Genomic DNA, 56982 nt, shown 5'->3' on the forward strand with positions numbered 1-56982 from the left:
GGTCAGGCTAATGAAACTGCGGCTCAACGACAGCTCGGCGGCAATGCGCTCGATCAGCGGTGCGAGGGATGTAATGCCGGGGCGCAGATTGATCGCCGCCAACATCAGGGCCACTAGCAGTAGAGCCCGAGGGACTGGTTTCACAGGTATTCCATGGTCATTACGGCAGGCAGGCCGGGGCGGAAACCCTACCCCTGACGGTCGAGTCAGGCAAGCCTGCCGGCATGAAAAACTGACCTTTCGGTCAGTTCGCGGACCTGACCTTGCCGCGCATTTTCTCGGCCATGCTGGCCATCTCGTCGTACAGCGCCTGCGGGTTCTTCTGCTTCAGCGCCCAGGCCATGCGACCCATTTCATGCGGCAGAATCATGAAACTGCCCCTGGCCATTTCGTCGTGGATGTAGCTGGCGATATCCGCCGCACTGATCGGCGAGCTTTCCAGCAACTTGCCTACCTGAGCCTTCATCGCCGGAGTCGGACCGCGGAAGGAGTCCAGCAGGTTGGTCTGGAAGAAGGACGGGCAGACCACATGCACGCCGATCTCCAGCTGACGCAACTCCACCAGCAGGCTTTCCGACAAGGCCACCACGCCGGCCTTGGCCACGTTGTAGTTGCTCATGCCCGGCCCCTGCATCAGCGCGGCCATGGAGGCGATGTTGACGATCTTGCCCTTGCTCTTCTCCAGCAGCGGCAGGAAGGCCTTGCAGCCCTTGACCACGCCCATCAGGTTGATCGAGATCTGCCAGTCCCAGTCCTCCAGCGACAGTTCGCTGAAGAAGCCACCGGAGGCGACGCCAGCGTTGTTGACGATGACATCGATACCGCCGAACTGCTCTTCACAGGCCTGCGCCAGGGCGGTCAGCTGGCTGTAGTCACGCACGTCGCAGCGACGGGTGAAACCGTCACCGCCCGCTTCGCGAACCAGCTTCAGGGTTTCCGCCAGACCGGCTTCGTTGACGTCGGCCAGGGCCAACCGCCAGCCTTCGCGCGCCCAACGCAGGGCAATTTCGCGTCCCAGGCCGGAGCCCGCGCCAGTGATCATCATGCGGTTTTGCATAGCAGCCCTGCCTTCAGTGTTTGGTTGCGGTGGCTGCCAGTGTAACGAAGGAAATAAAGCCTCCACTCCTTCATCAGGCTCATGAATAGGCAGGGAAAATCATGCCCGCCCCTTACTGTGCCGCCGCCAGGCATAAACGCTCAGGTTGACCAGCAAGACGATGCTCCCCAGCCAGAGCTGAATCTGCGGTGTGAGCCCCGCCGGGTAGATCAGCGGAATCAGATAATGCTCGATGAAACCGCCTTCATATCCCGCCTGCCCGGCCATCCTGCGCAGATGATTTTCCCAGGGTGTCAGCGGGCACCCCAGGTGCAGGCACTCCACCACGATCCCCAGACCACGGCTGGCAGGTGCAGGCAGAGCAAGCGCGGCCAGCGCAACAGCAGCAAGCCACCGAGCAGCACGAACAGGATGAAGCGCAAATGCAGCAGTACCAGCGCATCGGCGGCGATTCGCCAGAACATCATTTCCCCCTGAGCAGATCCATAGAAAAAAACACCAGCCAGATACAAGCTGATTGAGTGCCGCTATCAAAACCATGCAGAAGCCGCATTTCCCGTGAGGGGCGCGCGGGGATACTTTTATCCATAGCGAAATGATTCTCAACGAGGTGCATCATGCTCAAGACACTGACCTTCACCATCATGCACTTCTGCATCGCTTTCGGTGTCACCTACGTCCTGACCGGCAGCATTGCAGCCAGCAGCCTGGTGGCAGCCATCGAACCCTTGTGCAATTCGGTGGGTTTCTATTTCCACGAGAAGATCTGGCAGCATTTCGAGCGCAATCGTCGCCCGGCGCCGGAACGTCCGAAACACGCCTGGCTGCACCACCACGCCTGAGCAAACCCGCCCTCCGCGCACAACTGCAGGCGACAGCCCCCCAAGTATCCTGCGATAAGGCATGATCGTCTGGCACTTTGCCTCGCTTGCTGCTGTCATAAGGCAGCGATTCAATCCAGACGTTCTCTTATCAAAAGGGACTTAGCACATGCTCAGCCTTGCCCGACTCACCGCCTTGCTCGGTGGCCTGGCCTTCTGTGCCTCCTTGATGGCGGCTGATGTGGATGCCGAAAGCTATGGCTATCCGCTGGCCAACCCATTCGAGGCGACCATTACCGCCACGCCACCCCAGCTGCGCCCGGAGCTGCCGGCTGACGAAGACATCAGGCAGCGCGACTACTCGGTGCGTGTGCGTCCTGATCGCGAATTCGAGTTGCTGGACAACTTCTGGCCGGTGACCAAGCTGCGCTACCGACTGGCCGAGCAGAAAGGTCGAGCGCCGCTGATCTTCATCATCGCCGGCACCGGTGCGCACTACGCCAGCAGCACCACCGAGTACCTGAAGGAGCTGTTCTATGGTGCGGGTTTCCATGTCGTGCAGTTGTCATCGCCGACCAGCTATGACTTTATGGCCGCCGCCTCGCGTTTCGCCACCCCGGGCTACAGTCCGGAAGATGCCGACGACCTATATCGCGCCATGCAGGCGGTACGGGCCCAGCACCCGAAACTGCAAGTCAGCGAATACCTCCTGACCGGTTACAGCCTCGGCGCGCTGCATGCCGCCTTCGTCAGCCAGATCGACGAAACCCGTCGCGCCTTCGACTTCAAGCGCGTGTTGCTGCTCAATCCGCCGGTCAATCTCTACACGTCGATCAGCAATCTCGACAAGCTGGTTCAAACCAGGGTGCAGGGCATCGACAACAGCACCAACTTCTACGATCTGGTACTGGCCAAGCTGACCCGCTACTTCAACGACAAGGGTGCTCTGGATATCAACGACGCCATTCTCTATGACTTCCAGCGGTCCACCGAGCGGCTGTCGGACGAGCAGATGGCGATGCTGATCGGCACCTCGTTCCGCTTCTCCTCCGCCGACATTGTCTTTACCTCGGACCTGCTCAACCGCCGCGGCCTGATCACCCCGCGCGACTACCGAATCACCGAGAGCACCAGCCTCACGCCCTTCTTCCAGATGGCTCTGCGCTGCGACTTCGACTGTTACATCGCCGAACAACTGATGCCCTGGTGGCGCGCCCGGTATGACGGTGGCAGCCTCAACCAGCTGATCGAAAAGAGCAGCCTGTATGCACTGGAGGACTACCTCAAGGGCAGCGACAAGGTCGCCGTGATGCACAACGCCGACGACCTGATTCTCGGCCAGGGTGACATCGGCTTCCTGCGCCGTACCTTTGGCGACCGCCTGACCCTTTACCCGCGCGGTGGGCACTGCGGCAACCTCGACTATCGCGTCAATGCAGACGCCATGCTGGAGTTCTTCCGTGGTTAAGCACAGCACCCTGATCATCGCCCTGCTGCTGGCCAGCGGGCAGGCACTGGCCGAGCATCAGACCGATGCCGACGGTTTCACCAACCCGTTGCAACACCTGCAGTTCAACCCGGGCCTGGACCAGCAGGAGTTCGAGCGTGCCTCCAACGATGCCCTGCAGGTCTATGACCCGCTGGAGGCCTGGAACCGCCGCGTCTACCACTTCAATTACCGCTTCGATCAGTGGGTGTTCCTGCCCGTGGTCGACGGTTACCGCTACGTCACGCCGAGTCTGGTGCAAAGCGGTGTGCACAACTTCTTCAACAACCTCGGCGAAATTCCCACGCTGGCCAACAGCGTCCTGCAGCTCAAGGGCAAGCGGGCGGCGAACAGCACTGCGCGATTGCTGTTCAACACCATTTTCGGGATCGGCGGCATCTGGGACCCGGCGACGAAAATGGGCCTGCCGCGCCTGACCGAAGACTTCGGCCAGACGCTGGGCCACTACGGCGTGCCTGCCGGCCCGTACCTGATGCTGCCGCTGCTCGGCCCGTCGAACCTGCGCGACACGGGTGGCCTGGTAGCGGATTACAGCCTGGAGAATGCAGTCAACTATCTCGACGTGGCCGACGCCAGCCGCAGCAACCCCGGCATCCCGGTTCTGCAAGCCATCGATACTCGCGCCAATACCGGCTTCCGCTATGGCCAGCTCAATTCACCGTTCGAGTACGAGAAGCTGCGCTACTTCTATCATGAGTCGCGCAAACTGAAGATCGCTGATTGACCCGGCTAACGCATCGAATATATCGATGCGTTAGCGGTGAATTTTCCACCCAATTATCTATTCGATGCGAATAGCATGGCGTCATCCCCCTCTATCAAGGAGCCGCCATGACTTCGCAACGCCGCGTCATCAGCATCCAGCCTGGCCAACCAGCCTCCGACGGCGCCGGTGTGCGCCTGAACCGCGTGATTGGCGGGCCGGGCCTGGAACGTTTCGATCCGTTCCTGATGCTCGACGAATTCTCCACCGACAATCCCGACGACTACATCGCCGGCTTCCCGCCGCATCCGCATCGCGGCTTCGAGACCGTCACCTACATGCTCGAAGGGCGCATGCGCCATGAGGATCATCTGGGCAACGTCGGTCTGCTCGGCAGCGGCGGCGTGCAATGGATGACGGCCGCACGCGGCATCATCCACAGCGAAATGCCCGAGCAGGAATCAGGCGCCATGCGCGGCTTCCAGCTATGGCTCAACCTGCCGGCCAGGGACAAGCTGGGCGAGGCGGGTTATCGCGATATTCCCGCCACGGACATTCCGCGCATCAGCACGGCGTCCGGCGTCGAAGTGGTGGTCATTGCCGGCGAGTTCGACGACGGAGAGATCCGCCAGGCCGGCGCGGTACAGCGCCCGCACACCCAGCCGCAGCTGTTCGATCTGCATCTGCCGGCGGGCAGCCGGGTCTCACCCCGCCTGGTTGATGGTCAGCGGGTCATGCTCTACGTCTATGAAGGTCTGCTGGAGCTGCCAGGAGGCAGCGCTCAGGCGGTCAGCGCCGGGCGTCTGATACGCCTGTCCGATGAAGGCGAACTGCACCTGGCCAGCGCCCATGGTGCACGGGCCCTGCTGATCGCCGGCACGCCGCTGAACGAGCCCATCGTGCAATACGGGCCGTTCGTGATGAACAGCCGCGAGGAAATCGAGCAGGCCTTGCGCGATTTTCGCGACGGCGTGCTGGCCTGATCTGCATCAGGCGGACTGGACGACCTCGGTCAAGCCGAGAAAGCGGCAGAGGTCGGCCTTGCGCGCCATTGCATCCTGATAGCCCAGCTCGATCAACTCACTGCAGTAACCGGGCTCGAACAGCAGGTAGCTGAGCACGCCCGCCCCGCCCGCCTTGGTCGCCCCCGGGCCACGCAGGAACAGACGCAGCACCCTGGGCAGCTCACGCTGATGGCGGGCTGCGATCTGGTCCAGCGGCTGACTCGGCGCGATCACCAGCACTTCCACCGGATTCAGTCCCAGACCACGCGGACGTCGGTCCGGCGGCACCAGTGCGCTCATCTGATTGAGGCGCTCGAGCAGCTCGATGTCCGTCTCCAGGTTGTCGATGAAGGTGCTGTTGAGCATGTGTCCGCCGATCTGCGCCAGGCTCGGCGGCCGCGTGCTCGCCACCCGTGGCAGCTCGGCACTGGTTTCGAGGTTGGCATTGCCGCTGACGCCAATAACCAGCACGCGGCTGGCGCCCAGATGCAGTGCCGGGCTGATTGGCGCCGCCTGGCGCACCGCGCCGTCACCGAAGTATTCGCGGTTGATCTTGACCGGCGGAAAGATCAGCGGAATCGCCGCGCTGGCGAGCAGATGGTGCAGTTGCAGGCGAGTCGGCACACCCACGCGGCGATGGCGGAACCAGGGATCAATGCTGGCGCGTCCCTGATAGAAGGTCACGGCCTGGCCGCTTTCGTAGCCGAAGGCCGTCACCGCGACTGCACGCAGCTGACGCTGCCGCACCGCCGCAGCGATGCCGGAGAAATCCAGTTCGCGCTCCAGCAGCTCACGCAGCGGTGAGCTGTCAAGCAGCGCCACCGGCACATCGCGCCCCAGACCGAGCAGGCTGTGACCGACAAAACGTGCCGCCTGACGTACTACACCGGGCCAGTCACTGCGGTACACCATGTGGGTGTGAAAGCCCTGCCAGACGGTGGTCAGACGGCGCACCGCCTCGCCGAACTGCAGCGCGCCACAGGCCAGGCCAACGGCATTGATCGCCCCGGCCGAGGTGCCCACGATCACCGGAAAGGGATTGTGCGAAGAATCCGGCAGCAGGTCGGCAATGGCCGCCAGCACCCCCACCTGATAGGCCGCCCGCGCCCCACCACCGGAGAGAATCAGCCCGGTGACGGGCTCATGGAGGTGGGCAGCTGCTGTCATCGCACCAATCCTGATTTTTTGTTGAGTATAGGAGCGCTACTTGCGCTTACCGTACAGCTTCGGCTCGCCCTCCGGGCGCGTCTTGAAACGCCGGTGAGCCCACAGATACTGCTCGGGACAGGCACTGACCACCTGCTCGATCCACTGATTGATGCGCAGGCAATCGGCCTCTTCGCTCTCACCGGGGAAGCCTTCGAGCGGCGGGTGAATCACCAGGCGATAACCGCTGCCGTCAGCCAGACGCTGCTGGGTGAACGGCACCACGCGCGCCTTGCCCAGGCGGGCGAACTTGGTGGTGGCAGTCACGGTTGCGGCCTGGATGCCGAACAGCGGCACGAAGATGCTCTGCTTGCGGCCGTAGTCCTGATCCGGCGCATACCAGATGGCGCGGCCGGCACGCAGCACCTTGAGCATGGCGCGGATGTCCTCTCGCTCGATGGCAGTGGCGTCGAGATTGTGGCGCTCGCGGCCACGTCGCTGGATGTAGTCGAACAGCGGGTTATCGTGCTCGCGGTACATGCCGTCGATGGTGTGCAGCTGACCGAGCAACGCGGCGCCGATCTCCAGCGTGGTGAAGTGCACAGCCATGAGGATCACACCCTGGCCTTCGGCCAGCGCCTGCTGCAGATGCTCGAGGCCCTCGACCTGCGCCAGCTGCGCCAGGCGTGCCCTGGGCCACCACCAGCTCATGGCCATCTCGAAAAAGGCGATGCCGGTGGAGGCGAAGTTCTCCTTGAGCAGGTGTTCACGCTCGGCTGCGCTCTTGCCGGGGAAGCACAGTTCCAGATTGCGTGCAGCGACCTGCCGGCGCGTGCTGGCTGTGCGGTACATAAACCAGCCCAGCGCACGTCCCAGTTTCAGTTGCAGGCCGTAGGGCAGCTGCACCACCAGCCACAGCAACCCGAGCCCCAGCCACAGTGGCCAGAAGCGCGGATGAAGAAAATAGGCGCGAAAGCGTGGGCGATCCATGAGACGTTTCCGATCACTGGCAAAGCCGCGCATTCTAACCCAGTTTCCTGACCGGCTCGGAGGCATCGCTGTCGGCAACGCGAGTCACGTGAGCAAATCGACAGACAAGCCTGCATCGCTGTCGCACGCGGCTTGCGGCACGCCGGCTATGCCGTTATAAGTCCGGGCATCTTTCGACTCGCCAGAAGGCCCATCGCATCACCATGAGCCAAGCCGACCTCCTCGCCCAAGACCCCGTATTCCAGCTCAAGGGCAGCATGCTCGCCATCACCGTGATGGAACTGGCACACAACGATCTCGAACGCCTCGACGCACAACTGCAGGAGAAGGTCGCCCAGGCCCCGGCCTTCTTCAGCAATACCCCACTGGTACTGGCCCTGGACAAGCTGCCCGAGGGTGAAGGCGAACTGGACCTGGCCGAACTGATGGCTGTGTGCCGCCGTCATGGCCTGCGCACCCTGGCCATCCGTGCCTCGCGTGACAGCGACGTCGCCGCTGCCGAAGCCATGGACCTGCCGGTACTGCCGCCGTCCGGTGCGCGCGAGCGCCTCATCGATCCGGCGCCCAGAAAAGTCGAAGAAAAGCCCGCCGAGCCCGAACACAAGCCCAGCCGCATCGTCACCACCCCGATACGCGGTGGCCAGCAGGTCTACGCCCAGGGCGGCGACCTGATCGTGCTGGCGCCGGTCAGTGCCGGGGCGGAACTTCTCGCCGATGGCAACATCCATGTTTACGCGCCCATGCGTGGCCGCGCCCTGGCTGGTATCAAGGGCAACACCAAGGCACGGATTTTCTGTCAGCAAATGGGCGCCGAAATGTTGTCGATCGCCGGCCATTACAAGGTCGCCGAAGACCTGCGCCGCAACCCGCTGTGGGGCGATGCGGTGCATGTCAGCCTGTCGGGTGACGTGTTGAACATCACCCGCCTTTAACGGATACTGCGGCCACTTTTTTACGGACACAAAAAGGGCATCTGGAAGCCTCGATTGGCCGACGGATTCCCGCGTTATCTTCATTTTTTGGGGTGAATCACCTTGGCCAAGATCCTCGTAGTCACTTCCGGCAAGGGTGGCGTCGGTAAAACCACCACCAGCGCTGCCATCGGTACCGGCCTCGCCCTGCGCGGGCACAAGACCGTCATCGTCGACTTCGACGTCGGCCTGCGTAACCTCGACCTGATCATGGGCTGCGAACGCCGCGTGGTGTACGACTTCGTCAACGTCGTCAACGGCGAAGCCACCCTGACTCAGGCCCTGATCAAGGACAAGCGTCTCGAGAACCTTTACGTGCTGGCCGCCAGCCAGACCCGCGACAAGGACGCCCTGACGCTGGAAGGCGTCGAGAAGGTGATCAACGAACTGTCGCAGAACTTCGAATACGTGGTCTGCGACTCGCCGGCCGGTATCGAGAAAGGCGCGCACCTGGCGATGTACTTCGCCGACGAGGCCATCGTCGTGACCAATCCGGAGGTGTCCTCGGTACGTGACTCCGACCGCATGCTCGGCCTGCTGGCGAGCAAATCGCGCCGCGCCGAAAAAGGCGAAGATCCGATCAAGGAACACCTGCTGCTGACCCGTTACAACCCCGAGCGCGTCACCAAGGGCGAAATGCTCGGCGTCGAAGACGTCGAGGAAATCCTCGCCATCCGCCTGCTCGGCGTGATCCCCGAATCCCAGGCCGTGCTCAAGGCTTCCAACCAGGGTATCCCGGTCATCCTCGATGACCAGAGTGACGCCGGCCAGGCCTACAGCGACGCAGTCGATCGTCTGCTCGGCAAGGACGTGCCGCACCGCTTCCTGGATGTGAAGAAGCAGGGATTCCTGCAACGCCTGTTTGGAGGTCGAGAATGAATATTTTTGACTTCTTGCGTTCACGCAAGAAGGAAACCACCGCATCCATCGCCAAGGAGCGCCTGCAGATCATCGTTGCCCACGAACGTGGCCAGCGCAGCCAGCCGGACTACCTGCCGGCTTTGCAGCAGGAGTTGGTCGAGGTGATCCGCAAGTACGTCAACATCGACTCGGATCAGGTTCAGGTCGCTCTGGAGAACCAGGGCAGTTGCTCGATTCTGGAGTTGAACATTACCCTGCCGGATCGTTGAAAAATCTATCTGGACTTGCTGCGCGTCGGCCCTGCTGCGTTAAAAGCAGGCTCGGCAAGCCGCTTGCGGCTAACGCGCTTCAGCGCGGCCCGAAGGGCGAGCGAAGCGAGTAATGCTCATGTACAAAAGTACACTCCGCTTCCTCGCCTGTTTTTGCCTTGCATGGCTCTAGCTCGCAGCGCCCGAGATAGATTTTTAACTGGATCATGCGAATGGCGGCCTTACGGCCGCCATTCGCTTTTATCGCCCAATCCAACCAGAACGCCCCATGCCGCTAAGCCAGATCGAAATTCTCCACCAGGACGCCGCCCTGCTGGTGATCAACAAGCCCACCCTGCTGCTGTCGGTGCCGGGCCGTGCCGATGACAACAAGGATTGCCTGGTTACCCGTCTACAGGAGAACGGCTATCCCGAGGCGCGCATCGTTCATCGGCTGGACTGGGAAACCTCCGGCATTATCGCTCTGGCCCGCGATGCCGACAGCCACCGCGAGCTGTCGCGCCAGTTCCACGACCGCGAGACCGAGAAAGCCTACACCGCACTGTGCTGGGGCCAGCCGCAGGCCGACAGCGGCAGCATCGACCTGCCACTGCGCTATGACCCGCCGACCAAGCCACGCCACGTCGTCGACCATGAGCTGGGCAAGCACGCCCTGACCCACTGGCGCATCGTCGAGCGCTGCGGCGACTGGTGCCGGGTCGAACTCACGCCCATTACCGGCCGCTCGCACCAGTTGCGCGTGCATATGTTGTCCATCGGTCACCCGCTGCTGGGCGATCGCCTCTACGCCCACGAAAAGGCCCTGGCCGCCCATGAGCGCCTGTGCCTGCATGCCAGCATGCTCGCCCTGACCCATCCGCTAACCGGCGAGCGCATGCGCTTCGAGTGCCGGGCGCCATTCTGAACTGCGGCAACCTGAGCGGTGCGCGCATGCGCACCTTGAACGTCGGATAGACGCCAACTATCGCCCCAAACGAGTGCGTCGCCGGCACAGCGCGACACAAATTGGTTAAACTCGCGCCATCGTTGCCCGGAGTCCCTATGCGCGAAGAACTGATCCAAGGCCTGCTCGATTTTCTCAACGCCTCGCCGACCCCCTTCCACGCCACCACCAGCCTGGCCATGCGCCTGGAAGCCGCCGGTTATCGTCATCTCGACGAGCGCGCACCCTGGCATACCGAAGCCGGTGGCCGCTACTACGTGACCCGCAACGACTCCTCGATCATCGCCTTCAAACTGGGCAAGCGCCCGGCCATCGACGGTGGCATCCGCCTGGTGGGCGCACATACCGACAGTCCCTGCCTGCGCGTCAAGCCGAGCCCGGAACTGCAGCGCCAGGGCTATTTCCAGCTCGGAGTGGAAGTCTACGGCGGCGCCCTGCTCGCCCCCTGGTTCGACCGTGACCTGTCGCTGGCTGGCCGCGTGACCTACCGCCGTGACGGCAAGGTCGAGAGCCAGCTGATCGACTTTTACCAGCCCATCGCGGTGATTCCCAGCCTGGCCATTCACCTCAACCGTGACGCCAACCAGGGTTGGGCGATCAACCCGCAGAACGAGCTGCCGCCGATCCTGGCCCAGCTCGCCAGCAGCGAAACCGCAGATTTCCGCGCGCTGCTCGCCGAACAGCTGGCCATGGAGCACGACTTCAACCCGGACGCCGTGCTCGACTACGAGCTGAGCTTCTACGATACCCAGAGCGCCGCCATAGTCGGCCTCAACCAGGATTTCATCGCCAGCGCGCGCCTGGACAACCTGCTGTCCTGCTACGCCGGCCTGCAGGCACTGATCGACTCGGACGACGAGGAAACCTGCGTGCTGGTCTGCACCGACCACGAAGAAGTGGGTTCCTGCTCTGCCTGTGGCGCCGATGGCCCCTTCCTCGAGCAGGTACTGCGTCGCGTGCTGCCGGATGGCGACGACTTCGTCCGCACCATTCAGCGCTCGCTGCTGGTATCGGCTGACAACGCCCATGGCGTGCACCCCAACTATGCCGACAAGCACGACGGCAATCACGGGCCCAAGCTCAACGCCGGCCCGGTGATCAAGATCAACAGCAACCAGCGCTACGCCACCAACAGTGAGACCGCCGGCTTCTTCCGCCACCTGTGCCTGGAGAACGAAGTGCCGGTACAGAGCTTCGTGGTGCGCAGCGACATGGGCTGCGGCTCTACCATCGGCCCGATCACCGCCAGCCAGCTCGGCGTGCGCACGGTCGATATCGGCCTGCCCACCTTCGCCATGCACTCGATCCGCGAACTGGCTGGCAGCCATGACCTGGATCACCTGGTGAAAGTGCTGACCGCCTTCTATTCCAGCAGCGACCTGCCTTGAGGCCCGAGATGATCGAACATATCCGCAACAGCCTGCAGGAAGCCCAGCGCGCGCTGGAAGCCTTCCTCGCCAACGAACAGACCCTGGGCAATATCCAGAAGGCCGCCGAGCTGCTGGTCGAGAGTTTCGAAAACAAGGGCAAGGCCTTCTCATGCGGCAACGGCGGTTCGATGTGCGACGCCATGCACTTCGCCGAGGAACTGACCGGGCGCTACCGCAAGAACCGTCCCGGCATCGCCGCCGTATCGATCAGCGACCCCAGCCATATCAGCTGCGTGGCCAATGACTTCGGTTACGACTACATCTTCTCGCGCTATATCGAATCCCATGGCCGCGAAGGTGACGTACTGATCGCCATCAGCACCAGCGGCAAGAGCCCCAACGTGGTCAAGGCCGCTGAAGCCGCCAAGGCGCTGGGGGTGAAGGTGATCGCCCTGACCGGCAAGCCCGGCTCGCTGCTGGAAAGCCTGGCCGATGTGTGCGTCTGCGCACCGGGTGGCGACTTCGCCGACCGCGTGCAGGAGCTGCATATCAAGACCCTGCACATCCTGATCGAACTGATCGAACGCAAGCTCAGCCCGCAGAACTACGCCTGAGGCATTGCCGCTCGCAGGCTGACGGAGGCATCAGGACGCCTGCCTGCGATGGAGAGTACCGGCTTGGGGCGCCACGCATGGAGCACGCAGTGGGAGGTGATGGCGCTGCGCACGGCGCCCCACCGCTCAGGCGGCGCGCAGGCGCTTCGGGGTCAGCCCCATGTAACGGCGCATCGCCGTGGTCAAGGCGCTCTGGCTGGAAAAGCCACATTCCTCGGCGATGCGTACCAGCGGCAGATTGCTCTCACGCAGCATTCGCGCAGCGCGGTCGAGACGGGTCTTGAGCAGGTACTGATGCGGGGTCAGGCCGACACTGTCCTTGAACAGGGCATGAAAGTGGCTGGGGCTCAGGCACATCTCCTGAGCCAGTTCGGCGACACTGATCCGCCGGGCCAGATGTTCGGCTATGTAGTCGTTCAGGCGTTGCAGATCCAGTGTCCCTTGCGGCTGCCTGCGCTGCTCGCCGAACAGGCGCAGGTGCAAGGCCCGCAGCAGGACGCCACCAAGAGAACGTGCGAGGATCGGGTCGCTGCCATAGCGTTCCAGTTCGGCGCCGGCATAGGTCAGAAGGTGCTGAAAATCGACATCGAGGGCGGGATAGCGAGGTGTTTCGAACAGACGATGGAGCAGCTCCAGGTCTTCACTGGGGGTGTCCTGCTCGTCCAGATCCAGAATCAGCATGCGGTTGTCGCCCATGCCGGCGAACTGGTGAGCGGCGTCGCCCGGCACCAGACAGGCGCGCATGCGACAGACCTCCCCGCCGCGGCCGCCGACTTCGAATTCGGCGCGCCCGATCAGGGACATCACCAACTGATGATGATCGTGGGCATGTTCATGGGCCTGTTCATCCAGGCGAATCACACGGGCTTGCAACATCGCATAAGACTGGCGGCACGAGACAAGGGTTGCACTTTACTCCTTTCAGAGGGAAAACGCCGCAACCACCCATCAGCGAGACGGTTGCACCTATAGCAACCTGAAAGAGAAAACGCACCACTGCATACCATCAGGCTCCATTAACGTGCACTTACCAAGCGTTTACCAGGCCATACTCCACAGTTGCGGCAACTGGCAGGAGAGTTGCTTCGAACATGCAATCGGTACAACAAGCGAGCCCCAATGAGTGACGCAACGCTGATTCTCCTCCTGCTGGCCCCGTTGCTGGCACTGGCCTATGGTCTGTTGCGACGCGTGCGAAGGCGTCGTGACCACGCCGGCAAACAGGCGGACGCCGATATCGTGCGGCGCTGCCTCGACCTGCTTCAGGCATTGCAGAAACACCGCGGCCTGGGCGCGCAACAGGACGCCGAAGGTGTAGCCCAGCGCAACGCGCTGGCGCACCAACTCGACGAGCTCTGGCTTGGCTGGTCCGACACCGACCTGCAACTGCCGCCACTGCAGCAGCACTGGCCACGGCTACGCCGCAACCCAGCCGACTTCGATGCGCATTGCAGGCTGATCGAGGCATTGCTGGGCGTGATCGAACAGTTCGAAGATCGCCTCTACCGTCACCATCACCACCCTGGCGTTCGTGGTCTTGGCGAGTCCTGCCGCTCGCTTGAAGACCTTGCCAGGCTGCGCGGTCTGACCGTACGCGCGGCCAACTACGAACGCTGCCCGCCCGGTTTGCAGATGCAACTGCGCTTTCTCTGCAACCGGCTGCTCGACCAGGAACAGGATCCGCACCTGCTCGCCCTGCTCGAACGCCTGCAGAGCGACCTGATCGAGTCGGCGCGTATCAGCCTCACTCCCGGCGAATGCTTTGCCCTGCTCACGCCCCTGATCGAACAGCGCCTGCAGGACATTCGTCAGAGCATCGACTGACACATTGAAAAAATCCCGGGATCGCCCCATGTAGCAACCAACGTGCAAGCAAAGGTGCTCCATGAACGATCAGGACATCCACTCCGAAGCTGTCGAAGATAACGTCCAGTCCACCACTGGCCTGGTTCTGCCTGCGCAGCGTCTGCCGGACAAGCTCTACGTCATCCCCATCAACAACCGCCCGTTCTTCCCGGCGCAGGTACTGCCGGTGATCGTCAACGAGCATCCCTGGGGGCGCACGCTCAAGCGCGTGGAAAATACCGAGCACAAATGCCTGGCGGTGTTCTATGTCGACACTCCGCCCGACGAGAATGGCGAGTTCGACCTCGACAGCCTGCCCGAACACGGCACCCTGGTGCGCGTGCACCATGTCAGCGAGGAAGGAGGGAAGCTGCAGTTCGTCGCCCAGGGCCTGACCCGTGTGCGCATCCGCGGCTGGCTCAGCCGCCGTGGCCCGTACCTGGCCGAGGTGGACTACCCGCAGGCACCTGCCGACCCGCGTGACGAGGTCAAGGCCTACGGCATGGCTCTGATCAATGCGATCAAGGAACTGCTGCCGCTCAACCCGCTGTACAGCGAGGAGCTGAAGAACTATCTGAACCGCTTCAGTCCCAACGAGCCGTCGCCGCTCACCGACTTCGCCGCCGCCCTGACCACCGCTTCGGGCCGCGAATTGCAGGATGTGCTGGACACCGTGCCCATGCTCAAGCGCATGGAGAAGGTGCTGCCGCTGCTGCGCAAGGAGGTCGAGGTCGGCCGCCTGCAGAAAGAGCTGTCCGCCGAGGTGAACAAGCAGATCGGCGAACGCCAGCGCGAGTTCTTCCTCAAGGAGCAGCTCAAGCTGATCCAGCAGGAACTGGGCATCAGCAAGGACGACAAGAGTGCCGATCGCGAAGAGTTCCTCGCCCGCCTCGAAGGCAAGACGCTGCCGGCGCCCGCGCAAAAGCGCATCGACGAGGAGCTGAACAAGCTGTCGATCCTGGAAACCGGCTCGCCGGAGTACGCCGTCACGCGCAATTATCTGGACTGGGCAACTGCCCTGCCGTGGGGCATCCACGGTCAGGACAAGCTCGATCTGGGCCGTGCGCGCAAGGTGCTGGACAAGCACCACGCCGGCATGGACGACATCAAGCAGCGCATCATCGAATTCCTCGCGGTCGGCGCCTTCAAGGGCGAGATCGCCGGCTCCATCGTGCTGCTGGTCGGCCCGCCCGGCGTGGGCAAGACCAGCATCGGCAAGTCCATCGCCGAATCCCTCGGCCGTCCGTTCTACCGCTTTTCCGTGGGCGGTATGCGTGACGAGGCAGAGATCAAGGGCCATCGCCGCACCTACATCGGCGCCATGCCCGGCAAGCTGGTGCAGGCACTGAAGGAAGCCGAGGTGATGAACCCGGTGATCATGCTCGACGAGATCGACAAGATGGGCACCAGCTACCAGGGCGATCCCGCCTCGGCGCTGCTGGAAACCCTCGATCCGGAGCAGAACGTCGAGTTCCTCGACCACTACCTGGACCTGCGCCTGGATCTGTCCAAGGTGCTGTTCGTCTGCACCGCCAATACCCTGGATTCGATCCCCGGGCCGCTGCTCGACCGCATGGAGGTGATCCGCCTGTCCGGCTACATCACCGAGGAAAAGCTGGCCATCGCCAAGCGCCACCTGTGGCCCAAGCAACTGGAGAAGGCCGGCGTGCCGAAGGCGCGCCTGTCCATCAGCGATGCGGCGCTGCGCGCGGTGATCGAAGGCTATGCCCGCGAGGCCGGCGTGCGCCAGCTGGAGAAACAACTGGGCAAGCTGGTACGCAAGGCGGTGGTCAGGCTGCTGGAAGATCCCGAGTCGAAGATTCGCATCGGCGCCAAGGATCTGGAGGAAGCCCTCGGCATGCCGGTGTTCCGCAACGAGCGGGTGCTGGCCGGTACCGGGGTGATCACCGGCCTGGCCTGGACCAGCATGGGCGGTGCCACCCTGCCGATCGAAGCAACGCGCATCCATACGCTCAATCGCGGCTTCAAGCTCACCGGCCAGCTCGGCGAGGTGATGAAGGAATCGGCCGAGATCGCCTACAGCTACATCAGCTCGCACCTCAAGCAGTTCGGCGGCGATCCGACCTTCTTCGACCAGGCCTTCGTCCACCTGCACGTGCCGGAAGGGGCCACGCCCAAGGACGGCCCCAGCGCCGGCATCACCATGGCCAGCGCGCTACTTTCCCTGGCGCGCAACCAGGCACCGAAGAAAGGCGTAGCCATGACCGGCGAGCTGACCCTCACCGGCCAGGTACTGCCGATCGGCGGCGTGCGCGAAAAGGTGATCGCGGCGCGCCGGCAGAAGATTCACGAGCTGATCCTGCCGGAGGCCAACCGCGGCAGTTACGAAGAACTGCCGGAGTACCTCAAGGAGGGCATGACGGTGCACTTCGCCAGGCGCTACGCCGACGTGGCCAGGGTGCTGTTCGACTGACCGAGGCGCGTGCAACGCCCTCTACGGCTCGCATGCCGCCCCCCGGTGCGGCTATGCTGGGCCAGGTTTCATCGACTGGAGTTCGTCATGCACGCCACCTTGCGCCTGCTTACCCTGCCCGCCCTGGCCATGCTCACGGCCTGCGTTCATCAATCCGGCACGCTGGAGTTGAAGAAGGACCGGCAGTGCCCGCTGACGCTCAACAGGGGCCAGCAACTGATTCTCAGCCTGCCCAGCAACCCCACCACCGGCTTTCGCTGGGAAATCCGTGACGATGCGGCGAACGTGCTGCAGAGCCTCGGCCCGGAGGTCTACAGCAACCCGGAAGACGCCGGGCTGGTGGGCGCAGGCGGCATCTCCACCTGGCGCTTCACCGCGCGTGAGCCGGGCGAAGGTCGCCTGCTGCTGACCTACCAGCAACCCTGGGAGCCCAACGTACCGCCGGCGGAGACCTTCGAGTGTGAATTGCGGGTGAAGTGAGGAGGACTGATTCTGTGGGAGGGAGGTAGACGCGACGATTCGAAGCAAATCGCCGCTAAAGCGCCTCCCACGGTTCCGTGCCACCACCTATTCATGGACGGGTTACACCCGCTCTAAAGGCCGCAAACGAACAAGGGGTGCATGATGCGCCCCCTCATGTCTATCGTTTCGCGGCTGAAGCCGCTCCTACATAGGTCGCGTACGCCTCTGATTGTAGGAGCGGCTTCAGCCGCGAATGACCTCAGCTCTTGAGCCGGTAACCGGTCTTGAAGATCCAGCCCACCAGCAGGATGCATAGCGCCAGAAAGCCCAGCACCATCGCCAGACTGACGCCGACGTTGACGTCGGACACGCCGTAGAAGCTCCAGCGGAACGCGCTGATCAGGTAAACCACGGGGTTGAACAGGGTCACCGTCTGCCAGGCCGGCGGCAGCATGCTGATGGAATAGAAGGCACCGCCGAGGAAGGTCAGCGGCGTGACGATCAGCGCCGGGACGATCTGCAGCTTCTCCCAGCCATCGGCCCAGACGCCGATGATGAAGCCGAACAGGCTGAAGGTCAGCGCCGTCAGCACCAAAAACGCCGCCATCCACAGCGGATGCTGAATCTCGAAATCGACGAACAGCCGCGCGGTGAGCAGGATGATGATGCCGAGGATCACCGACTTGGTCGCCGCCGCGCCGACATAGCCGATGAGAATTTCCAGGTACGAGACCGGCGCCGACAGAATCTCGTAGATACTCCCCGAATACTTGGGCATGTAGATGCCGAACGAGGCGTTGGAAATGCTCTCGGTCAGCAGCGCCAGCATGATCAGACCGGGGATGATGAAGGCGCCGTAGCTCACGCCCTGCACCTGGGTCATGCTCGAGCCGATGGCCGAACCGAACACCACGAAGTACAGCGAAGTGCTGATCACCGGCGTGGCGATGCTCTGCAACAGGGTGCGCCAGGTGCGCGCCAGCTCGAACAGGTAGATGGCCTTGATGGCGTACAGGTTCATGCGCGCGACTCCTCCAGCAATGAAACGAAAATCTCCTCCAGCGAACTCTGGCTCGACTGCAAGTCCTTGAAGTCGATGCCGTGCTGGGCCAGGTCACGCAGCAGTTCGGCGATGCCGGTGTTCTCGTGCTGGGCATCGAAGGTGAACACCAGGGCATGGCCCTGATCGGCCAGCTCCAGGCCATAGCGCGCCAGCTCGGCCGGTACGCAGGACAACGGCTGCTGCAGGTGCAGGGTCAGCTGCTTCTTGCCCAGCTTGTGCATCAGCACCTGCTTGTCTTCCACCAGGATGATGCGGCCCTTGCTGATCACCCCGATGCGGTCGGCCATTTCCTCGGCCTCCTCGATGTAGTGGGTGGTGAGGATAATGGTCACGCCGCGCTCGCGCAGACGCCTGACCATGTTCCACATGTCGCGGCGCAGCTCCACATCGACACCGGCGGTGGGCTCGTCGAGGAAGAGAATCTGCGGCTCGTGCGACAGCGCCTTGGCGATCATCACCCGGCGCTTCATGCCGCCGGACAGTTCCATGATCTTGGCGTTACGTTTGTCCCACAGCGACAGGTCCTTGAGCAGTTGCTCCAAGTAGGCCGGGTCGGGCTTCTTGCCGAACAGACCACGGCTGAACTTGACCGTCGCCCAGACGGTTTCGAACACGTCGCTGACCAGCTCCTGCGGCACCAGGCCGATCTGCGAGCGGGCTGCGCGGTAGTCACGGACGATGTCCTTGCCGCCGACCAGCACCCTGCCCTCGCCCGGATTGACGATGCCGCAGATGATGCTGATCAGGGTGGTCTTGCCGGCGCCATTGGGGCCGAGCAAGGCGAAGATCTCGCCCTGGCGAATGTCCAGGTCGATGCCCTGCAGCGCCGGATGCCCGGACGCATAGATCTTGTTCAGTTGCTGGATGGAAATGACCGACTGCACGGTGGATGGCCCCTTGCCTGCGGAAAACGCCACAGTCTACAGGCCTCGACGGGCTCCATCATCGCGCGGGTGAAAAAACGGCGCACTTGTGGTGCGCCGGGGATGCTGCAGGTGAGGTAGAAAACGATTACAGCGCTTGTGGCGATGTAACGATAGGCCTGGCGGCAGACGCCGCCGGGCGTATTCTGCGGTGAAACGGATCAGAGCGGGGTCAACAACTTGCCGGTGGCGATGAAGGCACGCAGGTTGTCCAGCACCAGATCGGCCATCTGCTGGCGGGTCTCTACGCTGCCGCTGCCAACGTGCGGCAGCAGCACCACGTTGTCCAGCTCACGCAATTCGGTCGGCACCTGAGGCTCGTGCTCGAACACGTCCAGCCCGGCGCCGCCGATCACCTTCTGCTGCAATGCCGTGATCAGTGCAGCTTCATCCACCACAGAGCCACGCGCCACGTTGATCAGAAAACCGTCCGAGCCCAGCGCCTCGAGCACCTCAGCGTTGATCAGGTGATGGGTGGCCCTGCCGCCCGGGCAGGTCAGCACCAGGAAATCCGCCCAGCGCGCCAGCTCCAGCAGATCCGGCTCATGCTGGTAGGGGCTGCCCTCGACCGGGCGGCGATTGTGATACCGCACCGGCATGGAGAACCCCGAGGCGCGCTGCGCCACCGCCTCGCCGATACGGCCGAGGCCGACGATACCCAGGCGCTTGCCACTGACCCGGCGTGCCAGCGGAAAACCCGCTCCGCTGGCCCAGGCGCCGCTGCGCACGAAGCGATCGGCCTCGGACAGGCGCCGCGCGCTGTCGATCATCAGGCCCATGGCCAGGTCGGCCACGCAGTCGTTGAGTACATCCGGCGTGGTGCTGAGCACGATGCCGCGATCACGCAGCAACTCCAGCGGGTAAGGGTCGTAGCCGACACCGAAACTGCAGATGGCGCGCAGATTCGGCAGCAGCGCAAGCTGATCGGCCGTGCAGCCGAAACGCGCCGAGGAGACCATGTAGATGAACTGCTCGCCCTGCTCGCGCAGGAACGCCAGCGGTTCGGCCTGTTGCCACAGCGCACTGACCTCGTACTCATCGGCCAGCTCGCGGTTGAAACGCTCGCTCAGCGGCCCGATCTGCAGCACCTTGGGTTTACTCATGGAACCTCCTGTTTCGGTGGTGCGGGTTACAACAATTTACCCGGATTCATCAGCCCGGCCGGATCCAGCGCCTGCTTGATGCGGGCCATCAACTCCAGCTCCAGCGGCGCCTTGTAGTGCTGCGCGGCCAGGCGCTTGGACTGGCCCAGGCCATGTTCGGCGCTGATGCTGCCGGCATGATGCAGGGTCTGGTCGTAGATCACACGCATGATAGCGTCGGCCTGCGCCTTGAACGCGGCATCCTCGATGCCGGCCGGCTTGCTGATGTTGTAATGCAGGTTGCCGTCGCCGACGTGCCCGTAGGCCACGATGCGCACACCGGGAAACGCCTGCTGTAAGGCCTGATCGGTACGCGCGATGAAGTCGGGAATACGGCTGACCGGCACGCTGATGTCGTGCTTGAGGCTTGGTCCCTCGTGGTTCTGCGCCTCCGAGATGCCTTCGCGCAGCGCCCACAAGGCGCGTACCTGAGCATCGCTGGCAGCGACCACGGCATCCACTGCCACGCCCTGTTCAAAGGCGGCGCCCAGGCCCTGTTCGAGTAGTTCGTTCAACGGGGCGTTGGGCTGGGTCTCGCTCAGCTCGATCAGCACGTACCAGGGGTGCTGCTGGGCGAACGGGTCGCTGACACCGGCGACATGACGCAGGACGAACTCGACGCTTTGCCGCGACATCAGCTCGAAGCCGGTCAGGCGGTCGCCACACAGCCCGCGCATCTGCCCGATCAACTCGACCGCCGCCTGCGGGCTGGGCAGCGCCACCCAGGCGGTGGTCAGACTGCGCACAGCCGGGAACAGCTTGAGCACGGCGGCGGTGATGATGCCCAGGGTGCCCTCGCTGCCGATGAACAGATGCTTGAGGTCGTAGCCGGTATTGTCCTTGCGCAGCCCACGCAGGCCGTCCCAGATGCGCCCATCGGGCAGCACCACTTCCAGCCCGAGAACCAGATCGCGCATGTTGCCGTAGCGCAGCACCGCGGTGCCGCCGGCATTGGTCGCCAGGTTGCCGCCGACCGTGCAGCTACCCTCGGCGCCCAGCGACAGCGGGAACAGCCGGCCGACCTCGGCGGCGGCCTCCTGCAACTGCTGCAGGATCACCCCGGCCTCGACGGTGATGGTGGCGTTGGTCACGTCCACTTCGCGGATGCGCTTCATGCGCGTCAGCGACAGCACGATCTGCGCTCCGCTGTCGTCCGGAATCGAGCCACCGCACAGGCCGGTATTGCCGCCTTGTGGCACCAGGGCGACGCCAGCCTGGGCACACAGTCGCACTGCCGCCGATACTTCCTGCGTCGAGGCCGGGCGCAGCACGGCTGCTGCCTGGCCACGGTAGGCACCACGCCAGTCGCTCAGGTAACTCTGCATGCGCTCGGCGTCAGTGATCAGGCCAGCCTCGCCGACCGCCTCGCGCAACGCCTGCAGCAGATTATCGGAAAGGCCACTCATCTCAGGTCACCGGCGCCGGGTTGAACAGCACCAGGTCGTTGTGCAGGCGCAAGTGCTCGGCGCAGGTCTGCTTGCGCCCGCTGGCCACGTCCAGGTAGAGCTGGAAGATGTGCCAGCCCATTTCCTCCAGCGTCATGCGCCCGGAGACGATCTGCCCGGCGTCGACGTCGATCAGGTCAGGCCAGCGCTCGGCCAGCTGGGTACGCGTGGCCACCTTGATCACCGGCACCATCGACAGGCCATAGGGCGTGCCGCGACCGGTGGTGAAGATGTGCAGGTTCATGCCCGCAGCCAGCTGCAAAGTGCCGCAGATGAAGTCGCTGGCCGGCGTGGCGCAGAACCACAGGCCCTTGCCACGAATGCGCTCGCCCGGTGCGACGACGCCGGCAATCGGGCTGTTGCCGGATTTGGCGATGGAACCCATGGCCTTTTCGACGATGTTGTTCAGCCCGCCCTTCTTGTTGCCGGGCGTGGTGTTGGCACTGCGGTCGGCCATGCCGCGCTGCAGATAGCGGTCGTACCAGTCCATCTCGCGGATCAGCGCGTCGGCTACCTCGACGCTGGCGGCGCGCGGCGTGAGCAGGTGGATGCCATCACGCACTTCGGTATTCTCGGAGAACATCACGGTGGCGCCAGCGCGCACCAGCAGGTCGGCGGCCACGCCAAGCGCCGGGTTGGCGGTGATGCCGGAGAAGGCGTCGCTGCCGCCACACTGCATGCCGACCACCAGTTCCGAGGCCGGCACCGTTTCGCGGCGACGCTGGTCGAGCACCTTCAGGCGATCCTCGATCATGCCCATGATCTGCTCGACCATGCCGGCGAAACCGCTGCCGGAGTCCTGCAGGCGGAACAGCCAGTCCTGCTCGTCCATGCCGTTGGTGAGCTGATCGCCATCCATCAGCTGGTTGGCCTGCAGCTTCTCGCAGCCCAGGCTGATCACCAGCGCCTGGCCGCCGAAATTGGGGTTGCGACTGATGTTGTACAGGGTGCGAATCGGCACCACGGCGTCCGGCGCGTTGATCGCCACGCCGCAGCCGTAGCTGTGCGACAACGCCACCACATCGTCGACGTTGGGGTACCTGGGCAGGATTTCCTTGCGCACGCGCTCGACCACGTGATCGAGCACACCGACCACGCACTGCACGGTAGTGGTTACGCCGAGAATGTTGCGGGTGCCGACGCTGCCGTCCGGATTGCGGAAACCCTCGAAGGTGTAACCCTCCAGCGGCTCGCCTGGTGATGTCCTGATGGTCGCCCTGGGCAGATTGTCCAGCGCCGGCGGCTCGGGCATGCGCAGCACCTGTTCGGTGACCCAGCTGCCGGCGGCTATGGGTTTCAGCGCATAGCCGATCACCTCGCCATAACGCACCACTTCGCTTCCTTCGGCGATATCCACCAGCGCCACCTTGTGGCTCTGCGGGATGCCTTCGACAGCCACGAGGCCATCATCGAACCGGCCGCCAGCGGCGACACCCTGGTCATTGACCACGACACCGACGTTGTCGGTCGGATGCAGGCGGATATAGCGGGGCGAATCCTGATGGGGAATCAACTGCATGAGGCGTGCTCCTGTTGTGCGCTCAGGATGCCGAGTCAGGCGTGGGGGAAGCGGCGGCACCGCCCTTCTCTCCCGAGCCGAGCTCGATCCTGTGAATTTGGCCGACGATCAGGCCGAAGCTCACGACCGCCAGCAGGGCATTGAGGCCAACGTAGGCCAGTGCCCAATCGAATGATCCGGTATGGCTGACCAGGTAGCCGATGACGATGGGCGTGGTGATCGCCGCCAGGTTGCCGAAGGTGTTGAACAGACCGCCGGACAGTCCGAGGATCTGCCGCGGCGAGGTGTCGGCCACCAGCGTCCAGCCCAGCGAACCGAGGCCCTTGCCGAAGAACGCCAGGGCCATCAGCGCTACCACGGCAGTGTCGCCCTCGACGAAGATGCACAGCACCAGACTGCTCGACAGCAACAGGCCGAACACCATCGGCAACTTGCGCGCCAGGGTCAGCGAATGACCGCGGCGCAGCATGCCATCGGACAACAGCCCGCCAAGCACGCCACCGACGCAACCGCTGATGGCCGGCAAGGCGGCGGCGAAACCGGCGCCGAGAATGCTCATGCCGCGCGCCTGCACCAGATAGACCGGAAACCAGGTGAGGAAGAAGTAGGTGATGGCGTTGTTGCAGTACTGGCCGAAGTAGATGCCGATCATCGTCCGTTGCCGGAGCAGCAGGCCCAGGTGCCGCCATTGCGAACCGCCTGCATCCCCACGCGGCCCTTCCAGATCGATCAGCGCACCACCACGCTGCAGATGGTCCAGCTCGGCGGCCTCGATACGTGGATGCTGGCGCGGCCCATGCAGTTGCCTGAGCCACAGGAACGACAGCGCCAGGCCTAGGCAACCGAGCACGATGAACACCGACTGCCAGCCCATCACCTGCACTACCCAGCCCATCAGCGGAGCGAACAGCGCAGTGGCGGCATATTGCGCCGAACTGGAGATGGCCGTGACCGTAGCGCGCTCGGCAGTGGGAAACCAGGAGGCGATGATGCGCGCGTTGCCGGGAAAACACGGAGCGCTGGCGAACCCCACCAGCAGACGCAGCAGAAACATCGAGGTCACCGCCCAGGTGCCCGGCAGCCAACCGACGAAACCCTGCAGCAGAGTCAGCGCCGACCAGGCGAACAGCGCCAGGGTATAGACAGGCTTGGTGCCGAAGCGGTCGAACAGCCAGCCACCGGGAATCTGCCCTATGACGTAGGCCCAGCCGAACGCCGAGAAAATATAGCCGAGCGTCACCGCGTCGATACCCAGACCGGCCTGCATCGCCGAACCGGCGACGGAAAGGCTGGAGCGATCGGCGAAGGTGATGGTGGTGACCAGAAACAGCATCAGCAGAATGCTGTAGCGCACCCGACCCGGTTTGGCATCTGGCATCAGCAAGGCTCGCGGAGGGGACGACAGGCCCGGCGCAAGGCACCGGGCCACCGACTCGACGGGAAGGTCGCAGGGCGACCGACGCCGTCAGCGTACCAGGCAGGGCTTCTTGTTATTGAAGGTCCAGCCTGGAATCAGGTACTGCATGGCCACCGCGTCGTCGCGCGCGCCCAGGCCTTTGGCCTGGTACAGCTCGTGCGCCTTGGCCAGCGCATCCCAGTCCAGCTCGACGCCGAGACCCGGCGTTTTCGGCACCTGCACCAGGCCACCTTCGATGCGCAGCGGATTGTGCGTGAGGTACTGACCGTCCTGCCAGATCCAGTGGGTATCGATGGCGGTCACGCGCCCCGGTGCAGCGGCGGCGACGTGGGTGAACATGGCAAGGGAAATATCGAAGTGGTTGTTCGAATGCGAACCCCAGGTCAGGCCCCAGTCGTTGCACATCTGCGCCACGCGGACGGAACCGGACATGGTCCAGAAGTGCGGGTCGGCCAGTGGAATGTCCACTGATTGCAGGGAGATGGTATGGCCCATCTGCCGCCAGTCGGTGGCGATCATGTTGGTCGCGGTGGGCAGACCGGTGGCACGGCGGAACTCGGCCATCACCTCGCGGCCGGAGTAACCGTTCTCGGCACCGCAGGGGTCTTCGGCATAGGCCAGCACGCCATGCAGGTCGCGGCACAGGGCGATGGCCTGGTCCAGCGACCAGCCGCCATTGGGGTCGAGGGTCACGCGCGCCTCAGGGAAACGCGCAGCCAGGGCACGAATCGCCTCGACTTCGGCTTCGCCGTGCAGCACGCCGCCCTTGAGCTTGAAGTCGTTGAAGCCGTAGCGCGCATGCGCGGCCTCGGCCTGGCGGACGATGGCTTCGGGGGTCAGCGCGGTCTGGTTGCGTACGCGCTCCCAGTCGTCATCGGACTCGCGCTCGTCGCGGTAGCCGAGGTCGGTCTTGTCCTTGTCGGCGACGAAGAACAGGTAACCGAGCATTTCCACGGCATCGCGCTGCTGGCCCTCGCCCAGCAGGGCGGCGACCGGTACACCGAGGTGCTGGCCGAGCAGATCGAGCAGCGCCGATTCCAGCGCGGTGACAGCATGGATAGTGATGCGCAGGTCGAAGGTCTGCAGACCGCGACCGCCGGCATCACGATCGGCGAAGGCGCGGCGCACCTGATTGAGCAGCGCGTTGTAGTTGCCGACCGGTTGGCCGACGAGGATCGAGCGGGCGTCTTCGAGGGTCTTGCGAATGCCCTCGCCGCCAGGAACTTCGCCGACACCGACGTGGCCGGCGCTGTCCTTGAGAATGAGGATGTTGCGGGTGAAGTAAGGGCCGTGGGCACCGCTCAGATTGAGCAGCATGCTGTCGTGACCTGCGACCGGTACGACTTGCAGCTCGGTGATCAGCGGAGTGCCGACTGCGGCAGGAATCTGTGAAGTCATGAGCGTTACCCTGTTGTTCTTGTGCGGGTTCGACAATGTTTCGTGCTGTCACGCCCGGCCTGCCGGCACGCGACCAGGCCGCTCGCCGAAGCGAGCGGCCCGTGCATTTACTGCGCGCCTTGGGTTTCGATCAGCTTGGCCAGGGCTTCGTACTCTTCCGGCAGCAGATCGGTCAGCGGAGCGCGTACCGGGCCGGCGTCATAGCCGACGATCCTGGCACCGGCCTTGACGATGCTCACGGCGTAGCCGGCCTTGCGGTTACGGATGTCCAGGTACGGCAGGAAGAAGTCGTCGATCAGCTTGCCAACGGTGGCGTGATCTTCGGCTGCGATGGCGCGGTAGAAGTCCATGGCGGTTTTCGGGATGAAGTTGAACACGGCCGAGGAATACACCGGCACCCCCAGAGCTCGGTAGGCAGCGGCATAGACTTCGGCAGTCGGCAGACCGCCGAGATAGGTCAGACGCTCACCGAGACGGCGACGGATCGACACCATCAGCTCGATGTCACCCAGGCCGTCCTTGTAACCGATCAGGTTCGGGCAACGCTCGGCCAGTTGCTCCAGCAAGTTGGCGTTGAGGCGGCAGACGTTGCGGTTGTAGATCACCACTCCGATGTTCACCGACTTGCACACCTGCTCGACATGCGCGGCAACACCTTCCTGCGACGCTTCGGTCAGGTAGTGCGGCAGCAGCAGCAGGCCCTTGGCGCCCAGGCGCTCGGCTTCCTGCGCCATCTGGATGGCGACGCGGGTCGGACCGCCAACACCGGCCAGGATCGGTACGGACTTCTCGCAGGTATCTACGGCAGTCTTGATCACGGCGCTGTACTCGTCCGGCGCCAGGGAGAAGAACTCGCCAGTACCACCGGCAGCGAACAGAGCGGAAGCACCGTAAGGCGCCAGCCACTCGAGGCGGCGCACATAGCCAGCCTTGTTGAAATCGCCGGCGGCATCGAAGTCGGTGACCGGGAAAGACAGCAGACCGGAGGAGAGGATGGACTTAAGTTCTTGTGGATTCATTATGCGAACACCCTGTAAAGCGAGTTGTGAGGAATAGCGTCAGCCGCAGCTGTAGAGATACGTTATCGTACAACAGCAAAAAAAACACCAGTTTTCGTATGATCCGTTCGTCGAAGTCGTTTCCGCCTCCGCCCCACTCGCCCGAAAAACCGCCATTCAAGCGCTAAAGCTCAGTGTAGAGCAGGCTCTATCATGGCGCCGGAACAGATGCCAGCGCAATCATCATTCACCTCGGGCAGCGTTGACACGCCAGAAACAGGCTGGTACTAATCCCATCAAGTCATATGACAACCTATGACATTCCAATAAAAAAAACGAGGCCCAGGTCATGCCACAGACCTTCACCCTGCCCTGCCATCGTGCCGGCCACTGCGCCAATGCCGGTCGCTACCCGAGCGGCGCAATCCGCGCAGGCTACGTTGCCGTCTTTGCCCAAGCTCTCACTTGCCGCAGCGAGGATCACCTGCTGATCCCGGTGCGCGACTGAACCGACCCTTCGCCATTGCGGCCAAGGGCCGCGCCAGTTTAGGAGCCTTAGCCAAGATGTACGAAGCCCCCCGCAGCACACCCCGGATCGTCGAGATGCAGGTCATTCCGGTCGCCGGCCATGACAGCATGCTGCTCAACCTGTGCGGTGCCCATGCCCCCTATTTCACCCGCAATCTGGTGCTGCTCAAGGACAATGCCGGACGCATTGGCTGTGGCGAAGTCCCCGGCGGCGAAGGCATCCGCCAGGCGCTGGAGCGTTGCCGCGAACTGGTGATCGGCCAGTCGGTCGGCCGTTACAACCATGTGCTCAATCGTCTGCGCCAGGCCATCGCCGGGCCAGCCAGAGGACCACAGACCACCCAGCATCAGGTCACTTCCGAATCCGAAGCGCGCGTTCTCAAGCAACCTCACGAAATCAATCTGCGCCTGGACAACGTGATCACCGCCGTAGAGGCGGCATTACTCGACCTGCTCGGCCAGCATCTCGACGTGCCGGTGGCCGAACTGCTCGGCAGCGGCCAGCAACGCGATAGCGTGCCGATGCTCGCCTACCTCTTCTATATAGGTGAGCGCCAGCGCACCGACCTGCCCTACCTCGCCGGCAAAGGCCCGACGGACGACTGGTATCACCTGCGCCATCAGGCCGCGCTGACGCCGGAGGCCATTGCCCGTCTGGCCGAGGCGGCGCATGCGCGCTACGGCTTCAATGACTTCAAGCTCAAGGGCGGCGTAATGCGCGGCGCCGAGGAAATGGACGCCATCCGCGCGATCAAGGCGCGCTTCCCCGATGCCCGCGTCACCCTGGACCCCAATGGCGCCTGGTCGCTGGACGAAGCCATCGCCCTGTGCCAGGGCCAGAACCATGTGCTGAGCTATGCCGAAGACCCCTGCGGCCCGGAAAATGGCTATTCCGGTCGCGAGGTGATGGCCGAGTTCAAGCGCGCAACCGGCATTCCCACGGCCACCAACATGGTCGCTACCGACTGGCGCCAGATGGGCCATTCGCTGCGCCTGGAGGCCGTCGACATCCCGCTGGCCGACCCGCACTTCTGGACCATGCAGGGCGCCGTGCGCCTCGGTCAGGTGTGCGAGGAGTTCGGCCTGACCTGGGGTTCGCACTCGAACAACCACTTCGATATTTCCCTGGCCATGTTCACCCATGCCGCAGCCGCCGTACCTGGCCGCGTCACCGCCATCGATACCCACTGGATCTGGCAGGAAGGCGAAGAACGCCTGACCCGCGAACCGCTGCAGATCATCGGTGGTCAGGTGCGGGTATCGGACAAGCCTGGCCTCGGTATCGAGCCGGACATGGAGCGGATCATGGCCGCCCACGAGCTTTACAAGAAGGTGGCCAAGGGCGCGCGCGACGACGCCATGGCCATGCAGTACCTGGTCCCGGGTTGGCAATACGACCCGAAACGCCCCAGCCTCGGTCGCGACTGACTCGCGCGGCTTCTATCCCAACCCGGAGTATTCCAATGAAAAAAACATTCCGCGCCTCCCTCCTTTCTGCCCTGGTCGGAATGGGTGCCCTGATCACCCACTCCGCCACCTTCGCCGATGAGGTCAAGTGGCCGACTCGTCCGATCCAGGTGGTGGTGATCGCCAACCCAGGTGGCGATACCGACTTCAACGCCCGCATGATGGCCAAGTACTTCAACGAGATCACCGGCAAGACCATGGTGGTGACCAACGTCGCTGGCGGCGGTGGCACCCTGGCGGCCGAACAGGTCAAGGGCGCGGCGGCGGACGGCAACACCATCCTCTTCACCCACCCGGGTCAGCTGATCGTCAACGAAGTTGCCGGTCTGACCGAAGACAGCTTCGAAACCTTCGATGTCGCCTGCATTGCCGGCGTCGACAAGAGTGCGGTGTTCGTCGCTTCCAAGCAGTCGGGCGTGACCAGCATGCAGGACCTGGTCGAGAAGTCCAAAGCCAACCCGCGCAGCATCACCTATGGCACCGAGATGGGCAGCTTCTCCCACATCCAGGGCCTGATGCTGGAAAAACTCACCGGCGTCAAGCTGAAGATGGTCGACGGTGGCACCGTAGCCGACCGCGTTGTCGGCATGCTGGGCGGCCGCCTCGATCTGGGCGCCATCACCTACGGTTCGGTACAGGACTACGTGCAGGGCGGTCAGATGGTCGCACTGGGCCAGCCCAACGCCGAGCGCAACGTCATGCTGGGTGACGTCCCGACGCTCAAGGAACAGGGCCTCGACATCACCATGGACAAGCCCTACGTAGTGGCTTTCCCGAAAGGCACCGACCCGGCGATCGTCAAGAAGATGTCCGACATCATGAAGCAGATCACCGAGAAGCCGGCTTACGCCGAAGATCTGAAGAAGTTCAAGCAACCGGTCGCCTTCTTCGCCACCGAAGAGGCCAGACAGATTCTGGCCAAGACCCGCGAAGACTTCATGCAGTTCAAGGATGAGCTGCGCAAGGCCAAGTAAAGCCACAACGCAACGCCGGCCCGAGCGACCGGGGCCGGCGCTGCACCTCAGAACCGAGGTATGCAATGAACACCCCGAACAAGAAAGAACTGATCACCGGCATTGCCATGCTCGGTGCCAGCCTTGCCTATCTGCTACTGGCGCAGCAGATCCCCGGCCATGACGGTATCGACGCGGCCACGGTGCCTAAACTGCTGGCCGGCTTCCTGACCCTGCTCGGTCTGATGCAGCTGGCCAGCGCATTCGCCAAACCCAGGACCGCCACCGAAGCCGCCAGCGACTTGCCCACTGAGGCCGAAGAGCCTGCAACGGAGATCGTCGAACCCAAGACCGTGATCAAGACCCTTGGTCTGATCCTCGGCTACATGGCCCTGCTCGGCCCTGTGGGCTTTCCGATCATGACCGTGGTTTACCTGTATCTGCAGTTCCTCGTGCTGACCCCGGTAAACCAGAAAGCCAGACACCTGACCTATCTGCTGATCGCCGTTATCTGCTCTGCACTCATCTTCCTGCTGTTCCGCGAGGCCTTCGATCTGATGCTGCCCGCTGGTCTGCTGAACAACTTCATCTGAGGATCGACCATGCTCGAATTACTGCAGCAAGGCTTCGGTGCCGTCTTTTCACTGAACATCATGATGCTGATGACAGTCGGCGTGGCCATGGGGATCGTTTTCGGCGCTGTGCCCGGGCTGTCGGCTACCATGGCCGTGGCGCTGTGCCTGCCGCTGACCTTCACCATGGGCCCGCAGGCCGGCCTGTCGCTGCTGGTCGCACTGTTCATCGGCGCCACTTCCGGGGGCCTGATCTCGGCCATCCTGCTGAAGATTCCGGGAACCCCATCATCTATCGCCACGGTGTTCGACGGCGGCCCGCTGATGGAACAGGGCCACGGCGTCAAGGCGCTGGGCATCGGCATCGTGTTTTCCTTTCTGGGCACCATCTTCAGCATCGTCGCGCTGATGCTCATCGCACCGCAGCTGGCCAAGGTGGCCCTGAGCTTCGGCCCACATGAATACTTCGCCATTGCCATATTCTCCCTGACCCTGATTGCCACGCTCTCAGCCGGCTCCATGGTCAAGGGGCTGTTCGCCGGTGCACTGGGCATCGCCATATCCACCATCGGCATCGCTCCGGTCGAGGCAGTGCGCCGCTTCACCTTCGGCGTCAATGAACTCAACGGCGGCTTCTCCATGCTGACCGTGATGATCGGCATGTTCGCCGTGGCGGAGATCATCAAGCTCGCCGAAACCGGCCGCCATGCCGTGCAGGGCACGGCCAGGTCGGTAAGCATGAAGAACATCAAAGGCTTCGGCTTTTCCCTCAGGGAATTCCGCGAGCAGTTGCCGAACGCCGGTCGCTCCGGCCTGATCGGCCTGGGTATCGGCATCCTGCCGGGCATCGGTGCGGGCACCTCGAACCTGGTTTCCTACATCATCGCCAAGAAGCGCGCGAAAGACGGGCACACCTACGGCAAGGGCAACATCGGCGGCGTGGTCGCCAGCGAGACGGCCAACAATGCCGGTATCGGCGGCGCCATGATGCCGCTGATGACCCTGGGCATTCCCGGCGATACCGTCACCGCGATCATGCTCGGCGGCTTCCTGATCCACGGTATCCAGCCCGGTCCGCTGCTGTTCATCAGCCAGGGTCCGCTGGTGTACACCATCTTCGCCGCGCTGATCGTCGCTACGGTGATGATGCTGTTCATGGAGTTCTACGGCCTGCGCCTGTTCATCAAGCTGCTCGACGTGCCCAAGCACATCCTCCTGCCGATCATCCTGGTGCTTTGCGTGGTCGGGGCCTTCGGCCTCTCCAGCCGCCTGTTCGACGTCTGGTCGATCCTGCTGTTCGGCCTGCTCGGCTACGCCTTCGTCAAGGCCGGCATGCCGGCGGCGCCGTTCATCATCGGCTTCATTCTCGGGCCAATGGCGGAAACCAACCTGCGTCGCGGGCTGATGCTGTCGGACGGCAGTTTCGCCGACTTCTTCACCAACCCCATCGCCGGCACCTTCCTCGGCCTGGCACTGCTGTTCGTGCTCTGGCAGGTGTTCAGCGCGCTGCGCCCCAAACCCAGCGCGATCAACGAAATCCTGCGAACCTGATCCACTCGACAGCCCCCTCTGCTCAGGGGGCTTTTTTTCGCACCTCTGGCTTCGTACGCAATCCAGTCTTCCGTTTGCCAGGAACTGCGGCAGATGATGGGCGCTGGCATTGATCTAGGTCCAATCCAATCATTCACTTGATTGATACGCGGAATGAATCAATGTTCGATCTGGCACAACTACGCTGTTTCACCACCCTGGCCGCCGAGCTGAACTTCCGCCGCGCCGCCGAGCGCCTGCACATGACCCAGCCGCCGCTGAGCCGGCAGATTCAGCTGCTCGAACACCAACTGGGCGTCTCGCTGTTCACTCGTAGCACCCGCTCGGTTGCCCTGACGGCAGCTGGCCGCGCCTTCTTCGTCGAAGCCCAGGCACTGCTCGACCAGGCCCACCGTGCTGCGCAAAGTGCGCGCCTGGCCGCCATTGGCGAGAGCGGCTCGCTGAACATCAGTTTCGTCGCCAGCGCGGTATACGACGTACTGCCCCGGGCGATCACCAGCGCCAGGCGGGAACGCCCCGGCGTGGATATCGCCCTGCTGGAAATGACCACCTTCGAACAAGTTCAGGCACTGCGATCCCGACGCGTGGATCTGGCCATCGTGCGCGCGCCACTGCAGCAATCCGGCCTGGTCAGCGAATGCCTGCTGCGTGAGCCATTCGTGCTGGCCGCCCCCGCCGGGCATCCGCTTGCGCAACACCAACGGCCAACCCTGGAGATGCTCCATGGTCAGCCATTTCTTCTCTATGCACATACCGCCTGGCAGCCCTTCAACGAACTGCATACCGGTCTGTTCCGCGCCAGCGGCATTCAGCCGGACTTCGTCCAGGCGCTGGGCTCGACCCTGACCATACTGGCGCTGGTCAACGCCGGCATGGGGCTGGCGCTGGTGCCACGTACTGCCAGCGCCATTCACTTCGGGCAGGTGCGCTTCCGTGAGCTGCCGCTGCCCAAAGGTGTGTGCGGCGAGCTGCACCTGGTCTGGCGCGACGACAACGACAACCCCGCATTGCCAGCGGTGATCGAAGCCGTGCGCCAGGCCGCTCGCGACATCTATCCGCAAAGCTGAAGATCAGGCGCGCTTGCCAACCTGCGCCTGCTGCACCGTCCAACCAGCCACCTGCTCGCTGAGGCTCAGGCCCAGGCCCGGACGGGTCGGTACCAGCATGCGTCCGTCGCGAATTTCGAGACGCTCGTTGAACAGCGGTTCCAGCCATTCGAAGTGCTCGACCCACGGCTCGCGCGCATGGCTGGCGGCCAGATGCACATGCAGTTCCATGGCGAAATGCGGCGCCAGGGTCATGCCGGCCTGCTCGGCCAGGGTCTGCACGCGCAGATAAGGCGTGATGCCGCCGACCCGCGGCGCATCGGGCATGAGAAAATCGGCAGCGCGCTGGCGGATGAATTCCCAATGCTCGGCCGGGCTGGTGAGCATCTCGCCGGTGGCAATCGGCGTATCGAACAGGCGCACCAGCTCGGCGTGACCTTCGGCGTCGTAGCAGTCCAGCGGCTCCTCGATCCAGACCAGATCGAAGGGCTCCAGGCGGCGGCACATGCGCCGCGCAGTCGGACGATCCCATTGTTGGTTGGCATCGACCATCAGCGGGAAGCTCTCACCCAGATGCTCACGCACCGTGCCGACGCGGTGAATGTCCAGCGCCCAGTCGGGCTGACCGACCTTGAGCTTGATACCGCCGATACCCTTCTCGCGGGAGATATCGGTGTTCTTCAGCAATTGGTCGAGCGGCGTGTGCAGAAAGCCGCCGGAGGTGTTATAACAACGCACCGAGTCGCGATGACTGCCGAGCAGACGCGCCAGGGAAAGGCCGCTGCGACGCGCCTTGAGATCCCACAGGGCAACATCGAAAGCGCCGATGGCCTGGGTCGCCAGACCGCTGCGGCCGACCGAGGCGCCAGCCCAGCACAGCTTGTCCCAGAGTCTGGCGATATCGCTGGGGTTCTCGCCGATCAGGTTCGGTGCCACTTCCAGAGCATGGGCGAACTGACCTGGACCGCCCGCGCGCTTGGAATAGCTGAAACCCAGGCCGCGATGGCCATCGCGCGTCTCGATCTCGGCGATCAGGATGGCGATCTCGGTCATCGGCTTCTGCCGGCCGGTCAGCACCTTGGCGTCGCTGATCGGATTGGCCAGCGGCAGGGCTACCGAGCGCAGGCTCAGCCAGGCAATGCGGTCGTCGTCGGCGGATGGGGTGGCGCTATCGGTCATGACTGACTCCTCGTCGTGAAACTCGGCACCCCGCAGGGCTGCCGAAAAATGGGCAACCCGAGTCAGATTACGATGATTGCGCAATCATTCAAGCATTGAGACCAACGAGATCGATGCCCGCGCAGGCGCACCGCCAACAGCCGCCGAGCGGCTTGTCTACTGGCTCGCGAGGCGCACCGGCGAAACGGCAGGAGAGGCTCCCGCAGGGCCCCGGGGCAAAGGCGAACGAGACGCTTTGACAGCGGCCACAACTGCAACTAAGGTGCCTCTCTTGCCTATTCCCAGGCTCTTCCCCGCTTGCCAAGGAAACGGAATATGTTGCTCCGTCGCATGCTCATCATGCTCGGCGTGGTACTCGTCGTGGTGCTCGCCCTCGCCGCCTACAAAGGCTTCTCCATCTACCAGCAGATCCAGATGTTCTCGGCGCCGCAGCCGGCCATCAGCGTGTCCGCCGCCCGCGCGGAGGAACAGCCGTGGCAGGGACGTCTGCCGGCCATCGGTACGCTCAAGGCATTCCAGGGCGTGGACCTGGCTGCAGAGGTGGACGGCATCGTCCGCGAGGTGATGTTCGAGTCGGGGCAGAAGGTCGCCCAGGGCCAGCCGCTGATCCAGCTCGACAGCGAAGTGGAACGCGCCAGCCTGGCCACCGCCGAAGCCGAGCGCAGCCTGGCCCAGGTCGAGTTCGAGCGCGGGCGCAGCCTGGTGAGTCGGCAGAACATCTCCAAGAGCGAGTTCGACCGCCTGTCCTCGACCCTGCAGAAGGCCACCGCCAGCGTCGCGCAGTTCAAGGCGCAGCTGGAGAAGAAGCGCATCAGCGCACCGTTCGCCGGCACCATCGGCATTCGTCAGGTCGATACCGGCGACTACCTCTCGCCGGGTGCCACCATCGCCACCCTGCAGGATCTGTCGCGCCTGCACGTCGACTTCTTCCTGCCCGAGCAGCGCGCGCCACAGCTGCAGGTCGGCCAACCGGTTCGCCTGAACGTCGCCGCCTATCCGGGCGAGCAGTTCGAAGGCCAAATCGCCGCGATCAATCCCAAGGTGGAGAACGAAACCCGCAACCTGCAGGTTCGCGCCACCCTGAGCAACCCGGACGAGAAACTGCTGCCGGGCATGTTCGCCAACCTGGAAGTGCTGCTGCCGGATGACCAGCCGCAGATCGTCGTGCCGGAAACCGCCATCACCTACACCCTCTATGGCAACTCGGTGTACGTGGTGAAGGAAAAACAGGACGACGACGGCAAGGTGGTCAAGGACGCAGACGGCAATGCCCATCTGATCGTCGAGCGGCGCTTCGTCGAGACCGGCGAGCGGCGTGCCGGCCGTGTGGTGATTCTCAAGGGCCTGCAGGCCGGCGAGCAGGTGGTCACCTCCGGCCAGCTCAAGCTGGACAACGGCTCCCACGTCGCCATCGTCGACGATCCGGCACTGCAGCTGGAAACTGGCGAACCGGCCGCAACCGAGCAGTAAGGTTCGCCTCCAGTCGTAATGCTGTTCAACCAAGCGTCGACCAGCGCGATTGATCCCCTCGCCCCTCAGGGGGGAGGGATTGGGGAGAGGACATAACGGGCCATACCGACTCTCTCTCCCTGCCCTTCTCCCATAGATGAGAGAGGGGCGAAAAACGCGCGCAACTGCTGATAGACAGGCCGCCGCAGGGCGGCCAAGGAAATATCCATGGCTTTTACCGATCCTTTCATCCGCCGCCCGGTGCTGGCCACCGTGGTCAGCCTGCTGATCGTCCTGCTTGGTTTCCAGGCGTTCAGCAAGCTGGTCATCCGCCAGTACCCGCAGATGGAAAACGCCCTGATCACGGTGACCACCGCCTATCCCGGTGCCAACGCCGAAACAATCCAGGGCTACATCACCCAGCCGCTGCAACAGAGCCTGGCCAGCGCAGAAGGCATCGACTACATGACCTCGTCGAGCCAGCAGAACCTGTCGACCATCTCCATCTACGCGCGCATCGGTGCCAACAGCGACCGCCTGTTCACCGAGCTGCTGGCCAAGGCCAACGAGGTGAAGAACCAGCTGCCGCAGGACGCCGAAGATCCGGTGCTATCCAAGGAAGCGGCCGACGCCTCGGCGCTGATGTACGTCAGCTTCTACAGCGACGAGCTGTCCAACCCGCAGATCACCGACTACCTGTCACGCGTCATCCAGCCCAAGCTGGCCACCCTGCCCGGCATGGCCGAAGCGCAGATTCTCGGCAACCAGGTGTTCGCCATGCGTCTGTGGCTGGACCCGGTGAAGATGGCCGCCTACGGCGTCACCGCCGGCGATCTCAACAGCGCCGTGCGCAAGTACAACTTCCTCTCCGCCGCCGGCGAGGTGAAGGGCCAGTACGTGGTTACCAGCATCAATGCCAGCACCGACCTGAAATCGGTCGATGCCTTCGGCGCGATTCCGGTGAAGACCGTCGGTGACACCCGCGTGCTGGTGCGTGACATCGCCCGCGTGGAAATGGGCGCAGCCAACTACGACTCGATCAGCTCCTTTGACGGTATTCCCTCGGTATATATCGCCATCAAGGGCACGCCGAGCGCCAACCCGCTGGACGTGATCAAGGAGGTGCGCAATGCCCTGCCGGAGCTGGAGGCGCAACTGCCGCCAAACCTCAAGGTGGCCATCGCCTACGACGCCACCCTGTTCATCCAGGCGTCCATCGACGAAGTGGTCAAGACCCTGGCCGAAGCGGTGCTGATCGTCATCGTCGTGGTCTTCCTGTTCCTCGGCGCCTTCCGCTCGGTGCTGATCCCGGTGATCACCATCCCGCTGTCGATGATCGGCGTGCTGTTCTTCATGCAGCTGATGGGCTACTCCATCAACCTGCTGACCCTGCTGGCCATGGTGCTGGCCATCGGCCTGGTGGTGGATGATGCCATCGTCGTGGTGGAGAACATCCACCGCCATATCGAAGAAGGCAAGACGCCGTTCGATGCCGCCATCGAGGGCGCACGCGAGATCGCCGTACCGGTGATTTCGATGACCATCACCCTCGCCGCGGTCTATGCACCCATCGGCTTCCTCGAAGGCCTGACCGGTGCGCTGTTCAAGGAGTTCGCCCTGACCCTGGCCGGCGCGGTGATCATCTCCGGCATCGTCGCCCTGACCCTGTCGCCGATGATGTGCGCCAAGCTGCTGCGCCACGAGGAAAACCCCTCGGGCCTGGCCCATCGCCTGGACATGATCTTCGATCGGCTCAAGCAGCGTTATCAGAAGATGCTCCACGGCACGCTCAACACCCGGCCGGTGGTGGTGGTGTTCGCCGTGATCATCATGGCGCTGATCCCGGTACTGCTTTCCTTCACCCAGAGCGAACTGGCGCCCGAGGAGGACCAGGGCGTGGTGTTCCTCTTCGCCAACGCGCCGCAGCCGACCAACCTCGACTACGTCAATGCCTACACCGACCAGTTCGTGGAGGTTTTCAAGAGCTTCCCCGAGTACTACTCGTCGTTCCAGATCAACGGCTTCGACGGCGTGCAGTCGGGCATTGGCGGCTTCCTGCTGACGCCCTGGAACGAACGCGACCGCTCACAGATGGAAATCCTTCCGGAGGTTCAGGCCAGGCTCAACCACATCCCCGGCCTGCAGATCTTCGGCTTCAACCTGCCGTCGCTGCCGGGTACCGGCGAGGGTCTGCCCTTCCAGTTCGTGATCAACACGCCGAACGACTACGAGTCGTTGCTGCAGGTGGCCGAGCGGGTCAAGGCACGCGCACAGGAGTCGGGCAAGTTCGCATTCCTCAACATCGACCTGGCCTTCGACAAGCCGGAAATCGTCGTCGACATCGACCGCGAGAAGGCTGCGCAAATGGGCGTGTCCATGGAAGATCTGGGCTCCACTCTGGCCAGCCTGCTTGGCGAGGGCGAAATCAACCGCTTCACCATCGACGGCCGCAGCTACAAGGTGATCGCCCAGGTCGAGCGCGCCTACCGTGAGAACCCAAGCTGGCTGGACAACTACTACGTGCGCAGCGAAAGCGGCAGCATGGTGCCGCTGGGTACGCTGATCAGCCTCAGCGACCGGGCGCGGCCAACCAAGCTCAAGCAGTTCCAGCAGCTCAACTCGGCGATCATCGAAGGCGTGGCCATCGTCAGCCAGGGTGAGGCCATCGACACCATCACCGCCATCGCCCGCGAGGAAGCGCCGCGCGGCTACAGCTTCGACTATGCCGGCGCTTCGCGGCAGTACATCCAGGAGGGCAGCGCACTGTTCGTCACCTTCGCCCTGGCCCTGGCGATCATCTTCCTGGTGCTGGCCGCGCAGTTCGAAAGCTTCCGCGACCCGCTGGTGATTCTGGTAACCGTACCGCTGTCGATCTGCGGCGCGCTGATTCCGATCTTCCTCGGTTTCTCGACCATGAACATCTACACCCAGGTGGGCCTGGTGACGCTGATCGGCCTGATCAGCAAGCACGGCATCCTTATCGTCGAATTCGCCAACCAGTTGCGCCGTGAGGGCCTGCCGCTGCGCGAGGCCATCGAGGAAGCGGCCGCCATTCGCCTGCGCCCGGTACTGATGACCACTGCGGCGATGGTGTTCGGCATGGTGCCGCTGATCTTCGCCAGCGGCGCCGGCGCGGTGAGCCGCTTCGACATCGGCCTGGTGATCGCCACCGGCATGAGCGTCGGTACGCTGTTCACCCTGTTTGTCCTGCCGTGCGTCTACAGTCTGCTGGCCAAGCCGGATGCCGAGCCGCTGGCGCAGGCCGTGCCCGCTCACTGACCTGAACACAGCTCCGTGTGCACCGCGGCTCCGATTAGCGCAAGCGGTGCGCACCGTTCAGGCAACCCGTAGCCCCGCCCTGCCCCTTCAGGTAAACGACAGAAGGTAGGCATTGACCCTTGCCATTTATGTAATAAGAATTATTCTCAGTTATGCAATGACGGCCAAGGAGACCTGCCATGACCTACCTGATCGATGCCTGGCTGGACCGCCCGCATCCCTATCTGCGCATCCTCAACCGTGAAACCGGGGAAGTCTGCGCCATGCTGGAAGAAGAAGCGCTGGATGAACTGCGCGACCAGGGCGACTTGGACCTGCAGGAACTGAGTTCCAGTGAACCCATCGTGCTCAAGGAGCTGGTGCGCAGTCTGTTCCTCTACTGTTACGCAAGGGCCTTGCGCCCCTGACCGCTGCAACTGCATCGAACCACCAGCTGAAACGCAAACGGGGCGCCCTGTTACCAGGGCGCCCCGTTTCGCTGGACAGTCATGCGGTCACGCAGGGTGCGCCGTACGCACCGAGGCGACAGTGTCTGTCCCGGACATCAGAGAATGTCGAGCAGCTCGACATCGAATACCAGCACGCTGTGAGGCGGGATGCTGCCAACGCCCTGAGCGCCGTAGGCCAGCTCGCTCGGCACGTGCAGACGCCACTTGCTGCCGGTACCCATCAGTTGCAGAGCCTCGACCCAGCCCGGAATCACACCACCGACCGGGAATTCAGCCGGCTGGCCGCGCTCGTAGGAGCTGTCGAACACGGTGCCGTCGATCAGGGTGCCGTGGTAGTGGGTACGTACCTGGTCCTCGGCGGACGGCTTGGCGCCCTCGCCGGCGACCAGCACTTCGTATTGCAGGCCGGAAGGCAGCACGGTCACGCCTTCACGCTTGGCGTTCTCGGCCAGGTAGGCACGGCCTTCGCCGGCAGCGGCTTCAGCCTTGGCAGCCGCCTCGGCCTGCATGATTTCGCGGATGACCTTGAAGCTGGCGCCCAGCTCGGCCTCGGAAACACGGCTGGCCTGGCCGGTGAAGGCGTCGGTCAGACCGGCGAGGATGGCGTTCAGGTCGACGCCGGGCGGCGGGTTGTCGCGCAACTGACCACCGAGTTGACGACCGATGCCGTAGCTGACGCGGCCCTCATCGGAGGACAGATCGGGGCTGAAGTTGAATTCGGACATGAAAGGCTCCGCTTGGGGCTATGAAAAAGGCCGGCCAGCCTAGCACAGAAGCCCGGCGCGGCGTCACGGCGCATCGAGGCGGTGCTCGGCCAGGTTTCACTTACGCAGCTACCAGGCGGCGGATATGGCGATCACCAGCCGGAGCGAAACGCGATGGGCACGCGTAGGCAGTTGTCAGTCGAGGGCATGCCGCACATCTCGTCGTGCACCGAGTGATGCACCAGAAAAAACGGAATCACCGGTATTTCCTCCAGCATGTCGCGCGCATGCTCCACCGACCGCAGGTTCAAGGTACTGCCGTGCTCGTCGAGAATCAGATGCACGCGCCCCTCCATCCGTGCCTCGAGCAGATAGAGGCCGCCTTCGAGCGAGATCAGATTGAGTTCAGCGATGCGCCCGGCCCGGGCGTGAGCGGATAGATCGTGCAGATTCATCCGGACCTTCCTCTCGCCAGAATCATACAACAAGTTGTACATCACAATTAAATGTATAATAAATGAAAAGCTCAAGCCCAGAAAGCAAAACGCCCGTCCTGTTGGGACGGGCGCTCATAAAGCAGCCAGGACTCAGTCGTGCTTGGTCAGCTTGTCCAGATAGCCCATGGCGAATGCCGAGGCCACGAAGGTCAGGTGGATAATCACGTACCACATCAAATGGTCCGTTTCGTAGTTGCGCGCGTCCATGAATACGCGCAGCAGATGGATCGAGGAAATGGCCACGATCGATGCGGCCACCTTCATCTTCAACGAACTCGAATCCATCTTGCCCAGCCAGTTGAGCTTCTCCTTGCTCTCGTCGATATCCAGCTGCGAGACGAAGTTTTCGTAGCCGGAAATCATCACCATCACCAGCAAGCCACCCACCAGCGCCATGTCGATCAGCGACAGCAGCACCAGAATCAGGTCGGACTCTGCCATGGCGAACACGTTCGGCAGGATATGAACGACTTCCTGGAAGAATTTCAGTGCCAGCGCCAGCAGACCCAGAGAAAGACCGAAGTAGATCGGCGCCAGCAGCCAGCGCGACGCGTACATGGCGTTTTCGATAAAGCGTTCCATGGAAGACTCACTGAAGGAAGGGAAGAAAATCGCGGCGAGTATACCCATCGCCCGGCATCAGCAGAAGCGGCCGGCGCATTGTGGATAACCACGGCAGCAGGTATATCCCGCGAATGCTCCGCGGCGCCTTGTTTCAGGCGTTTCGGCTGTTCCCGTCAGTGCCAGGTCAACTCTGGAAAGCATCAGAATGACTGCAGCGTTCGCCATTGAGGCGACGCAACTCGGCCTGCATGTGCAAGCGCCAGATCGGTGGCTCGCGGCATTCGACATAACCCTGCGAAATCAGGCTTTTGGCAATCGACTGAAGAACCCCTTCTGCGACAAAAGGCCCGTAGAACGGGCCTTGTGCCTTGATCGCAGAGGGTTGTGCGCCTGACATGCCGGCGGCACAGAGCAGTATCCAGCGTCCGTTGTTACCTGCCATCGGCCGGATCACGCATTCGATGCGAGTGACCAGGCCCAGGCATTGGCGGGTGAGGCAGAGGCTGCGCGGCATGGCGGCGACCCTCGCGGAATCCAGGCTTCAGCCTACACCCCGGGCGCCGCTACTGTGAAGCCAAAGTTATCCACGCAATCTGTGGATAACTCTGTGCATGAGGCGTGAGCAACAGGACCGACGCACCTGTCCCGGGCGATCCGGGACAATCGTGCAAGATCTGATCAGCTTGCTGCGTCACCCTCGGCCTTCTTGCGTAGCGGTGCCTTGACCGGCTTGGCCGCCGCCTCGGCCTTGGCCTTCTCCGCTTCGGCTGGCTTGCCTTCCTCCTCCAGACCGATTTCGGCGATATCGCGCAGGCGCTCGACCACGCGGGCGTTGACGCTGCCCTTGGGGAAACGGCCCTGCTCGTCAGGATGGCCGGCTGGTTCGCCAACCAGCAGACTCAGCGCCTCGTCGACATGACGCACGGCGTAGACGTTGAACTGACCGTCGCGCACGGCCTGTAGCACACGTTCATCGAGCATCAGGTTGCTGACGTTGGAATGCGGGATGATCACTCCCTGCTCCCCGGTCAGACCGCGTGCCTCGCACAGACGGAAGAAGCCTTCGATCTTTTCGTTGACCCCGCCGACGGCCTGCACCTCACCGAACTGGTTGATAGAGCCGGTGATGGCGAAGCACTGCTTGAGCGGCGTGCGTGACAGCGCCGAGATCAGCGTGCACACCTCGCCGAGCGAGGCGCTGTCGCCGTCGACGTAGCCGTAGGACTGCTCCAGGGCGATGCTGGCGGAAATCTCCAGCGGAAACTCCTGCGCATAGCGGCTGCCGAGAAAACCGGTGAGGATCATCACGCCCTTGGAGTGAATCGGCTGACCGAGGCTGACTTCGCGCTCGATATCGACGATGCCGCTCCCCCCCGGATACACGGTGGCGGAAATCCGCGCCGGTACACCGAAGACCGAGTCGCCGACTTCAAGCACGGTCAGGCCGTTGCACTTGCCTACCGCCGCGCCGCTGGTATCGATGAGGATGATGCCGGCCAGCATGTCGTCGATGATCCGCGCCGAAACACGTCCGGTACGCGTCGCCTTGGCCTTGAGCGCACGTTCGATATGGCCGACGTCGGTGATCTTCTCGCCGGCGAGCTGGCGAATGAAGTCGGCCTCGCTGACCAGCTGGAACAGGTCGCCGATACGCGCCGACAGGCGCCCCTGGTGTTCGGCCAGGCGTGCACTGTAGGTGGCCAGACGCGCCACGGCGGCCCCCGTCAGCGGCGCCATGCCCTCTTCCGAGGTGCGCGTTTTCATCAGCTGGGCGAACTGCTCCAGGCTTTCCTCGGCGAGCGGGATGTCCTCGTCGAAGTCGACCAGTACGCGGAACATCTCCTGGAAGTCCGGATCATGATCCTGCAGCGCGTAATACAGCTGACGCGAACCGATGATGATGACCTTCACTTGCAGCGGAATGACTTGCGGATTGAGCGTGACGGTGGCGATGCGGCCGAGATCGCCCAGCGGCGACTCCATCTTCAACTGACGCGAATGCAGGGCACGCTTGAGCGCTTCCCAGACGAAGGGCTCGCCGAGCAGCTTCTCCGCCTCAACCACCAGGTAGCCACCGTTGGCGCGGTGCAGTGCACCCGGGCGCAGCTGCCTGTAGCTGGTGTACAGCGCGCCCTGATCGGAGCTGTACTCGATGCGGCCGAACAGGTTGTCGTAGGTCGGGTGCGACTCGAACACCACCGGCGCACCACCATCGGCGTGGTGACCGACCACCAGGCTCGGGCAGTACATTTCTTCCAGCAGCTTGCGCAGCTGCGGGTCGGCCTTGTCGACATCGACCAGCTGTTCGACGGCAGTTTTCAGCAGGTTGATCTGCATTGCCTGCAAATAGGCGCAGACACCGGCATTTTCCGCGTACTTTTCCGACAAGGGCGCCAGCAGCGGCTGCAACGCCACGGTGATGGTCTCTTCATTGAGCTGGCGCAGCAGGTTGCTCGACTCGCGTTTCCACTGCGGCAGGCTGGCCAGCTCCTCGTTGAGGCGTTCTTCCAGCGCGGCAATATCGGAGTGGAAGCGCTCGCGCTCGGCTTCCGGCAACTGCGCGAACTCCGCCTCGTCCAGCGCCTTGCCGTCAGCCATCGGCGTGAAGGCGATATTGGTGCTGTCACGGTACAGGGCCACGCCCTTCTCCAGAGACAGCTTCTCGATCACATCCAGCGCCTGGTCGTAGCGCTTGTTGAAGCCACGGTCGATGGCGCTCTTCTTCTGCTGATAGGTCGGGGTTTCGAACACTGCCGGGAAGGTCGCCAGCAGGTTGTCGATCAACTGGTTGATATCGGCAATGAAGTCGCTGGCGGTGCCGGCCGGCAGCTCCAGCGCGCGCGGCTCGCGCGGTTCGTCGAAATGGTTGACGTAGACACGGTCGGCCGGCGTCTCCATGCGCTTGGCCTCGGCCTTGAGGTAACGCTGGACGAAGGAGAAGCGCCCGGTGCCGGGTTCGCCCATGACGAACACGTTGTAGCCGGGGCGCGGCATGGCCACGCCGAACTGCAGGGCCTCGACCGCACGGGCCTGGCCGAGTACGCCGCGGAAGGGTTCGAGATCATCGGTGCTGCTGAAGTTGAACTGCTCGGGGGCGAAGGGGCGGGTCAGAGATTCGGGGGCAAGGCGCAAAGCATCGAGGCTACGCTTGGACATTGGCGATCCTTTATAGCGAGCGGAATTTTCCGCAAAAACATGGAGTGATTCTGGGCCTGTGGCGCGAAAGGGATCAAGGTTTGATTCAGCGCAGGGTGAAAAATCCGAGCTGAGATAAGCTGTCCGTCACCTTCCTTGCGCGAAAGCCCCCATGTCCCAAGCCCAACACCTGCATCTCCCTGTCCTGCATGCCGCCCGTCAGGATTATGCTGCGCTCAATCACCAGCTCAGCGTGCGTGAGGCGTTGGAGGACATCCGCACCCAGGGTCTGGGTGAGCGCATCATCTATTTCTATGTGGTCGACGATGAACAGCGTCTGATCGGCGTGCTGCCCAGCCGCCGTCTGCTCACGGCGCCACTGGACGCCAAGCTGGTCGAACTGATGGATACGGCCGTCATCGCGCTGCCCAACCGGGCGACCATTCTTGACGCCTGCCAGTTGCTGATCCGTCATCGCTTCCTGGCTCTGCCTGTGGTGGACGAGCAACAGCGCCTGTGCGGCCTGGTGGCGTTGATCGTCTGGCTGTGACGCGGCGAGGCCTGGACCGGCCTGACAATCGGCGGCAGCATTCTGCTTTCCCTGTGCGCCGCCTGTCTGCTCGGTCTCAGCATACCGGCGCTGCTGCATGCGCTGCGGCTCGACCCGAAGATTGCCGCAGGGCCGGTGCCCCTGGCAGTCACCGACCTGTGCACCTTGCTGTTCTATTTCAGCCTGGCCGCCTGGCTGCTTTGATCGCCAAGGTCTTCGGCACAGCGCAGGCAGTACTCGGCCACCGGCAGAGCAGCCAGACGCGCCGCTTCGATCGGTTCGCCGCAGCACAGGCATTCGCCGTAACGCCCCTCGGCCAGGCGCTGCTGTGCCTGATGCACCAGCAGCAACCCATGCTCGGCCTCGGCCAGCAGCGCTTCGAGCACTTCATCATTCTGCCGCTGCTGCGCCTGCTCGGCGAAGTCCGCCGAGTGGCTGCGCGCCAGATCACGACGAATCGCCTCGGCGCGAGTTGTGTATTCATGCAGCAGAGCATCCAGCACATCACGGTGAGCCATGAACCATCTCCTTGCTAATGAAGAATACTCAGTGTGGTGCACAACTCGACGCACAAGAATGACGTCGATCAGCACTTGCGCAAAATGTCATGCTCGACTGCCTTGACACCGATCGACAGCCTGGCCAAAGCTCGGCCATCGCCATGACTAGAAGAACAGCGACCTTGAAACGGATATTCACCGTCCTTGCCCTGAGCCTCAGCCTTCCTCTGCACGCAGCCACAGCGGTCACGCTGGCCAAGGATCCCTACTGGATCGCCCTCGGCCACTACGAAACCGGCAAGCTCGGCGGCTGGCGCAGCTATGTCGACGACGACGATTTCTTCCTGGCCGAGAATGGCGCCAGCGATCCGGCCGCCGAGCTGCAGGCGACTCTCGAGGCCCTGTACCAGCCCGCCGAACTGGGCGACCGCCACCCGCAATGCGTCTATCCGGCGCGTACCCGCTGGCTCAGGACGCAATTGCAGCTCGATGACCTGCCCAGCCCGGACTGCGCCGAATACCGGGACTGGTTCGCCGACGTCAATCCACACAGCACGGTGCTGGTATTTCCGGCGGCCTACCTGAACAGCCCGTCGTCGATGTTCGGCCACACCCTGCTGCGCATCGACCAACCCGACATCGACAGCCATAACACCGCGCTTCTGAGCTACGCGCTGAACTTCGGTGCCTTCATCGAGGGTGATGACAACAGCATCCTCTATGCCTGGCGCGGGCTGATGGGCGGTTACCCCGGCCTGTTCGCCCTGGTGCCGTACCGCGAGAAACTCAGCGAATACAATCGCCTGGAAAACCGCGATCTGTGGGAATACCGGCTGAACCTGACAGCAGAAGAAACCACACGCATGGTCGAGCACGTGTGGGAACTCAAGCAGATCCGCTTCGACTACTTCTTTTTCGACGAGAACTGCTCCTACCGCCTGCTGGAGCTGCTGGAAATCGCCCGCCCGGGCATCGAACTGACTGAACATTTCCCCCTCACCGCCATCCCCACCGACACCGTACGCGCGGTCAAGGATGCCGGGCTGGTGGAGCGCATCGACTATCGGCCGTCACGCGAACGCGAGCTGCTGGCCCGCGCCGAACCGCTGGAAGGCGAGGAACAGACCTGGGTGTTGCGCCTTAGCCAGGACCCGGCGCAACTCGAGGACAGCGACTTTCTCGCCCTGCCGGCAGAACGTCGCGCACTGATTCAGGACGCCGCCTTCCGCCTGGTGCGCTACCACGCCAATGACGAAGAGCGCAGCAGCAATGCCCAGCGCAGTTTCCAGCTGCTCAGCGCGATCAACCGCAACCCGCCGCCACCGCTGGAGGTGGAGCGCCCGCCGCTACCCGAGGAAGGCCACGAGTCGCGCACCTGGCAGTTGGCCGGGGGCAACCGGGATGATCGCGCCTTTGCCGAATACGGCCTGCGCATGGCCTACCACGACCTGAACGACAACCTCGATGGGTTCCCGCTGGGCGCACAGATCGAGATCTTCCAGCTCAAGCTGCGCCAGTACGAGAACAACCACTGGCAGCTGCAGCGCCTGGACCTGGCCAATATTCGCTCGCTGACGCCGCGCAACGCCCTGCTCCAACCGCTGTCCTGGCAGGTTGGCGGCGGCCTGGAGCGAGTACTCGGCGAGGATGGTGATAACCGCCTGGTCGGTCATATCAGCGGCGGTGCCGGCGCCACCTGGCAGCTGCACGAAGACCTGCTCGGATTCACACTCGGCACAGCACGCCTGGAGCACAACGAGGACTTTGCCGCGTTTGTTTCTCCCGCCCTGGGCTTCAACAGCGGTCTGCTGTGGTGCAATCCGCTGGGCAACCTGACCCTGGAGGCGGCCGGTGACTATTTCCACAACGGCGAGGTACGCCGGCGCCTGTCGCTCAACCAGCAGTGGGAAGTGTCACGCAATCTCGGCCTGCGCCTGAGCGCCCAACGTGAGTTCAGCCAGCTGGCCAGCCCGGTCAATGAAGTGAAGCTGGAGCTGCGCTGGTATCACTACTGAGCGCAACAGCGCCCGAAGGCTTGTCGTCGCGGGTGCGACGACGCCTGCTCAAGCCCCGCCCGGCAGACGTCCGGGCTCGTTCAACAGGCACTCCCGTACCTGCATCAGCGCGAAACCCAGCAGATTGAGGCCACGCCAGGTGGCCGGGGTACAAGCGTTCGAGTTGCCCTCCGCCAGGCCGATACCCCAGACGGGGTCGACAGGGCTGGCCTCGACCAGCACACGCGGCGCGGTATCCAACAGGTATCGTGCCAACTCGGGGTCTTGCGAGAACTTGCCGAGATTGCCCTCGACGACGATGGCTTGGCGGCTTTCGCGCCAACGCGCCTCGTCGAAGCCACGGATTTGCCGGCCAATCGCCTTGACCTCATTCGGTGTGCGCGCAGCCAGGATGCGCTCCAGCGCCTCAGCGTCGTCGAACAGTCGAGCCTTGCCGGCCATCATGAAGTGCTCGGCCGTGGCGTAGTGGATGCCGTCGAGGGTAAAGGCCGAGGGATACCATTGACTCAGGCAACTCTTGCCAACCGGCGCGCCTGCCGCACGGCTGTGCCCCCAAAAATACAGATAATCGAAACGATCACCCGCGGCGCAGGCCTGCTGCAGTTGCTCGACGGTCATTGGCATGTTCATACGCATTCCTTGCATGGGCTTAATCAGGCTCACAGCATACTGGAGCCCGCCGGCAGCGGCTGCATACAACGCACGACTGCGTCGTCAGTTGCGACCCATCGGTACGCGTTCAGGCGGCAAACGCAACGGCAAGGTGCACCTATACTGATATTCCCGCTGCCCGTTCAGGAGAATCATCATGCGCCGCACACTCATGTTTCTCGCCGCTGCCCTGATCAGTCTGCCGCTCTGGGCCATGCACTGCCCGCAGGATATGGCCAAGATCGACGAACTGCTGCAAAGCGACCCGCCCTCCGACCCGGCAGTGCTGGCCAAGGTCAAGGAATTGCGCGCCGAGGGCGAGACGCTGCACAAGGCTGGCAATCACACCGAGTCGGTCAGGGTACTCGGCGAAGCGCTGGACCTGCTATCTGCCAGCGAGTAACTGCTGAACGCTGCGTACCTGCTCAGAAACCGCTGTAGAGCAGGCCCAGCGCCACCTGCCGGACCTCCTGCAGATCCACCGGCTTGCTCAGGCAGGCGGACGCACCGCGCGCCCTGGCATCCTCGAACAGGCGAGCATCAGCTACCGCGCTGATCACCATCACCGGCACTTCGCGCAAGCGCGGCTCGGCACGCATGGCGTCGAGCACTTCCAGGCCATCGCCATCGGGCAGGTCGATATCCAGCAACACCAGTGCAGGCTCGCTGTTCTGCAACTCGACCAGCGCCCGCTGGCAGGAACCCACTCCGCGAACCTCGGCGAACTCTCGCAACGATGCCTGCAGAATCTTCATGCAGGCCGGATGATCTTCCACGCACAACACCTGCACCAGGCTGCGTGCCACTTGCTCCGGCACATCGGCTGCTTCGTCGCGAGGGCCTTCTGGGCTGGCAGCACTGGGTATGTCGAGCCAGAAGCGGCTGCCCACGCCGGGCTCGCTACGCACACCGATCTCGCCATCCATCAGCGTGGCCAGTTCGCGACACAGCACCAGCCCGATACCAGTACCGGGGATGTTCGAGCTTTCACGCCCCAGACGCTGGAATGGCTGGAACAGCTGCGCCAGCTGCTCGCTCGACAGGCCCGGCCCGGTATCGTCGACCCACAACCGAACGCAGTCGGCACGCACCTCGTAGCCCATGCGAATCGTGCCGCGCGGACTGTTGTACTTGATCGCGTTGGATAGCAGGTTGAGCAGAATCTGCCGCACCCGCCGTGGATCGCCCTGCACGAACAAGGGCGGATCGGCCGCCTCCATCACCTGCAGTTGCAGCTGTTTCTGCTGCACCTCGGGCTGCACCAGCTCGGCACAACCACTGAGCAGTGCGCCGATCTCGATCGGCTGCAGCTGCAACTGCTGGCGCCGGCTCTCGATGCTCGACAGGTCGAGAATATCGTCCACCAGAGAGGTCAGGTGACGACTGGCATTTACGATTTCACGCGAATAGTCGGCCTCGAGTTTGGCATCGGGCCTGTCCTGCGCCTCCATCTCGATCAACTGGGCAAAACCGTGGATGGCGTTGAGCGGTGTGCGCAGCTCGTGGCTCATGCTCGACAGGAAGCGGCTCTTGGCCTGGCTGGCGGCAAGCGCCTCAAGGCTGGCATGGCGCAGCTCGTCCTCAACTTGCTTGAGCCGGGTGATATCGACATGTGTGCCGGCGATGCGCAGCGGCCAGCCGTCCTCGTCACGCAGCAGAACCTTGCCTCGACTGAGCAGCCAGACGTACTCGCCGCAGCAATCGAGATAGCGATACTCGGCGTCGAAGTATTCCTCGCCACTGTCGGCAAACAGCTTGCGCAGATGGCGCAGGCGCTCCAGATCATCAGGGTGTACGCGCTGGTTGAATTCGCTCAACGTCAGGTGACTCGCGCCCAAGCCGAAACGCCGCACGAAGCGCTCACTGAGGTCGATGGTGAGATTATGCGCATCGATCTGCCAGAGGCTTTCGGTGGTGCTCTCAAGCACCAGTTGCAGGATGTTCTGCGCCTCCTGTCGTTCATGCTCACTGGCCTTGAGCTGTTTGCCAGCCTGCTGAACGGCCCCGGCCAGACGACTGATCTCGGCAATATGGCTGTCCGGCATCGGCGGCGAATAGTTGCCCTGCCCCAGGCTGGTCGCCATGTCGACGATGCCGTCGATGGGCTCAGCCAGCTGGTTGCTAAGGTGGCGCGAACGCAGCCACATCAGGGCGAAGAACAACAGATAGAACGCAGCCAAGCCGGCGATCAGCAGATAACCAATGTGCAGATAGCGCTCGGCCAGCTGGTTGGTGTCATGGAAGATCTGCTCCTCGTCCACCACCAGCAGCAGGCGCCAGCCGGTCTGCGGAATCTCGCTCCAGGCGACCAGTTGCTTGCGGCCGCCCAGCACCACTTCCTGCACGTTGCCGTCGCCCTCATTCATCGCCCGCAGCAACGGCGCCATGCCGTCACGCTTGGCCAGGTTGAAGTCCTCGGGCTTGAGCACCTCGCGCCGCACGGCCTCCTCGTAGGAGTACTGGGTCAGCTCGCGCAGGCCGAAATCCAGCTCTCCGGCTTTAGGCAACGCCATGATGTTGTGGTCGTGGCTGACCAGCATCGCATACCCCTGCCAGGGCACGTTGAGTTCGGCGATCTCGCTCAGCATCTGGTTGACAGTCACGTCCAGGCCAACCACACCCTCGAGAAAATCATCGCGATACACCGGGGCGATGGCCGACATCATCCAACCGAGGCCAGCCGGGTCGAGGTAGACCTCGGTCCACATCACCTTGCGCTGCGGGTTGTGCTGGGCATCGGCGAGGTAATAGAAGTTGTAGTCGGGTATCACCATATCGTGGGGATACTGGGCGGGCGTATAGAACCAGGGATAGATGCGGTTGTAGCTGTCCCAAGAGTTGAAATAGAGAGCCGCCACCAGCGGGTTGGCCTGCTGGATCGAACGCATCAGCGGGTCCACCTGCGACAGGCGCATGACCTTGGCGTGATCCTGCTTCGCCGCAGGCGTGCTGTTGGCATAGAAGGACGCGGCGCGACCATCATCGCTGCGCGTATAGAAGACGCCACTGTCAGTCATCGCATGACGCCGGCGCTCAAGTTCATCCGCCTGGAAACGCGTGTCGAGCAGCGCCTCATGCGTCGCATCGCGAAAGACCTGCACCAGCGACTCGATGGAGCGCAGACGCCCATCGATGATCTGCCCTTCCCGCAACGCGGCGCTGGCGAGATCCTTCACTGCCGTCTCCTGCAGGTGTTCGATCTGCGCGTCACGAATCGCCTGGTTGCTCAGCAGATACACCGCGATCAGTACCGACTCAACGAGAATCAGCGGGATCAGCGCACTTTGCACGAACGCTCGCCAGATCCACTGACGCAGAGGGTTGCGGCTAGAACTCGGCATTACGGCTCCTTTCCAGAGGTCGCGGGCAGACGCGAGGCGCCATCATAGCTTCCCGAGACGGAATCCGCAGTCGACGCAGGGGAACCTTTGGCGTAGACTCCCGTCGTAGTTGTAACCACGAAAGTTTTGGGGCCGATTAGGATTCGACGCCGGTAGCGAAACTTGAGGGGCATGCCGAGTAGGTGACAGTTCTCGTAAATCCGCTGCCACAACTTCATAGTTGCCAACGACGACAACTACGCTCTGGCCGCCTAAGGGCGCCAGCTGACCCTAGGGGATGCCTGTAAACCCGAAGATCTGGTCAGTCATATAGAACAGGATCGCCGCCAAGTTCGCTGCAGACGTAACGGCTAAAACTCATGCAGCTCGCTCCAAGCACCCTGCCACTCGGGCGGCGCGGAGTTAACTCAATAGAGATGGCTAAGCATGTAGAACCAATAGCGGAGAGCTGGCGGACGGGGGTTCAAATCCCCCCGGCTCCACCAAATACAGTCTGAAACCCGTCTAAACCGCGGGTTTCAGACACGATTTGATGGCAATGGATTTCACACAGTCCAACTGTGAATCCAAATAGGTATGCCATCATGTCCAAGCGTCAAAGCAAAACCGGTGTTCAGCACCTGGTCTATCAAGCCAAAACCGGCTTTCAGTACTACCTCACCTTTCCCAAGCATTTCGCGCTCAACCCACAGCTACCAGCGCAAATCCGCTGGTCTCTGGGTTATGACGAAGCGCTTGCTCGCAACCTGGCTGCGCATCTGAACCTGCGGTTCAAGCAATTCCTGCAAAAAACCAATGAGGACCGTGTTCGATTCTCCTCGCATAACGTTCTCTTCGAGCTCGAAGAACTACACCACCTCGTGCAGCAAAATTTGGAGAGCACGCGGATGGTGTGGCGTATTCGCCCCTCTCCCAGCAAGCTCGCATCCATTGACCCCACGCCGGGCTATGAGCGTTTGATGAGGGAATGCCAAGAGCACCCGGTTCTCTTTACTGAAGAGCCGGGCGGAGAAATACACTTCGCGCTGTTCCCTAGTCAGAAGCTAACGAAAGTCCTCAATATCGGCTTCACGCGCTTCGACTGGCCTCTCGGTACTCGCGACCCCGCAGTGGCAAACAGCGCAGCGATCTACATCTACAACGCCATCACAGCTCTAGAGACGCTGCCGCTCACAGGTATCCGTTACGCCCCCGGGCATCCTCTCGTCTCTCTGATGTCGTTCTATGAATATCTGTGCTTCGCGCGCCCGGACCAGGGCCGGAATCTGCTGCACATTCCGCCGAGCCTGCCCCAATCTGCATACGCCGTCGGCTTCTGGCTGAATCAGCAGCAAGTGGACATCGACTCGCTTGAAATCTGCAGTCGTTTCGTAGTCGTGCAAGAAGAAAGCGGGCTTTATTCTCTGCGTATTCCGCTCAGCCACCCTCGCCTGAAAGCGAACCCTCAGCGCCCGTCTGAAATCAATGTCGAACTGCTGACCAGTTCGCCGATCGTCGCGTTGCTGATGATGGGTTCTACCCAGTTAACACGGACACTTTCGAGTAAGCTCATACCGAGCTGAAGGAGTGTTCATGAAGCGCAAGAAATACAGTCCCGAGTTCAAGCGGGAAGCCATCGAGTTGGTTCGTCGTTCAGGGGCGAGCTGTCGACAAGTGGCCCTGGAGATTGGTGTGGCTCCGAACCTGCTCACACGCTGGGTTCGAGAAGCACAGCCAGGCACAGAAAAGGCCTTTCCCGGAACCGGTAGTCCGCGAGATGAGGAGCTTGCCCGCCTCAAGCGTGAGTTGGCCCGGGTCACCAAGGAACGTGATTTTTTAAGAGACGCGGCAGCGTACTTTGCCAAGGAGTCATCGAGCGGTACACGGTGATCCAGCGCTGCCGCAACGAGTACCCGGTACGCCTGATGTGCCGTTGCCTGAAGGTTTCCGCCAGCGGCTACTATGCCTGGCAGGATCGCGAGCCAAGCTCACGTGCTCAAGAGAATGCGCGCCTGGTGAGGCGCATTCGTGAGATTCACGAAGACAGCCGTGGTGTCATCGGAGCACCACGCATGCACGAGGATCTGCGCGACGAGGGCGAAACCGTCAGCCTGAATCGCGTTGCTCGCCTGATGGCGGCTGAGCAAATTCAAGGCTGGCCACGCCGGAAGCGGCGTGGCTTTGGGAGAGTGGCCAGCAGCCGTCCAGCAGGCGTGAAAAACCTGCTGGAGCGCGACTTCACCGCGCAGGAACCAGAGCGCAAGTGGGTCACGGACATCACGGAAATCGCCACCCAGGAAGGCAAACTCTTTCTATGCGTGGTGCTCGACTTGTACAGCAAGCTGGTGATCGGTTGGTCGATGCACCACCGCCAGGATCGGCAGATGGTGATTCGAGCGGTGGAGATGGCGATCTGGCAGCGCCAGGGTGACTGGTCAGTGATCCTGCATTCGGATCGCGGCAGCCAATTCACCAGCGCCGACTACCAGCGCTTTCTGAATCGCAACACGCTGGTTTGCAGCATGAGTGCCGTCGGGCACTGCGGCGACAACGCTGCCTGTGAAGGCTTCTTCGGTCAGCTCAAACGGGAGCGCGTTGTCCATCAGTCATATCGAACTCGTGATGAAGCACGAGCGGATCTCTTCGACTACATCGAGCGGTTTCATAACCCACGAATGCGTCGTAGAGTCGCCCGGCAAGATCTGAAGTTTTCAGCCCTTTTCAAACCGTCCGTGGAAATGGGGTAGAACCCCTTCACCGGCACCTGGTGTGAAGCACTCGATGGTGCGCGTGCCTGCCCGCCGGAAGATGTGGGGGCGTGCCGGGTTACCTAGACTTCTTGGCTTCAGGTGGCAGCTTTGATCCCGAGCTGTTTGACCGACGCGCCGCCAACGCGGCGGTGCAGCGGATCTGCAACAACTTCTGGGGCTGAAGCCAGTGCCGCCAAGAGGCGCTACCGCTTAATCCGCAGTACCGCCATAGGCCAGCCGGGCAAGCCCGAGCAGTGCGGGCAGCACCAGTGCCAGGGGTAAAAGATCGCTAAGGGTGGGCAGCAAGATCATAGGAGGTCCTCCTGGTCGGTTGCCCCAACCTAGCGAGAACCACCCGCCGGGGCGATCTGTCTACTTTTCGCCTGTAAACAATCCGTGCAGACCCCGTCCCCCCCTGGCGACGAGCGCGCCTTGCCGGAATGACGGAGGCTCGAAAACTGTACACAAATACAGTTATCGGTCAGACCGTTATGAGTAACGCCCTTATCCTCGGACCACTGCAGCGCAGCGGCACCGCCCTCCCTCTCTTCGATGCACGCATCCCGGTCGACTTTCCCAGCCCTGCGCTTGATCACATGGAGCACAAGCTGTCGCTCGATGCATCGCTGGATCTGCAGACCCCGTATACCCAACCGATGACAGACGACTGATCATCTAGGCCGTTCAGACTGGGCTGAAGCCGCTGTACCGCGAAGGTTTCAGCTACACCAAGACGCAGGTGCTGCTATTGGATCTCTGCCGAAAGAATGAGTACACACCGGATCTGCTCGCCCCAGAGCAGCCCATCAGAACCGAGCGACTGATGAGCACCCTGGATGCGATCAACAGCCGCTGGGGGCGGGGCACATTGCAGCCAGGAAGAACTGCCAAGCCTGCGGAGTGGTCAATGCGCAGAGAGTTTCTGTCACCCGCCTACACCACGCGCTGGGCAGAGCTGCTGAGGGTTAGCGCCCGATAAACTCACTTATCAGCAGGCCGCATGCAGAGCCGTTGAGCGAGATCTCACATAACCCGCATGTGTTGCTCGAATCTTCGATAGATCTGCGTCCGTTGCCGGCCTGACCTTCACGGCCTCGGCCCGCCCATAACGCTTGTCACCGTAGCGTCCAATAGAGTCCGTTGCCTGGTGCCCCATCACATATGCCATCTCGACTCTGGACATACCTGAGGCCTTCATATTCGCACCAAACTGGTGGCGCAGCGTGTACATGCTGGGAGGTTTGCCCCGCGAGAAAACCTCTTTTGCGGCTTCATGGATCGCCATTCGGATAGAGTCCAGACTCCGGACGTCAGAGCGAAACGCCTCTAGCGCGTTACGCACAAGCAGGCAGAAGTCTTGATCAGCCTCCAGCACCCGATCAGCGCCACGTAGTCCACCATGGCTATGTTTGGCACCAAGAACGTGGATCCTCGTACCTTCAATACTGATGTCACTCAGCTCGCATGGACGGGCCCCAGTCATACAGATCAGCATTAGCGCCCCAGCCTCAACCCCCAGTCCCTTGGCTAAAAGCGCCCTCACCCATTTGGCGAAATCGTCATCAGAAATTCTCTGCCGCCGCGCCTGCTTGCGCTTGCGAGGCAAGCCCAGAACGGTAACCGGGTTGAGCGTCCGATTGATCTCCTGCGCAATCCAGAAATGCCCCCTGAGCTTCTGGTCCAAGGCCAATGCATTACGCAACCGCCTGAAGTAGTCAGGCCGGTACTCGGGGGCAGCACGCAGCAGCGCGCCGATGATGCGGAACTCATCCAACTCATCCAGCGCAGAGACAGGGATTTCTGGAAAGCGTGTCGTATAAAAGTGGGTAGCTAGTGAGCGGTAAGCAGTTTGAGTATCGGTGTTCATGCTGATTCTTCTTTTTATGTGTACGAACGATCTCGCACATAACCAGCATGCTTAATGAGCAAAAGCTATTGCAATAGGAAAATCAATTATTTTTGCATAACGAAGATTGAATGAACGTCAAGGCAGACAGCCTTTTCCAGTGTGGACATAGGTTCGTTGATTGAAGACGAACCTCATCCTATCTATAGGCAGACGCCCCCCGGAAGCGGCATGACGCGCTCGGGTCTGCTTTACGAAGTGGTATCGGGACGCTGTGCGTATCGCCAGTACATCAAGAACCGCAAAAGCATGTCGACAAGCGCGTGGTTGCGATCGCCCGTAGCCATCCAGCCGCCGCGCTGGGTGAACGTTTCCCTCGTCCCGCAGGCTCCCGCAAGCCCTCCCAGACTTTTCCTGACACAGGAAAAAGCCCGACGACCGTCATTGAGAGCAGGCGAAATCGGGCGCTATACTGTATACATAAACAGTATAGGTGCACCATGCGGGACGACGATGACCTAAAAGATTTAGCCTTCCTTTTCGGCTCACCCTCAGAAGCCCAGATGTGGAAGCAACACGCCGTTCTGATCGAAGCAGAATTGGAGATGGTGCAAACGGAGCTATCTAAGGCAAGACGAGATATCAAGCGACTCGTTGATATGAACCAGACGGCCGTTGATGAGCTGGCTGTCCTGAAGGTCGCTCATGCTGCCTTGCATAAGGAAAAGATGAGGCTCTATGTCGACTACGTACAGCTCCAGAACAAGCTGACCTATGGTCGTCCAAACGCCCGCACGCCCTGGAAAGACGATGTTTTTCCCCAAAGCCCGCCCCCGCCGCCACGATAGGCGAACCATCTTGACCTTCCTCATGTTCAGCTTGGATGCCCAGCGTGACTATGTCGTTACAAGCTGACCGAACCGACAAAGTGCTGCAGCTCGGCTGTCTGCGGATTGGCAAATAGCTGACGCGGATCGCCTACCTCATGCACCTTGCCGTGATGCATGAACACCAGCTTGCTGCCCACTTCGCGGGCGAAGCGCATCTCGTGAGTCACCATGACCAGCGTCATGCC

54 protein-coding genes, 1 other RNA gene and 2 pseudogenes (2 of these 57 cut by a window edge) are annotated in these 56982 nt (G+C 62.6%); 32 read left to right on the forward strand and 25 right to left on the reverse strand.

Going from position 1 to position 56982, the window contains the following annotated elements; all coding sequences use genetic code 11:
- From OEG79_RS15355 to OEG79_RS15365, 3 genes and pseudogenes are all read right to left on the reverse strand, one after another.
- On the reverse strand, positions 1-144 hold the 5' portion of the coding sequence (locus OEG79_RS15355) for a CynX/NimT family MFS transporter (RefSeq protein ID WP_264145837.1). The gene continues 1020 nt to the left of window position 1, outside the view; only the first 144 of its 1164 coding nucleotides appear in the window; the start codon lies at positions 142-144; its stop codon lies beyond the left edge, outside the window.
- Between the two features lie 100 nt (positions 145-244).
- Positions 245-1057, reverse strand: a complete 813-nt coding sequence (locus OEG79_RS15360) for an SDR family oxidoreductase (RefSeq protein WP_264145838.1) — start codon at positions 1055-1057, stop codon at positions 245-247.
- 99 nt (positions 1058-1156) lie between these two features.
- Positions 1157-1521, reverse strand: a pseudogene (locus tag OEG79_RS15365) (DUF2784 domain-containing protein).
- Between the two features lie 153 nt (positions 1522-1674).
- Between OEG79_RS15365 and OEG79_RS15370 the strand changes: the two are divergent.
- The 4 genes from OEG79_RS15370 (at position 1675) to OEG79_RS15385 (ending at position 5071) form a co-directional block, all read left to right on the forward strand.
- Positions 1675-1899 carry a DUF2061 domain-containing protein gene (locus OEG79_RS15370; RefSeq protein ID WP_264145839.1) on the forward strand — a complete coding sequence of 75 codons (225 nt, stop codon included), beginning with the start codon at positions 1675-1677 and terminating at the stop codon, positions 1897-1899.
- Between the two features lie 148 nt (positions 1900-2047).
- On the forward strand, positions 2048-3346 hold the full coding sequence (locus OEG79_RS15375) for a serine/threonine protein kinase (protein WP_264145840.1): 1299 nt from the start codon (positions 2048-2050) through the stop codon (positions 3344-3346).
- Entirely contained in the window at positions 3339-4109 is a 771-nt protein-coding gene (locus tag OEG79_RS15380; protein ID WP_413247513.1) for a VacJ family lipoprotein, read from the forward strand. The genes OEG79_RS15375 and OEG79_RS15380 overlap by 8 nt, the downstream gene beginning before the upstream one ends.
- 107 nt (positions 4110-4216) lie before the next feature.
- Positions 4217-5071 carry a pirin family protein gene (locus tag OEG79_RS15385; protein ID WP_264145842.1) on the forward strand — a complete coding sequence of 285 codons (855 nt, stop codon included), beginning with the start codon at positions 4217-4219 and terminating at the stop codon, positions 5069-5071.
- A 6-nt stretch (positions 5072-5077) separates the two neighbouring features.
- On the opposite strand, the gene OEG79_RS15390 is transcribed toward OEG79_RS15385, so the two are convergent.
- The gene (locus tag OEG79_RS15390) at positions 5078-6259 is read right to left on the reverse strand and encodes a patatin-like phospholipase family protein (RefSeq protein WP_264145843.1); all 1182 of its coding nucleotides are present in this window, start codon (positions 6257-6259) and stop codon (positions 5078-5080) included.
- 36 nt (positions 6260-6295) lie between these two features.
- The gene (locus OEG79_RS15395; protein WP_264145844.1) at positions 6296-7228 is read right to left on the reverse strand and encodes a lipid A biosynthesis lauroyl acyltransferase; all 933 of its coding nucleotides are present in this window, start codon (positions 7226-7228) and stop codon (positions 6296-6298) included.
- Between the two features lie 203 nt (positions 7229-7431).
- Here OEG79_RS15395 and minC point away from each other — a divergent pair, with 203 nt between their 5' ends.
- From minC to lpcA, 6 genes are all read left to right on the forward strand, one after another.
- Entirely contained in the window at positions 7432-8160 is a 729-nt protein-coding gene (minC, locus tag OEG79_RS15400) for a septum site-determining protein MinC (RefSeq protein WP_264145845.1), read from the forward strand.
- A 102-nt stretch (positions 8161-8262) separates the two neighbouring features.
- A complete protein-coding gene (minD, locus tag OEG79_RS15405; RefSeq protein ID WP_013714406.1) occupies positions 8263-9078 on the forward strand; it encodes a septum site-determining protein MinD in 816 nt (271 codons plus the stop codon).
- A complete protein-coding gene (minE, locus tag OEG79_RS15410; RefSeq protein ID WP_069517044.1) occupies positions 9075-9329 on the forward strand; it encodes a cell division topological specificity factor MinE in 255 nt (84 codons plus the stop codon). Before minD ends, minE begins: the two co-directional genes overlap by 4 nt.
- A gap of 268 nt (positions 9330-9597) precedes the next feature.
- On the forward strand, positions 9598-10233 hold the full coding sequence (locus tag OEG79_RS15415) for an RluA family pseudouridine synthase (protein ID WP_264145846.1): 636 nt from the start codon (positions 9598-9600) through the stop codon (positions 10231-10233).
- Positions 10234-10370: 137 nt separating this feature from the next.
- Complete coding sequence (locus OEG79_RS15420) at positions 10371-11660, forward strand: M18 family aminopeptidase (protein ID WP_264145847.1); 1290 nt, start codon at positions 10371-10373, stop codon at positions 11658-11660.
- Between the two features lie 8 nt (positions 11661-11668).
- Positions 11669-12256 carry a D-sedoheptulose 7-phosphate isomerase gene (gene lpcA, locus OEG79_RS15425; RefSeq protein WP_264145848.1) on the forward strand — a complete coding sequence of 196 codons (588 nt, stop codon included), beginning with the start codon at positions 11669-11671 and terminating at the stop codon, positions 12254-12256.
- A gap of 126 nt (positions 12257-12382) precedes the next feature.
- Here lpcA and OEG79_RS15430 read toward each other — a convergent pair whose 3' ends face one another.
- Positions 12383-13132, reverse strand: a complete 750-nt coding sequence (locus OEG79_RS15430; RefSeq protein ID WP_143506048.1) for a helix-turn-helix domain-containing protein — start codon at positions 13130-13132, stop codon at positions 12383-12385.
- A gap of 243 nt (positions 13133-13375) precedes the next feature.
- Between OEG79_RS15430 and OEG79_RS15435 the strand changes: the two genes are divergently transcribed.
- From OEG79_RS15435 to OEG79_RS15445, 3 genes are all read left to right on the forward strand, one after another.
- A complete protein-coding gene (locus OEG79_RS15435; RefSeq protein ID WP_264145849.1) occupies positions 13376-14080 on the forward strand; it encodes a hypothetical protein in 705 nt (234 codons plus the stop codon).
- 61 nt (positions 14081-14141) lie between these two features.
- On the forward strand, positions 14142-16535 hold the full coding sequence (gene lon, locus OEG79_RS15440; RefSeq protein ID WP_264145850.1) for an endopeptidase La: 2394 nt from the start codon (positions 14142-14144) through the stop codon (positions 16533-16535).
- A gap of 87 nt (positions 16536-16622) precedes the next feature.
- Positions 16623-17015, forward strand: coding sequence for a protease inhibitor I42 family protein (locus OEG79_RS15445; protein ID WP_264145851.1), 393 nt, complete (start codon positions 16623-16625; stop codon positions 17013-17015).
- A 241-nt stretch (positions 17016-17256) separates the two neighbouring features.
- Here OEG79_RS15445 and OEG79_RS15450 read toward each other — a convergent pair whose 3' ends face one another.
- The 8 genes from OEG79_RS15450 to kdgD all read right to left on the reverse strand — a co-directional run bounded on the left by OEG79_RS15450 (position 17257) and on the right by kdgD (position 26923).
- A complete protein-coding gene (locus tag OEG79_RS15450; RefSeq protein ID WP_264145852.1) occupies positions 17257-18018 on the reverse strand; it encodes an ABC transporter permease in 762 nt (253 codons plus the stop codon).
- A complete protein-coding gene (locus OEG79_RS15455; protein ID WP_196446908.1) occupies positions 18015-18944 on the reverse strand; it encodes an ABC transporter ATP-binding protein in 930 nt (309 codons plus the stop codon). The genes OEG79_RS15450 and OEG79_RS15455 overlap by 4 nt, the downstream gene beginning before the upstream one ends.
- A gap of 200 nt (positions 18945-19144) precedes the next feature.
- On the reverse strand, positions 19145-20086 hold the full coding sequence (locus OEG79_RS15460; RefSeq protein WP_264145853.1) for a 2-hydroxyacid dehydrogenase: 942 nt from the start codon (positions 20084-20086) through the stop codon (positions 19145-19147).
- A gap of 26 nt (positions 20087-20112) precedes the next feature.
- Positions 20113-21531 carry an FAD-binding oxidoreductase gene (locus tag OEG79_RS15465; protein WP_264145854.1) on the reverse strand — a complete coding sequence of 473 codons (1419 nt, stop codon included), beginning with the start codon at positions 21529-21531 and terminating at the stop codon, positions 20113-20115.
- Between the two features lies 1 nt (position 21532).
- A complete protein-coding gene (gene garD, locus OEG79_RS15470; RefSeq protein ID WP_264145855.1) occupies positions 21533-23089 on the reverse strand; it encodes a galactarate dehydratase in 1557 nt (518 codons plus the stop codon).
- A gap of 22 nt (positions 23090-23111) precedes the next feature.
- The gene (locus OEG79_RS15475) at positions 23112-24467 is read right to left on the reverse strand and encodes an MFS transporter (RefSeq protein WP_264145856.1); all 1356 of its coding nucleotides are present in this window, start codon (positions 24465-24467) and stop codon (positions 23112-23114) included.
- Positions 24468-24554: 87 nt separating this feature from the next.
- The gene (gene gudD / locus OEG79_RS15480; protein WP_264145857.1) at positions 24555-25904 is read right to left on the reverse strand and encodes a glucarate dehydratase; all 1350 of its coding nucleotides are present in this window, start codon (positions 25902-25904) and stop codon (positions 24555-24557) included.
- A gap of 107 nt (positions 25905-26011) precedes the next feature.
- On the reverse strand, positions 26012-26923 hold the full coding sequence (gene kdgD / locus OEG79_RS15485; RefSeq protein ID WP_264145858.1) for a 5-dehydro-4-deoxyglucarate dehydratase: 912 nt from the start codon (positions 26921-26923) through the stop codon (positions 26012-26014).
- A 328-nt stretch (positions 26924-27251) separates the two neighbouring features.
- Between kdgD and OEG79_RS15490 the strand changes: the two genes are divergently transcribed.
- The 6 genes from OEG79_RS15490 (at position 27252) to OEG79_RS15515 (ending at position 33040) form a co-directional block, all read left to right on the forward strand.
- Positions 27252-27410, forward strand: coding sequence for a hypothetical protein (locus OEG79_RS15490; protein ID WP_264145859.1), 159 nt, complete (start codon positions 27252-27254; stop codon positions 27408-27410).
- Positions 27411-27466: 56 nt separating this feature from the next.
- A complete protein-coding gene (locus OEG79_RS15495) occupies positions 27467-28858 on the forward strand; it encodes an enolase C-terminal domain-like protein (protein ID WP_264145860.1) in 1392 nt (463 codons plus the stop codon).
- Positions 28859-28893: 35 nt separating this feature from the next.
- On the forward strand, positions 28894-29871 hold the full coding sequence (locus OEG79_RS15500) for a tripartite tricarboxylate transporter substrate binding protein (RefSeq protein WP_264145861.1): 978 nt from the start codon (positions 28894-28896) through the stop codon (positions 29869-29871).
- Between the two features lie 65 nt (positions 29872-29936).
- On the forward strand, positions 29937-30443 hold the full coding sequence (locus tag OEG79_RS15505; RefSeq protein WP_264145862.1) for a tripartite tricarboxylate transporter TctB family protein: 507 nt from the start codon (positions 29937-29939) through the stop codon (positions 30441-30443).
- A gap of 9 nt (positions 30444-30452) precedes the next feature.
- Positions 30453-31973, forward strand: coding sequence for a tripartite tricarboxylate transporter permease (locus OEG79_RS15510; RefSeq protein ID WP_264145863.1), 1521 nt, complete (start codon positions 30453-30455; stop codon positions 31971-31973).
- A 161-nt stretch (positions 31974-32134) separates the two neighbouring features.
- Positions 32135-33040 (forward strand): LysR family transcriptional regulator, encoded by a 906-nt coding sequence (locus tag OEG79_RS15515; RefSeq protein ID WP_264145864.1) that lies wholly within the window; start codon positions 32135-32137, stop codon positions 33038-33040.
- A gap of 3 nt (positions 33041-33043) precedes the next feature.
- Here OEG79_RS15515 and OEG79_RS15520 read toward each other — a convergent pair whose 3' ends face one another.
- Positions 33044-34198 (reverse strand): L-talarate/galactarate dehydratase, encoded by a 1155-nt coding sequence (locus OEG79_RS15520; protein WP_264145865.1) that lies wholly within the window; start codon positions 34196-34198, stop codon positions 33044-33046.
- Between the two features lie 315 nt (positions 34199-34513).
- Here OEG79_RS15520 and OEG79_RS15525 point away from each other — a divergent pair, with 315 nt between their 5' ends.
- The 3 genes from OEG79_RS15525 (at position 34514) to OEG79_RS15535 (ending at position 39333) form a co-directional block, all read left to right on the forward strand.
- Positions 34514-35668 (forward strand): efflux RND transporter periplasmic adaptor subunit, encoded by a 1155-nt coding sequence (locus tag OEG79_RS15525; protein WP_264145866.1) that lies wholly within the window; start codon positions 34514-34516, stop codon positions 35666-35668.
- Positions 35669-35875: 207 nt separating this feature from the next.
- Entirely contained in the window at positions 35876-38926 is a 3051-nt protein-coding gene (locus OEG79_RS15530) for a multidrug efflux RND transporter permease subunit (RefSeq protein WP_264145867.1), read from the forward strand.
- 179 nt (positions 38927-39105) lie between these two features.
- Entirely contained in the window at positions 39106-39333 is a 228-nt protein-coding gene (locus OEG79_RS15535) for a hypothetical protein (protein WP_264145868.1), read from the forward strand.
- Between the two features lie 137 nt (positions 39334-39470).
- Here the strand turns inward: OEG79_RS15535 and OEG79_RS15540 are convergent, their stop codons facing one another.
- The 5 genes from OEG79_RS15540 to OEG79_RS15560 all read right to left on the reverse strand — a co-directional run bounded on the left by OEG79_RS15540 (position 39471) and on the right by OEG79_RS15560 (position 44296).
- Positions 39471-40100 (reverse strand): FKBP-type peptidyl-prolyl cis-trans isomerase, encoded by a 630-nt coding sequence (locus OEG79_RS15540; RefSeq protein WP_013714378.1) that lies wholly within the window; start codon positions 40098-40100, stop codon positions 39471-39473.
- Between the two features lie 131 nt (positions 40101-40231).
- Entirely contained in the window at positions 40232-40534 is a 303-nt protein-coding gene (locus OEG79_RS15545; protein ID WP_264145869.1) for a DUF6482 family protein, read from the reverse strand.
- A gap of 132 nt (positions 40535-40666) precedes the next feature.
- On the reverse strand, positions 40667-41158 hold the full coding sequence (locus OEG79_RS15550) for a TIGR00645 family protein (protein ID WP_264145870.1): 492 nt from the start codon (positions 41156-41158) through the stop codon (positions 40667-40669).
- 166 nt (positions 41159-41324) lie between these two features.
- Positions 41325-41654, reverse strand: coding sequence for a hypothetical protein (locus OEG79_RS15555; RefSeq protein WP_264145871.1), 330 nt, complete (start codon positions 41652-41654; stop codon positions 41325-41327).
- Positions 41655-41818: 164 nt separating this feature from the next.
- Positions 41819-44296 carry a Lon protease family protein gene (locus OEG79_RS15560; RefSeq protein WP_264145872.1) on the reverse strand — a complete coding sequence of 826 codons (2478 nt, stop codon included), beginning with the start codon at positions 44294-44296 and terminating at the stop codon, positions 41819-41821.
- Positions 44297-44447: 151 nt separating this feature from the next.
- Between OEG79_RS15560 and OEG79_RS15565 the strand changes: the two genes are divergently transcribed.
- The gene (locus OEG79_RS15565) at positions 44448-44825 is read left to right on the forward strand and encodes a CBS domain-containing protein (protein ID WP_264145873.1); all 378 of its coding nucleotides are present in this window, start codon (positions 44448-44450) and stop codon (positions 44823-44825) included.
- 66 nt (positions 44826-44891) lie between these two features.
- Complete coding sequence (locus OEG79_RS15570; protein WP_264148735.1) at positions 44892-45029, forward strand: magnesium transporter; 138 nt, start codon at positions 44892-44894, stop codon at positions 45027-45029.
- On the opposite strand, the gene OEG79_RS15575 is transcribed toward OEG79_RS15570, so the two are convergent.
- Complete coding sequence (locus OEG79_RS15575; RefSeq protein ID WP_264145874.1) at positions 44999-45343, reverse strand: TraR/DksA family transcriptional regulator; 345 nt, start codon at positions 45341-45343, stop codon at positions 44999-45001. The two genes, OEG79_RS15570 and OEG79_RS15575, sit on opposite strands and share 31 nt — an antisense overlap.
- Positions 45344-45486: 143 nt before the next feature.
- Here OEG79_RS15575 and OEG79_RS15580 point away from each other — a divergent pair, with 143 nt between their 5' ends.
- Complete coding sequence (locus tag OEG79_RS15580; protein WP_264145875.1) at positions 45487-47340, forward strand: DUF4105 domain-containing protein; 1854 nt, start codon at positions 45487-45489, stop codon at positions 47338-47340.
- Positions 47341-47388: 48 nt separating this feature from the next.
- Here OEG79_RS15580 and OEG79_RS15585 read toward each other — a convergent pair whose 3' ends face one another.
- The gene (locus OEG79_RS15585) at positions 47389-47970 is read right to left on the reverse strand and encodes an NADAR family protein (protein ID WP_264145876.1); all 582 of its coding nucleotides are present in this window, start codon (positions 47968-47970) and stop codon (positions 47389-47391) included.
- A 178-nt stretch (positions 47971-48148) separates the two neighbouring features.
- Here OEG79_RS15585 and OEG79_RS15590 point away from each other — a divergent pair, with 178 nt between their 5' ends.
- Positions 48149-48394 (forward strand): hypothetical protein, encoded by a 246-nt coding sequence (locus OEG79_RS15590; protein WP_264145877.1) that lies wholly within the window; start codon positions 48149-48151, stop codon positions 48392-48394.
- Between the two features lie 22 nt (positions 48395-48416).
- Here the strand turns inward: OEG79_RS15590 and OEG79_RS15595 are convergent, their stop codons facing one another.
- Positions 48417-51332, reverse strand: a complete 2916-nt coding sequence (locus OEG79_RS15595) for an ATP-binding protein (protein ID WP_264145878.1) — start codon at positions 51330-51332, stop codon at positions 48417-48419.
- Between the two features lie 128 nt (positions 51333-51460).
- Between OEG79_RS15595 and ssrA the strand changes: the two genes are divergently transcribed.
- From ssrA to OEG79_RS15620, 5 genes are all read left to right on the forward strand, one after another.
- Positions 51461-51817: a transfer-messenger RNA gene (ssrA, locus tag OEG79_RS15600) on the forward strand.
- 99 nt (positions 51818-51916) lie between these two features.
- On the forward strand, positions 51917-52894 hold the full coding sequence (locus tag OEG79_RS15605) for a hypothetical protein (protein ID WP_264145879.1): 978 nt from the start codon (positions 51917-51919) through the stop codon (positions 52892-52894).
- Positions 52895-52904: 10 nt separating this feature from the next.
- Positions 52905-54058 (forward strand): IS3 family transposase gene (locus OEG79_RS15610; RefSeq protein ID WP_264145880.1). Its coding sequence is split into 2 segments (ribosomal slippage): positions 52905-53151 and positions 53151-54058, totalling 1155 coding nucleotides; the frame shifts between segments, so codons are not numbered across the junction.
- 494 nt (positions 54059-54552) lie between these two features.
- Positions 54553-54732 carry a hypothetical protein gene (locus OEG79_RS15615; protein ID WP_162884234.1) on the forward strand — a complete coding sequence of 60 codons (180 nt, stop codon included), beginning with the start codon at positions 54553-54555 and terminating at the stop codon, positions 54730-54732.
- 152 nt (positions 54733-54884) lie between these two features.
- The gene (locus tag OEG79_RS15620) at positions 54885-55040 is read left to right on the forward strand and encodes a DUF4113 domain-containing protein (RefSeq protein WP_223696374.1); all 156 of its coding nucleotides are present in this window, start codon (positions 54885-54887) and stop codon (positions 55038-55040) included.
- 9 nt (positions 55041-55049) lie between these two features.
- Here OEG79_RS15620 and OEG79_RS15625 read toward each other — a convergent pair whose 3' ends face one another.
- Positions 55050-55928 carry a site-specific integrase gene (locus tag OEG79_RS15625; RefSeq protein WP_034030847.1) on the reverse strand — a complete coding sequence of 293 codons (879 nt, stop codon included), beginning with the start codon at positions 55926-55928 and terminating at the stop codon, positions 55050-55052.
- A gap of 479 nt (positions 55929-56407) precedes the next feature.
- On the opposite strand from OEG79_RS15625, the gene OEG79_RS15630 reads away from it, so the two are divergent.
- The gene (locus OEG79_RS15630) at positions 56408-56755 is read left to right on the forward strand and encodes a hypothetical protein (RefSeq protein WP_264145881.1); all 348 of its coding nucleotides are present in this window, start codon (positions 56408-56410) and stop codon (positions 56753-56755) included.
- Positions 56756-56811: 56 nt separating this feature from the next.
- On the opposite strand, the pseudogene OEG79_RS15635 reads toward OEG79_RS15630, so the two are convergent.
- A pseudogene (locus tag OEG79_RS15635) lies at positions 56812-56982 on the reverse strand (amino acid ABC transporter ATP-binding protein); its annotated part runs 330 nt beyond the window's last position; the annotation flags it as partial.

Source organism: Pseudomonas sp. Z8(2022) (genome assembly GCF_025837155.1).
Taxonomy (GTDB): domain Bacteria; phylum Pseudomonadota; class Gammaproteobacteria; order Pseudomonadales; family Pseudomonadaceae; genus Aquipseudomonas.

Bases quoted from the DNA above. Each gene is read 5' to 3' on its own strand.
- kdgD (WP_264145858.1), bottom strand. From the start codon at position 26,923: ATGAATCCACAAGAACTTAAGTCCATCCTCTCCTCCGGTCTGCTGTCT.
- OEG79_RS15460 (WP_264145853.1), bottom strand. From the start codon at position 20,086: ATGAGTAAACCCAAGGTGCTGCAGATCGGGCCGCTGAGCGAGCGTTTC.
- OEG79_RS15565 (WP_264145873.1), top strand. From the start codon at position 44,448: ATGTCCCAAGCCCAACACCTGCATCTCCCTGTCCTGCATGCCGCCCGT.
- OEG79_RS15580 (WP_264145875.1), top strand. From the start codon at position 45,487: ATGACTAGAAGAACAGCGACCTTGAAACGGATATTCACCGTCCTTGCC.
- OEG79_RS15615 (WP_162884234.1), top strand. From the start codon at position 54,553: ATGAGTAACGCCCTTATCCTCGGACCACTGCAGCGCAGCGGCACCGCC.
- OEG79_RS15515 (WP_264145864.1), top strand. From the start codon at position 32,135: ATGTTCGATCTGGCACAACTACGCTGTTTCACCACCCTGGCCGCCGAG.
- OEG79_RS15555 (WP_264145871.1), bottom strand. From the start codon at position 41,654: ATGCCGCGCAGCCTCTGCCTCACCCGCCAATGCCTGGGCCTGGTCACT.
- OEG79_RS15450 (WP_264145852.1), bottom strand. From the start codon at position 18,018: ATGAACCTGTACGCCATCAAGGCCATCTACCTGTTCGAGCTGGCGCGC.
- OEG79_RS15475 (WP_264145856.1), bottom strand. From the start codon at position 24,467: ATGCCAGATGCCAAACCGGGTCGGGTGCGCTACAGCATTCTGCTGATG.
- OEG79_RS15430 (WP_143506048.1), bottom strand. From the start codon at position 13,132: ATGTTGCAAGCCCGTGTGATTCGCCTGGATGAACAGGCCCATGAACAT.
- OEG79_RS15385 (WP_264145842.1), top strand. From the start codon at position 4,217: ATGACTTCGCAACGCCGCGTCATCAGCATCCAGCCTGGCCAACCAGCC.
- gudD (WP_264145857.1), bottom strand. From the start codon at position 25,904: ATGACTTCACAGATTCCTGCCGCAGTCGGCACTCCGCTGATCACCGAG.
- OEG79_RS15550 (WP_264145870.1), bottom strand. From the start codon at position 41,158: ATGGAACGCTTTATCGAAAACGCCATGTACGCGTCGCGCTGGCTGCTG.
- OEG79_RS15525 (WP_264145866.1), top strand. From the start codon at position 34,514: ATGTTGCTCCGTCGCATGCTCATCATGCTCGGCGTGGTACTCGTCGTG.
- OEG79_RS15510 (WP_264145863.1), top strand. From the start codon at position 30,453: ATGCTCGAATTACTGCAGCAAGGCTTCGGTGCCGTCTTTTCACTGAAC.
- OEG79_RS15490 (WP_264145859.1), top strand. From the start codon at position 27,252: ATGCCACAGACCTTCACCCTGCCCTGCCATCGTGCCGGCCACTGCGCC.
- garD (WP_264145855.1), bottom strand. From the start codon at position 23,089: ATGCAGTTGATTCCCCATCAGGATTCGCCCCGCTATATCCGCCTGCAT.
- OEG79_RS15435 (WP_264145849.1), top strand. From the start codon at position 13,376: ATGAGTGACGCAACGCTGATTCTCCTCCTGCTGGCCCCGTTGCTGGCA.
- OEG79_RS15395 (WP_264145844.1), bottom strand. From the start codon at position 7,228: ATGGATCGCCCACGCTTTCGCGCCTATTTTCTTCATCCGCGCTTCTGG.
- OEG79_RS15545 (WP_264145869.1), bottom strand. From the start codon at position 40,534: ATGAATCTGCACGATCTATCCGCTCACGCCCGGGCCGGGCGCATCGCT.
- OEG79_RS15535 (WP_264145868.1), top strand. From the start codon at position 39,106: ATGACCTACCTGATCGATGCCTGGCTGGACCGCCCGCATCCCTATCTG.
- OEG79_RS15445 (WP_264145851.1), top strand. From the start codon at position 16,623: ATGCACGCCACCTTGCGCCTGCTTACCCTGCCCGCCCTGGCCATGCTC.
- OEG79_RS15630 (WP_264145881.1), top strand. From the start codon at position 56,408: ATGCGGGACGACGATGACCTAAAAGATTTAGCCTTCCTTTTCGGCTCA.
- OEG79_RS15505 (WP_264145862.1), top strand. From the start codon at position 29,937: ATGAACACCCCGAACAAGAAAGAACTGATCACCGGCATTGCCATGCTC.
- OEG79_RS15530 (WP_264145867.1), top strand. From the start codon at position 35,876: ATGGCTTTTACCGATCCTTTCATCCGCCGCCCGGTGCTGGCCACCGTG.
- lpcA (WP_264145848.1), top strand. From the start codon at position 11,669: ATGATCGAACATATCCGCAACAGCCTGCAGGAAGCCCAGCGCGCGCTG.
- OEG79_RS15375 (WP_264145840.1), top strand. From the start codon at position 2,048: ATGCTCAGCCTTGCCCGACTCACCGCCTTGCTCGGTGGCCTGGCCTTC.
- OEG79_RS15500 (WP_264145861.1), top strand. From the start codon at position 28,894: ATGAAAAAAACATTCCGCGCCTCCCTCCTTTCTGCCCTGGTCGGAATG.
- OEG79_RS15360 (WP_264145838.1), bottom strand. From the start codon at position 1,057: ATGCAAAACCGCATGATGATCACTGGCGCGGGCTCCGGCCTGGGACGC.
- OEG79_RS15415 (WP_264145846.1), top strand. From the start codon at position 9,598: ATGCCGCTAAGCCAGATCGAAATTCTCCACCAGGACGCCGCCCTGCTG.
- OEG79_RS15620 (WP_223696374.1), top strand. From the start codon at position 54,885: ATGAGCACCCTGGATGCGATCAACAGCCGCTGGGGGCGGGGCACATTG.
- OEG79_RS15595 (WP_264145878.1), bottom strand. From the start codon at position 51,332: ATGCCGAGTTCTAGCCGCAACCCTCTGCGTCAGTGGATCTGGCGAGCG.
- OEG79_RS15540 (WP_013714378.1), bottom strand. From the start codon at position 40,100: ATGTCCGAATTCAACTTCAGCCCCGATCTGTCCTCCGATGAGGGCCGC.
- OEG79_RS15605 (WP_264145879.1), top strand. From the start codon at position 51,917: ATGTCCAAGCGTCAAAGCAAAACCGGTGTTCAGCACCTGGTCTATCAA.
- OEG79_RS15495 (WP_264145860.1), top strand. From the start codon at position 27,467: ATGTACGAAGCCCCCCGCAGCACACCCCGGATCGTCGAGATGCAGGTC.
- lon (WP_264145850.1), top strand. From the start codon at position 14,142: ATGAACGATCAGGACATCCACTCCGAAGCTGTCGAAGATAACGTCCAG.
- minC (WP_264145845.1), top strand. From the start codon at position 7,432: ATGAGCCAAGCCGACCTCCTCGCCCAAGACCCCGTATTCCAGCTCAAG.
- minE (WP_069517044.1), top strand. From the start codon at position 9,075: ATGAATATTTTTGACTTCTTGCGTTCACGCAAGAAGGAAACCACCGCA.
- OEG79_RS15560 (WP_264145872.1), bottom strand. From the start codon at position 44,296: ATGTCCAAGCGTAGCCTCGATGCTTTGCGCCTTGCCCCCGAATCTCTG.
- OEG79_RS15575 (WP_264145874.1), bottom strand. From the start codon at position 45,343: ATGGCTCACCGTGATGTGCTGGATGCTCTGCTGCATGAATACACAACT.
- OEG79_RS15420 (WP_264145847.1), top strand. From the start codon at position 10,371: ATGCGCGAAGAACTGATCCAAGGCCTGCTCGATTTTCTCAACGCCTCG.
- OEG79_RS15585 (WP_264145876.1), bottom strand. From the start codon at position 47,970: ATGAACATGCCAATGACCGTCGAGCAACTGCAGCAGGCCTGCGCCGCG.
- OEG79_RS15390 (WP_264145843.1), bottom strand. From the start codon at position 6,259: ATGACAGCAGCTGCCCACCTCCATGAGCCCGTCACCGGGCTGATTCTC.
- OEG79_RS15590 (WP_264145877.1), top strand. From the start codon at position 48,149: ATGCGCCGCACACTCATGTTTCTCGCCGCTGCCCTGATCAGTCTGCCG.
- OEG79_RS15520 (WP_264145865.1), bottom strand. From the start codon at position 34,198: ATGACCGATAGCGCCACCCCATCCGCCGACGACGACCGCATTGCCTGG.
- OEG79_RS15370 (WP_264145839.1), top strand. From the start codon at position 1,675: ATGCTCAAGACACTGACCTTCACCATCATGCACTTCTGCATCGCTTTC.
- OEG79_RS15625 (WP_034030847.1), bottom strand. From the start codon at position 55,928: ATGAACACCGATACTCAAACTGCTTACCGCTCACTAGCTACCCACTTT.
- OEG79_RS15465 (WP_264145854.1), bottom strand. From the start codon at position 21,531: ATGAGTGGCCTTTCCGATAATCTGCTGCAGGCGTTGCGCGAGGCGGTC.